The organism is Legionella busanensis, from assembly GCF_900461525.1.
GTDB lineage: Bacteria > Pseudomonadota > Gammaproteobacteria > Legionellales > Legionellaceae > Legionella_C > Legionella_C busanensis.
This window is the reverse complement of sequence record NZ_UGOD01000005.1, coordinates 1-57,671: the sequence shown is the minus strand read 5'-3', so window position 1 is coordinate 57,671 and position 57,671 is coordinate 1. Positions and strand designations below refer to the sequence as shown.

Below are 57,671 nucleotides of genomic sequence, written 5' to 3'. Positions count from 1 at the left end.
CCCAACGAGCCATTGCGAACCTTATCAGCCAACATGCGGTGCGCTTAGGCTATGGCAATCCAAGTGAGTTAGATATTGATTCAACGGTTCAGGAGGCTAATATTGCCTATCCTGCTGTGGCTAATTTATTAATTAAAGTGGCCCTATTGGCAAGCCGGATAGGCAAAGCACTTAATGAGTTTTGCTACGCTGGTGCTAAGCACTATAAGGTTGAGTTATCTTATTTAAAACAATTAGCCCTCTATTATTTTAATTTAAAGCGCCAAGAGGTACGAGTAGAAGTCCTCTCCATTGCACTCAAACGTTTATGGCAAGATACGTATGCTGAAGTGCTTCCTATCTTAAACCATCTTCATGAGTTAGGCCCTTTCATGAGAGAAAAAGACACAAGACTTAGGCGGGCCGTCGAGCAACTGAAGTGGCGCGGTGCGTTACTCTTAGAGCGCTTACATGGCTATCTGTTTGAGGGTCATTCTACTACAAGCATCTTATCGCTTCATGCCTATGAGGTCGCCTGCTTTAATAAAGGCAAACTTAATAAGAAACTTGAGTTTGGCCGCGCTTATCAACTTGGGCGCATCGGCGGTAACTTTTTGTTTGTAGGTTCCTGTGTAAATCTCCAGATGCCTGATGCCCAATCACTGCCGTTAATGCTTTATACGCATGAAGGGCTATTTGGACAGCATACCCTTGCCTCGTCCAAGGCGAGCACTTAACGCCCCTAAAGAAACCTCCTCCTTTGCAACCCGACTTACTTTACACAATCGGCGAGCCGGTATTGAAGCACTCATTAGTCACGCAAAAAGCGGCGGTCAATTAGGCCGCAGTCGCATGAAGTCCGATAATACAACGTTAAGTGCTGGCTATACTGCTATATTAGGTTTTAATCTAAGGCAACTGACACGCTATTTGGCAGGGGAGGTGCGTCCAAAAACAGTAAAATCGATTGAAAATATAACAAAAAGGTGTATTTTAGACAATGAAATAATAAATCCTCTGGCCGCTTAGCGGCAAGACTGAGCAGCTTGTTTGCTGTGTTTAAACTATTGTTAAAAATAGTTCTGATTGATGGTTATTTAAACGAAACATTCCGCGACAGCGACGGCTTATCCACAAAAACAGTGGATAAGCATGTGGAGAAGGGTAATTAATCCTTTTATTCTAGAGGATTTTATATGATGCTTATATTTTACATTGTTGTTTAACAGTCAGTCAGCTAGTTGACTTGAATGGCAATATAATTTAGCACATTAACTTTAAAGAACAACTGATTAACTTGAGCTAACCATTCTACTAATTTAAAGCAAAAACTATCTATTTTACTAAGTTTTTAGTACTTTGCTGATAAGGTTAATGAGCTTATCAAAATTGTAATTTTACTATCTATGTTGGAGAAAATAATTAATGAAATGCAATAAGCCATGGTTGTATTTAGGAATCATTATAGGATATTTATTTGGTTTCATTTATTTTGCTTTTGGCGTTTATACTCATAGTCACGGCAAACAAAAAGAACCAGATAGATACGAGAATCATTCGGTAAACAATTTGCAATAACATCTCGGAGTTAGAATGAAAAAAGAAGGACAGATTACCTATCTTAGTAAAATTCCTCAGTTATTTCTTGGGTTTTTCATTGGTCTTGTGCTGTGGAGTTTAACGCTCATGGTTTTATTAGTTCTTAATTAAATTAAACGAAAATTGTCTCCCCTTCCTTCTATCAATTGGTTCAATGTAGGGGTTTCCCAAGCCTTGCCCTCTGACATAATTAAAATCTTTTTCTGGGCTATATAACATAACTTCTTTAAGTCTTTTTCAAAGCATCAAACTTAATTCTATAAACTAAGATAATGTTCTATTTCTTACAATGTAAATTTTGGATTTTTTCTTAAATTGATTGCAAACCCTTTAAGCCATGAGAAAAACTTGTTTGAGTGGTTTGAATGACCATTCTCAATGAAAGGCTCTAATGAACCATCCCACTCCTCAGTTAGCAATTTATTATTATCAGCTATGTTCAAATTAACTGGTTGCACTAGATAGAAGATTCATTACATGGCTGCTTAAAGCTAGCAGCCATGATGAATATACTTATATGGAAAATTAACTAATAACACACCCTTTTTGAAGTGAGGAGGCAGATTTTTTTTCTTCTAAAAAATCTAGATCGGCATAGTCAATAGATCCATACACTTTGAATTTCCCTATGTCTGAAAGATGAATTTTCAAAGCCCCTTCTACGGGAATAACATGACTACGATCTGTTGCAAAGTATTTGATATTCGTTGTTCTTTCATTCCACTCAGTTGCATCAGAGCTACGGCCACGATTAATTACTAAATTCTCATTGATAAACATAGTATTATCGACCTGACCGAAATAGATAACCTTGAATACACCAGGTTGGTAAACTTCAGTTCCTTCCAACAACGGATCCCCCGTTCTTAATGATCTTGAATATTCAAGTGCTTCATATTCGGTATTAAATAACTTAATTTTTTGAATATTTAAACCAGAAAATGAGTCATGTATTTCTCTGCTGGGTATTATCTTTCTATAATTCATCCCAAAATTCATCTCAAGGAAAGATGGTTTTGGATTGGTAATTCGGATTGGGTTGCCCACAGAGTAAAAAACATTTTCCTTATATACTTTTTTCATTCGCTCCATTTCTTCAAGGCCCAACTGATTAAAATGTTTATTGACTTGGGTAGTAAGGCGCAATTCTTTTTGATTAAAAAAGCTAAAGACATGTTTTTGTATGGCTAATGGCAACTTTTTTTCAAAATCACTAGGCTCAATAATTGAATCAACCTTCGCTGCTTTATGATGTTTCATATTTTATTCTCTTGCATTTAATTTTGGCAGTATTATACCTGTAACTGAATATAAAATATCTTTTTTTGTTTATCTTACCGTGGTATTTTGTATAATAAAAAACGACCGTTATTTATTATATTTTTTGTATATGTTTTTCACTTTATATATGTAATATGTTCTGTATAATTTAATTCTTAAATAAGGTTAATTATTAACATGCATCTTAAATGGATAAATTATGTCCAAAACCATTGCCTATATTCGCGCATCAACAGATAAACAAGATTTGAACAATCAAAAATTGGAAATTTATGAGTTTGCTAAAAAAAATAAATTAGTAGTGGATGATTTTATCCAGATGACTATTTCCAGTCGGAAAACGATTAAAGAGCGGCGTATCGATGAAATGCTTTCTATTCTTAATGATGCCGATACCCTGATTGTTACAGAACTTAGTCGTCTAGGTCGAAGTACGGCAGAGGTGATTGGGCTTATCAATGAGTTAATCAAAAAACAAGTTCGAGTCATTGCTATCAAACAAGGTCTTGATATGAAGCAGCATGATATGACCTCTAAAGTGATGATTACCCTTTTTTCATTATTTGCTGAACTTGAGCGTGATTTAATTAGCATGCGGACTAAAGAGGCGCTCGCCAGCAAACGAAGAGAAGGGATTCGCCTAGGTAAGCCCAAAGGAACGATTCAAAAAAGCAAGTTCGATAAAGATGTCGATAAAATCAGAGAACTATTAAAATTAGGACTATCAGTTAGAAAAATTGCTTCCTATTTAGGTTATAGTAATCATATTGGCCTTAACATGTATGTTAAGAAACATAACCTTAGACAAGCAGCTTCTGTATCATGACTGATAAGCATTCAAATCGCTATGCTGTGCCTGAAGATGAGAATTTTGAACCTGGCGCGGAAGAGGGCATACTTAAAAATTTTCTAAAGATTAAATCCAAAGATAAAATAGAAATTATTGAGGAACAGGAATTACAACGAACTGAATTAGAATTGCTAGAAATTTTTGATGAAAATCATTGTTTCAGTGCTGAAGATTTATGTAATATTCATGAATTATGGCTTGGAGATGTTTATCCTTTTGCTGGGAAATACAGAACAGTTAATATGGAAAAAGCAGGGTTTCCTTTTGCTCCAGCAATAAATATCGCTAAACTAATGGTAGCATTTGAGAAAGAATACCTCTCTAACTATACACCATGCCATTATACTGATCTAGATGAACTAGCTTATGCACTAGGTGTTGTACATGTTGAATTTATTATTATTCATCCCTTTCGCGAAGGAAATGGGCGCACGGCACGCTTGCTAGCTGACTTAATGGTTATGCAAGCAAAAAAGCCGCCCTTAAATTATACTGCCATTGATCAAACACAAAATCCCGAAGGATTCTCTCACTATATTCTCGCAATTCATGCTGGGTTTACAGGAGATTACTCTTTAATTAAAAACATTTTTAAATTGTTAATAGAGCAATCTATTTAGATGTTTTATAGATTTTTTTCTTGCCCTGTGAAGGTATATTAAAAGATTGGAGAACAAGGTTTTTTTCATAAATGCCTTCAACGCCACACGATGTTCTTACGGAGCGCTGTACTAGACGCTTACGATTGTCAGCATCTTTTAAATAGGGATTTGTATTGATAAGAGTTTGTTTTTTCATAATTAAAGTATAACACATTTAAGCTTTTGTCTTAAAGGAATATAAAACAATACGTAACCCTAAATAGTCGTTTTGCCAGACTTTTCTAACCTTAACGTTTCTATTTAATTTTTTTCCATTTTATTTCAATGCCAAGTTCGTATTCTTCGCCTTCTTCTTCATACTCAAATTCCACATACACATCAACTGGCACATAAATACGTTTTTTGTGTATTTGTAGTTGAAAGCCTTTGTTTTGCTCAATAGCCGCTGCAATTCGTCGCAATTTATTGGCAACTGCTGATGAGCCGTATATCTTTTCCAGTTCTATTGTCTCTTTTTCTGTCATAAAAACCTCCAAATTCTAGCGCGTTATATTCAAATTAAATGATTTAAAAATCATTATTAACTATAGTTAGCACAGAACGTTAACAGTTTAATTGTTGTGAATAGATTTGATTTTTACCTGCTTTTTTGGCTTTATATAGTGTTTGGTCTGCTACGGAAACCACCTCATCAATTTCATTGGTACATACAGGCGGGATGCTAACAATCCCGATACTAATGGTTGGCTTTGCAAGTTTTACGTCTTGTTTAAATTTTTGTTGAATTTTGTTGCAAAGGGAAATGGTCTCTTCAAGTGAGATATTACTTAAAATAGCTGCAAATTCATCACCACCAATCCGGAAGGTGGCATCATTGGCGCGCCCAGCGGAATCTTTGATAGTGTTTGCTAACTCCTTTAAACATAAATCACCTGTAGGATGACCATGCTGGTCATTTATTTTTTTAAAGTCATCTACATCAATTAAAATTAAATTTAAGGGGTGATTATTTCGTTGGGCTCGTCTAAATTCTTCGTTAAATCGTTGATCAAAATAGCGGCGGTTATAAAGTCCTGTTAAGCCATCGGTAATCGCTGTGCGTTGAACTTCTTCTAAGGCTTTATCTTTTTCTTTGGTGAGTTCTATAGTTTCTTTTAATAACGTCGAAGGGAATTTAGCGGTAATGATTAGCATGATAACAAAAAGTAAGAACATAGAGGCTAAAATAGTATGGTCAAGGTCGCCTAGCCAATAATTGTAAAGAATAAGCGGTAAAAACATAGGAATCAGATAAGCGTAATAAGCCGGTAAATAAATGGAAAGCGAGGCAAGTGCTCCTGAGGCCATGCCACCTAAGGCGAGCGTAATCACGTTTTGATGCATGGCTAAAAAATAAGGGTAAAACCAAATATAACAGATTCCCCATAAGGCACCCATGAAGCCTGTTAAGAGGATAAAAGTAAATTTGATTCTATCTTTTTTTAAGAGGTAAGCGTGCTTATGAATACTTTGCTGGCTGTAAAACCAGCGAGTGAGACTTAAAAAGCAAATTAACCCATACCAAAGGGTTACTTCTATCACGGGAGCTTGCCGATATAACAAATAGCTCCAAATAAACGTGGATAAAAAAATATTAAATGGAATTGATTTCAATGAGCTTTGTAGAAGCAGCAAAAAACATTCATCCTGCAACTCAAAAATTCCTTTTTTCATCACCATCTCCCGCGTTTATCCATTCTAATTATAGAAAAGTCTTTCCATTTTAGTTGTATTTTATCGGCTAGTTACCAAGCAATGCTTAATCCAGACGCTTGGCTTTCTTGACCAGTCATTCATGGACTTAGCCTTAATCTAATTACACTGGCTATACTTAAGCTAGAACAACTATATAGGCGCAACTATGCTAGAGCGTTTAGTTTCTTTGGAGAAGGTAGATGAACTAGAACAAGCCTTGCTGCATCTAGTGCTTAACTTTTCCCAAGATGCCATCATCACTAAAACACTTCAAGGCTGTATTACCAGTTGGAATCCGAGTGCTGAGCGCCTTTTTGGCTACTTATCCCATGAAATCATTGGTCAGCCTGCAATGCGTTTAGTCCCACCAGAGCGCTTAGAGGAACACACTATTTTTTTAAAGCGTGTGTCCTTGGGTGAAAAAATAGAACAGTTTAAAACTGTTGTGTTAAGAAAAGATGGTCAAAAAATACCTGTGTCTTGTTGCTTTCTTCCCTTGAGAGATAATCAAGGTAGCATCGTGGGTGTTTTTAATATGGTTCGCGATATCACTAGCGATAAAAAAAGAGAAGAAACCGAGCAGCTATTAACCTCTATTATTAATGCTTCTGATGATGCGATTATTAGTAAAAATTTACAAGGTATTATCACCAGTTGGAATCCGGCAGCCACGCAAATCTTTGGCTATAGCGCGCCTGAAATCATAGGTAAATCCATTCTTATGTTAATTCCCTCAGACCGCTTCAATGAAGAAACCTATATATTAGAAAAGATAGCCTCAGGTGAGAAAGTTGACCATTTTGAAACGGTGCGCATCCGCAAAGATGGTAAGCCAGTGCATGTGTCTGTGTCTATCTCACCGATTAAAAATAAGGAAGGTATCATTATTGGGGCGTCTAAAATTGCACGTGATATTACCGAACTTACGCTGCAACGCTATTTAGCGACACATGATGCGTTAACAGGACTTCCTATTTTACGGCTCGCTTATGACCGACTGAACCGGGCGTGTGCGCATGCTAAACGCAATAAAACGAAAGTGGCCGTTTTATTCCTAGATTTAGATGGCTTTAAAGCCCTTAATGATACGTACGGCCATACCACAGGCGATGTGATGCTTAAAATCATTGCGGAGCGCTTAGTGAGTTGTTTGCGTGAGGAAGATACGGTGGCTCGCATTGGTGGCGATGAATTTTTAATCATTTTAGACAACATCTCAAACCAGCGCGTTATCAAATCGATTGTTAACAAAATCATTAAAACCATTAGTGAGCCAATTGACTATGATGACACTTTGTTCAAATTGAAAGCCAGCATCGGTGTTGCGCTTTATCCGGATGACAGTGAGGCACAAAATGAGTTAGTGCAATTGGCCGATAAAACCATGTATGCCGTGAAGAAACGGCAGAAAGAAGCTTATGGTTTTTATGCTGATTACAAAAAAAATCGGCTTGATAAGTAGTTACCCTTCCTAGCCTCAACCAACGCGTTTAAAGATGAACTAAGCCTATTGGGTTTTCCCGCGTATCTAGCTAAACTAACAATGAACGCTTTAAGACCACATGGCGGAATAGTATTTTTTGCAATGCGCCTTTTTATTATAGCTTTTAAAAATTAATAGGCTAACTTTATTATAGTGGTTGCGACTAAAAGGGAACAATATGCCAAGGAGAACTAAGTTAGCAACGGGATTAATTGACTTAAATCTAGCTTATCAAGCCCTTCATTCAGCCAACGATGGGATAACTATCGTTGACATGCAACAGAAAGATGAGCCGTTGATTTTTGTTAATCGTGCTTTTTTGCGAATGACAGGGTATAAGAAAAAAGAGGTACTTGGGAAAAATTGTCGGTTTTTACAAGGAAATCTTGCACAACAGCCTGAAGTTTTAAAGATTCGCAACGCGTTAAACAGCCATAAAAAATGCCGTGTTGTTTTAAAAAATGTTAAAAAGGATGGTTCATTATTTTTAAATGAATTGAGTCTTGCGCCTATTATAGAAGCTGATAAAACCGTATCGTATTATATTGGCATCCAAAAAGACGTAACCCATGAATTTTTACAGAAACAACAGATTGCTTACCTTGCTGACCATGATGAGTTAACAGGATTAGATAACTACAGAGGTTTTTTTGCAAAAATTAATGATCTTCTTGTAAGAGGAAAAAAACAAAATTTATATCTTGCGATTGGTATTGCAGATATCAATTCTTTTAAACAAATTAATGACCAATATGGCCATGTTAAAGGGAATAAAATTTTAAAGCTTATTGGCTTACATTGCGCTATTGAATTTAGAGACTATGACATTATTGCACGTTTTGGCGGCGATGAGTTTTGCTTTGCTTGTTTAACGCAGCATACACTGTCTAGCTTTTTTTACGAAAAGATTAATACTATTATCAATAAAGTTAATCACGATTTAGAGAACCCATTAGAAGTTTCAATGAGTGCAGGAATTCACATTGAAAAAATAACCACTAAAACGAGAATAGATAAATTAATTCATCTTGCAGATTGCAATATGTATAAAAATAAGCATTCTATTAATAATTAATGCGCTAGTTTAGTCATTAGTATTTATCTAGGCTCGGCGTTAAACAGACGAGACTCATCGGTTGATGTATTAGGCGTAATTGACTCAACAACACGGCTTTGTACCTGAGTCACTTTTAAGGTTCGCCCCAGCCACTGTTTGCCATTCATGCTTAATGCCTTTTCGGCTTCCTCTTGCGAAGAGAAGGTGATAAACGCTATCCCTTTTGACTGACCGGTAAAGCGGTCTTTCACCAAATCAAACTCAACGATTTTACCGTATTTACAAAATGCCGTTTCAATATCATGTGCCGTGGCCGAAAAGGGCAAATGTGCGATGTAGAGGGTTCTTTGGTTCATAGTAATGAGCTATTCCTTAAGCGTGACGAGCGCGCAATAACCTGGGAATAGAAAGAAAATTAACAGAAACAATTTAGAAGGCTTATTGTGCGCTTTTTTTAAAATTATCTTAGCTTAATTACCGAAGGTGAGCAATTGCGTGAGGCACCTAAATAGACTAGCATGAACAACGTATAAGGTTCATTAAGACGTATTGCGTTGTCTTCCTTTTCATAAGATAATAACGTTTAAATCTAAATGATTTTTATTGATGTTAGATGTCTGCGTTATACCAACTTCTGTTTAAGAGCCAAGTTAAAAAACCATTAACTGACCAAGCGCTTACTCAATTAGCCAAGCTTTGTCGTTTCAAAAACTTTACCCATCAATTAAGCGGTCTTTTAGTTTACTCTAATGAGCATTTCTATCAACTACTCGAGGGAAGACTTGAGTCGCTTGAAAGCGTTTATCAGTGTATTTTACAAGATAGGCGTCACCAAAAGGTGGTGTTACTTGCTAAAGAGCCTATAGCTGAGCGCACGTTCTGGCGCTGGCATATGAAGCGTGCTGTTATCGATGATAAAGGGGATATAAGAGCACAGCTGATTGCGCAGATGCAAAAGGATAATCTCTTAGCAAGTACTAACAAAAATGATGGAGGCTTTATCCTTAAACCCTTTTCTAATATGCTTTTTAAGCAAGTAGTAAAATCGTCTTCTACTCTATAATCATTAACTAGTTACGTACCTATTTAAACTAACCGGGTATGGTCTAATTGGTAATTTTCTCTAGAAATATCGCTCATGATTTTAATAACTTGGCCATAATAACCTAGTTGTCCTAGGACTACTCGGTTGATGATAGGGTTGTAGCTTTAAACAGTCTTTGTGGTCTAAAGGCTGATTAACTAACTCATTGACTCGTTTATCGCCATTTGAATGATAAAAAAGAGTGATGTGGGGATTAAATTTATCTTCTGCACTTATGACGCCAAATTTATCTAATTGTTGTTGCTCCTCTAACGACATAGTAGGGTATCGGTCTTTAAATTGCTGCAACATCCCTTGCCGGTAAGGTAAGCACACCTTAACAATATTATGATGTAATAATTGCAATGCGCTACTTGGTTGGATCTCCCAAAACACATGTCTTTTTGTAGCTTTAAGTTCTTCTTTCATTGCAATGTCTAAAAAATTAAAGTTTTCTAAAATGTGCTTAATCTTAAAGAGTAGCTCGTCAACCGCACTTAATAGAAACCGACCTTGGAACAAACTAATATGATAACGTGTTTGAATATTTTCTTTTTCTGGCATAAGCGTTGCGATTAACTGATTAAAATGAGCCGCCATTTGCTCAATAGGCTTAGGTAGCTTAATAATAATGCCAATCTCAATGACCTGTGGCTCTAACGTGTTAAAGAACTGATTTTATTGATTATCAGGGATGTATGATACTGTAATTGACTTACTTATTAATTGCTTTTTGTTAAAACTATTTAATCAACTGTTTCGAACACACTGTTTATTTATATTTTATATTTAAACGCTTATTCTAATACCTAGTTATTGGTTATAAAAAGCTATTTTTAATAGAGATAGTCGTTACCTAAATCACGGTAAATGCTCATGTATGCCATGAAAATAATTAATAAATTAACAAACTAAAGGATGAGGTTAATGAATTTAAATTGCTTTTGCAGAAGTTTATTGGCGTTAATAATGACAACTACTATGTCCTTTGCTTCTGCTTTGGATACTGTGCAAGTGGATGTAGCACCCTACCTTTGGGCTACCAGCATGCAAGGCACCGTTCAGGTGGGTCCTAAAAGAGTTTCTATTTCGCAGTCATTTTTTGACTTGATGAAGCATTTTGAAGGTGGGGGCATGCTTTTTGTGAATGTGCATCAAAATAGATGGGGTTTATTTGGTAATGCCTTATACTCTGTTTTGGAAGATAGTCACGATTTTCATAAAGATAATCATGACTTTCATAAGATACGTGTTAGAGCACGTAATAATTTCGGTATTGTTAGTGGCGGATTGTCTTATACTTTTTTCTTAAAACCGGTTTTTGATACGCCAAGTCCTGACCTCACTTTAGAGTTATTAGCTGGCGCAAGAGCTACCTTTAATGATACTAACGTCACACTTGGTCATTTTGCTTTTAAAGATAATAAATTATGGACCGATCCAATCGTTGGTGCGCGAGTAACAGTTCCTCTAAAACCTCGGATTCATTTTATTGCCGAGGCTGATGCAGGTAAAGTTCATTCCCATCATAGTTATGATGCACAAGCTTACTTAGGTTATCAACCAGTCAACCCATTATTATTTAATAATGTAACCTTATATGTGGGGTATCGTTATTTACATCAATACTTTTCCACCGGACATAAACTAAACTATTACCTTTGGGACATGGCTATTAAAGGCCCCGTGTTAGGTTTTAAAGCGATGTTTTAAAAGCCAAAAGTTAATTTAAATGACATTAGTGCCATTTTTGTAATTACTATTTAACCTTTAATAGCGGTAATCATTAGCAGCATAAATCTTTCCGCTAACAACCGTTCCCCACACCGGAATGTCTTTTAAATCAGTGGGCGGTGTTGTATAAGGATCGTTATCAAGGACTGCAAAATCGGCCCATTTACCAGGCGTAATACTGCCAATTTTATCATCCACGCCTAAGGTATACGCTGCATCGATGGTAATCATACGTAAAGCCTGATTCAGGCTTACGCGTTCAGCCGGTCCGTGGCCTTTTCCTGAAAGACCAAACCGATTAACAACCATCCAAACTTCTTTAAGAGGTTCAGGGGAGGAAACAGGGGTATCGGAGTGGAGAGAAGTGGGTACCCCTGCGCTCACCAGCGTATGAAAAGCGGCTGCGGTATCAGCGCGCTCAGTCCCAATTTTTGCTTCATTTATTTCAGCGCGAGCATACAAATAACTAGGATTGACACTCACAACGCCGCCTAATTGTTTAAGGGTTTTAGCCATAGCGGGGGTTGAGATGCCATAGTGTTCTACAGAAAAGCGATGGTCAAACCGCGGTTTTCGTTGCATAAGCTCGGCAAGGGCACGAATGGTAGAAGCGTTTCCACCATTGCCATTGGAATGAACATGAATATTGAATCCTGCATCCCACCATGGAGAAATAACCGCAGCAAGCTGATTAGGCGGGGTGATGTATTGACCTTGATGCCCATCGATGTAGCCCGGATTTTCTACTACCATATTCAAACTTACAAAGGCATCATCAGAAAAAAACTTAACGCCCTTAAACATTAATTTATCCGTACTTTCTTTTTGTAAGCTTTTTACAAAATCAACAGCTTGGTCTTTTTTATCCCGACTGGCACTTACTGCATCGGTAATAGCCACTAAACGCATGGGCGTTTTGGGATTATTAAAATACTTATTATAAAGCGCATGCTCCAATTGAAAATCGATGATACCAAAGGTTAATTCAGTAGTGGTGGTAATGCCATTACGATGACTTAAATCCATTAAGAACTTCACATTTTTATAGGCATCTTCTGGTGTTGTTGTTGCAGCAAAGACTTTTTTTAGAATAAAGGTAGCTGCGGTAACGCCATAAAACTGGCCGTTAGGTTGACCCTTTTTAGTTAATTTAAGCCCATCAATTTGCCTATCGTTGCTGGTGATGTGAAAAGCGTTGAGAGCCGCTGTATTAGCAAAAGCAATATGTTCTGAAGCGTCCCATACAATAAGCGGAAGCGTAGGCGACACCTTGTCTAATTCATTCGCATCTAATGAGCTTCCCATAGCAATGATGTCATAACCCCATACTAAAAGAGGTTTGTTAGGGTCTTTATGGTCTGCTACATATTTTTTTAATCTGTCCATTGCTTGCGCTTTGGTTTTTACGCCAGGAAAAGGTGGCCCATAAGGATTAGGTGTAGGTAGGTAAGTGAGCAAGGGGCGCGACATGGCTGTACCGCCAATTAAGGGGTGACCATGAGGCTCAATAAAGCCCGGCAGCAAAATTTTTTGTTCAAATGTTTTATCAAGTTTATAAGGATAAGTCGTTAACCATGGTTTTAGATCGTCTAATGATCCAACAGATAAAATCTTACCATCTTTAACAGCCACGGCTGTTGCCGTGGGCCACGCAGGGTCCATAGTAATAATTTTTTTTGCTATAAAAACAGTGATTGGATTGGTGTCATTTTTATCGACAGACCATGAAAGTGGGCTTATGGCAATAAGTAAAACGCTTAGTATTGGCTTAAACATTAATGTAACATTCCGTTGCTTTAGGATGAAATAATCCTATCAAACATCGTTAGCTGTAACAACAAACTTCATTACGAAAGGCACCATTCATTCTTATTGGTTTATGGTAAAAATAAATAGAGATGTCATATTGATCAATTCTGCTTTTTAGATTGAGGCAAGGTTATATTCAGTTTAGTTTTTTTTTAAACTTGATTATTTAAGTAGGTTTAAAAAGTTAATGTGCTAAATTTGGTATTGGCAAATTAGATAAGTGGAGGTTTAAAATTAAATCACCTCAACTTGCAAGCCTTTTCTTCCTTGGCCAATGATAAAGCTAACCCGCTCACCTTCAGTTAAGCTTTTAAAACCAGTTGTTTGAAATTGCGCTAACATGAACAAAATAATCTTGGCACGACTTTCAATAAAGCCAAATCCTTCATCCTCCTTAAACCATTTAACCACCCCAAGAGCTTTATCTAACATGAAATTAGATACCCTAAAATTTAAATAGTTATTTTAGCACTTTTATAAAACGCGAATTCTGCTTAAGGAGTAATTGAAAAAAAGGCCTCCCTATGATCAAATTCGTTGCGGAAACAATAAAAATGATCTGGAGGCCTACAATGAATTTAGAGGAAATATTCTGTCTTGTCGATGATTTTTGTCAAGCATTTATACCTTTGTGGGAAAAGATGCTTTTAGCTGATGGCAAGCGTCAACGTAAACGGTCAGGCAACTTAAGTGAAAGTGAATTCCTAACCATTTATCTATTATTTCAAACATCCGGTTATCGAGATTTCAAGCACTATTATCATAGAGAAGTTTTACAAGGGCATTTAAGAAAAGCTTTTCCTAAAGCGCTATCGTATACGCGATTTATAGCAAGACTGCCAAGGATGTTTGTTCCTTTATGTGCTTTTTTACAAAGTCTTTGTGTCCCCTTTGATGGCCTAGGCTTTATTGATTTAACCTCCTTTGCTGTTTGCCATAACAAAAGGACATCGAGCCACGCTATTTTTCGAGATTTTGCAAAACTTGGAAAAACGACTAAAGGGTGGTTTTATGGGTTTAAACTGCACCTTATTTCTAATAGTCAGGGACAATTATGTGCTTGCAAACTAACCCCAGGTAATTGTGATGACCGAAAACCAGTAGAGCAGATGACACGTGATATGATTGGAAAGCTATTTGCTGACAAAGGATATATTGATCAAAAGCCCAACCAGACCCTACTCGATAGAGGCTTGCAATTGATTACAGGGATTAGAAAGCGAATGAAAAATAAGCTTATGCCCCTTATGGATAAGATTTTACTACGTAAACGTGGCCTTATTGAAAGTACTAATAACCTGCTTAAAAATGTCTTTCATCTTGAACATACTAGACACCGTAATCCTATTAATGGCTTTGCTAATATGATTGCTTCCTGTATTGCTTATGCACTACATCCTAATAAACCTGCTCTTAAGCTTAATGACAATGAGCGATATGCATTAATAGCTGCTTAAACAGAATTCGCGTTTTAAGTATTCCTGATACTTTAGTTGATTTATTATTACCTCGGCACTAAATTGTAACAATAATTATACTGCTGCATAAGCCACTTCTTTTTTCTTAAAGAAGCTCATGATTTTATCAGGATTAAATTGAATTTTTGTCAAATAATAGCGAATGTTTATCGTCAAGTCTTCAATGGTTTTTAATGCTCTAAAGTGATTGCAATTTGCTTTGACATCTTGATTGACTAACTCCTGAGGGTTGAGCTCAGGGCTATAAGGGGGCAAAAAAAATTTCAATGTCCTCTTTAAACTGATTGATGTAGTGTTGTACTTTTTTACTGTGATGGACTTTAAGGTTATCTACAATTAAGAAGATTTTTTGCTTGATTTGGCGGCGCATACGACTCAAAAATTCGATAAATTTTTGACTATCGCAGGTGTCTGTAAAGACCATCCAACTCATGAATCCCTGCGGGCTAATGGCAGCTAACAGATTGGCTTTAAATCGAGAACCTGACTTTTTAATCACCGGTGTTTTGCCAACCAAACCATAGGTTCTGCCACGATTATCAGTCGATTGAATGCCCATTTCATCAGCAAAATAGATTCTTGCGCCTTCTTTGCTGGCTCTTGCTTTAATAGCAGGGTAGATTTCAGTCAACCACCTCTTCACCTTATCCGCATTTTGTTGATAAGCACGTTTGATGGGTTTTTGACTTGAAAAGCCCATTGAGCTCATGAGCTTCCTTATCCCACGTTCGCTATAGTGAATTGAAAATCTTATCGCGATAAAATGCCTGATAACCTTACTATTCCATAACGTCTGCTCAAGGCCTACTTCATCTGGTGTCTTGCTTAATAAAATCGCTATCAGTTCGCTCGATTGCTCTTCTGATAAATAGCGGTTAGTCAACCGAGCAACCCCACGGCGTTTATAATTAAAACTCGCTTCCCCATTCAGTCTATAGGCTTTAATGTACCGGCTCATCGTCGATGGCGTAAAACCAAATGAAGTCGCCGCTTTTGATTGGGTTATCCCTTCTTTTATCACCGCCTCGACCGCCTTGCGTCGCAATATTTGTAACTCTTTGACCGTTAGATTCCTGTTGTCCATGCTTATACGTTTAATACCAAAAATCCATCCAGTATACCCCTATAATGCTATTGTTACAATTTAGTGCCGGGGTGATAGAATAGATTGAGTCTCATTAAAATATAAATTAGCCTCACTAATTAAGTGGTTAATATTGTTAGATATGCTATTCACAGATTTTAGACTTATGCGTTGATGTGGTGACCCAATAAATTGGACCTGAATTTTTTTCAAAATTACTTATATTTTCTAATGTTGTTGAAGTAATATTGTGTATTGCCTCTTCTGTAAAAAAACCTTGATGGCCGGTAATGAGCACATTTGGAAAAGTTTGCAGCCTACAAAATACATCATCATTAATGATTTCGTAGGAATGATTTTCAAAAAACAATGATTCCTCTTCTTCATAGACATCAATTCCAAGATAACCTAACTTTTTGCTTTTTAGGGCCACAATAACTGCTTTTGTATCCACCAGTTTGCCTCGGCCGGTATTAATAAGCATTGCCCCTTGTTTCATTTTTTTTAAGGCTTGAGAATCAATTATATGGAATGTATTGTCATTTAAGGGACAGTGTAAACTGACTATATCTGAATTTTCCAATAACTTATCTAAACTCGTATAGTTGACGCCAAGCTTTATGCACTCGTCATTTTGTTGTGGATCAAATACAAGGATTTTGCAGCCAAAGCCATTAAGAATTTTGACTAATGCAGTTCCTATTTTTCCTGCACCAATAATCCCTACCGTTTTCTTGTATAAGTTAAATCCCATTAGTCCATTGAGGGAGAAGTCACCTTCTCGTACTCTATTATGGGCATGATGAATTCTTCTATTAAGGCATAAAATTAATGCTATGGTATGTTCTGCAATTGCTTGTGGCGAATAAGAGGGAACCCGGCATACCTGGATCCCTTTTTGCTGGGCATAAGTATAATCAACATGATTATATCATGCAGAACGTAAAGCAATTAACTGCACACCCCGCTCATAAAGTCCATCAATTACTTTAGAAGTAATGGAATCATTTACGAAGCAACAGACTACATCCGTCGGTGCAACGGCTCCAATGCTTTCTGAATTCAGATGAAAATCAAAATAATTAATTTCATGGTGGTGGAGTTGATTTATTTCGTCAAAAATAGACCGTTCATATAGTTGTGTACTAAAAAAAGAAACTTTCATTATATTAAAGAATAAGGTTAAAGTAGTTTTATTGGCATTAACATTAAAATTTTATCTTTTTATTATATACAATCTATAAGATTAAAGAAAATCATGAAGAAATAGTTATTTTTGGCTTTTAGCTTTTAAAAATCTAGATTATTAATTGGAGATAATTATTTTCGAAAACCCTATCGGTCCTTTTTTTATTTATTTTTCAAGCCTCAATCTATTTAATATATTAAAGTTGTATTTAAAATACATCTTTAATATAATGGGGCTGAAGAACCTACCGTTAGGGAGCTTATTATGCCAGAAACCCATCAACCCGCTAAAACTATCAGTGATAAAATCGCTTTTGGCCTGGTGAAATTTTTTCGATTTTTTGCAGATACCTTTTTTCAAAAGCGCTATGGAAATCGAGCAATAGTACTTGAAACCGTTGCAGCTGTACCAGGTATGGTAGGAGCTGCTTTATTGCATTTACGTTGCTTAAGAAAAATTAAAAATGATGAAGGTTGGATTAAAACATTATTGGATGAAGCTGAAAATGAGCGGATGCACTTAATTACCTTTATGTATATAGCTAAACCTAATTGGTTTGAACGCTTCATTATTTTTATAGCTCAGGCTATTTTTGTGATTTTATATTTAGTTATGTATGTACTTTCTTCTAAAACTGCGCATCGTTTTGTGGGCTACCTTGAAGAAGAGGCTGTGGTTAGTTATACCCATTATTTACAAGAATTAGATGCAGGTCGAATTGAAAATTGCCCTGCTCCAGATATGGCTAAGAATTATTGGAGTTTAGAAGACGATGCGCGATTACGTGAGGTGTTGGTAGCCGTTCGTAATGATGAGGCAGAGCATCGGGATGTGAATCATAAGCTCGCTGATAAGCTGGCAAGTGAAGGCACTATTTTAACTAAACTTAAACCAGAATTTGCTAATAAAAGTGACCATAAAAGCTAGGCTTAACCCGAGAGCTGGAAATAAAAGGTAATATGAATTCTAAATACAGTTAATTAGTGTGCTATAAAAAAACCGAAATTGATAGCCATGGAAAACTGAAATTTTTCTTAGAAAAACAGGCTGTCAAAGAAAGCACCGGGGTAAGTGTATCTTAACAAAAGGGGTAACTAATCTTGTATTTTTAAAAGATATTACCCCCAATTTTTCTTAAAATCACAAACTTATGTTCAATAAAATAGTTAGCTCAGTAGGATTATGTAGTACGTCAGCTAAAGTATAGCGTTCTAACACCATCATAAAAGCCCTTTGCGCGTCATGCAGTATACTTTTTAATTTACATACCGGTGCAATACAGCAGTTAGTTTTTTCTTTATTAAAGCAGGGCACTAAATCAAGATGAGGCTCTAATTGAACAATAAGGTGGCCTAAGTTAATAGTTTTAGGTTCTACTGCCATTAAAATACCGCCCTTTTTGCCACGTGTGGTTTTCAGTAGACCAATTTTCGCTAAATTATGAATAATTTTGACCATATGGTGGCTAGAAATAGCATAAGCTTCCGTAATCTCTTTAATGGTACATGCTCCCTTTTTAATGGCGATATAAATTAAGGCTCTTAAAGAATAATCCGTGAATTGAGTAAGTTGCATGATTCATTCCTACTTATTTGTTGACGCTAATTATTTCTTTTTATAAGATGTATTGCAAATACATCTTTATGGGTTTGCTATGTCTAAATCATTATTTGATCGCCTAGGAGGGCAGCAGGCAGTCAATGCAGCCGTTGATATTTTTTACAGAAAAATGTTACTAGATGACCGTGTCAGTCATTTTTTTGAAGACATTGATATGGAGCACCAAATCTTAAAACAAAAAGGTTTTTTAACGATGGTATTTGGCGGCCCTACTCGCTATAGTGGCAAAAATATGCGTGACGGGCATAACCATCTACTCAGGCGCGGATTAAATGACACCCATGTCGATATTGTTATTGAACATTTAGGTGCAACACTTAAAGAATTAGGCGTTGGCGCAGAAGATATTAAAGAAGTGGCTGCTATTGCCAATAGTGTTCGAGATGACGTATTGGGACGCTTATGAGCACTTTCGATTTTAACAATCAATCTTATGCCTTGGCACCTGAGGAAAATGTATTACAGTGCCTTCTACGTCATGGTGTGGATTATCCTAATTCTTGTCAGGTGGGTGTCTGTCAATCTTGTTTAATTAAAGCAAAAGATGGCTTAATTCATTCCTCTTGGCAGGAAGGGATACCAGAAACACTTAAATCGCAAGGCTATTTCTTAGCCTGTTTAGCAAAGCCAGACACAGCGCTTCAGTTGATTATACCAGACAGTGATGAGTGTGAGATTTCCGCAAAAATATTAGAAGTTAAACGACTCAATTATAATATAGTTCAAGTTAAGCTTGGTGTAGATAATTTAGAGGGCTGGATTCCAGGTCAATACCTTAGCCTAATTAACTTTCAAGGCACGACCCGAAGCTATTCAATTGCTAATTTACCTTTACAAGAAAGCTTTATCGAGTTGCATATTAAAGTTTATCCTCATGGGAAAATGGGGCAATGGCTAATGAATTCGGCAACAAAAGATACTGTAGTTAAACTTAGAGGCCCCTTTGGTCGTTGTTTCTACTACAATCCAAAACAATTAGCTTTTGATATATTACTAGCAGGAACGGGTACCGGGCTTGCGCCACTTATTGCCATTCTTAAAAGTGCCCTTAGCCACAACCATCAAGGATTAATTACTTTAGTTCATGGTGGGCTTACTGATGAGGACATTTACTACTCTGAAGAGTTAAGAAGGTTATCCTCCGTATTTTCCTCTTTTGTTTATGACCCCTGTGTTCTTCAAACTCAAGGAGGTTGTTATCCAGAAGCGTCCATAGAAAAAAGAATAGTAATGCATTTAAATAATCCTAAAGCAACCCATGTTTATGTCTGTGGTCCTAAAGAGACGACTAATAAATTAAAAAAGCAGGTTTTCCTTATGGGGGTGCCCTCCCAAGCAATATTAAGTGATGTATTCTTATGAATGGCATTAGAGTGACTTACACTAGAAAGTCTGTTTTGAGAATCAAATTACTCTACGCAAAATTTAGTTAACTGATAAAAATAGATGTCTACTAAAGTGTTAATATAAAATTTTATAACTTTATTTTTGCTCAAAAGCAGTAAGAGGGGTAACGCCCCCATTCGTGTCAAAATTTACGGTTTGATATTTTCCATAATAAAATTTGTAAGTTTTACGCCTCTAATTTCCACCGTTTGTTGTTCAAGGACTTTAAAACCTTTTGATTCAAAAAATGGTTTTGCTGTAATGCTTACTTCAGCAAACACTCATTTTAGATTCAAAACATTTGCCTTATTAAAAACCTCATTCATTAATGAAGAACCTACACCAAGACCTTGATATTCATGATGAACATAAAAGCAATCGATGTGACCATCGGGTTCAAACTCTGCAAAGCCAACTATTTTATTATTTATCAACGCAACGAGAGGCTTAATCGTTTCCCATTTTTTCTGCCACCCAGTTAATTCTAGAGAGAAAGAAGGCGCCCAGGCATTAACCTGCTCTTCAGAGTAATCCTGAATATTAATATTATGGATGGTGTAGTAATAAATATTGGTTAAATCTTGGGCATCATTAGGTATATATTGCCGAATAATAATTTCAGTAGTCATACTCATCTCTCTTTGCTGTCATCTTGAAGTGTACTCTAAACTGACGTCAGATATAAATAGCTTTATATGTCAATTTAGGGTTAATAATTAATTTAATTGACACATCCATATTAACCTCTTAAACTTCAACCTGACACTTTTGTATTTTAATGGATAAAATAATGTCAGGAAAGAAAATAGGTTATATTCGAGTCAGCAGTTTTGATCAAAATCCAGAAAGGCAACTTGAAGGTATAAGCGTACATAAAAAATTTATTGATAAAGCCTCTGGAAAAAATACGGCCCGTCCTCAACTTGAAGCCTTGCTTGATTATGCTCGTGATGGTGATGTTATTATTGTTCACAGTATGGATAGACTCGCACGTAATTTAGATGACTTGCGAAGGCTCGTGACTCATTTGACTTCCCAACAAATTAAAATTGAGTTTTTGAAAGAGGGGTTAACTTTTACGGGTGAAGACTCACCCATGTCAACGTTACTGTTATCTGTTATGGGCGCCTTTGCTGAATTTGAGCGCTCGCTCATTAAAGAGCGCCAAATGGAAGGCATTGCTCTTGCTAAAAAACGGGGTGCCTACAAAGGACGTAAAGCAGCGCTTTCAAAAGAACAAATTGACGAAATTAAAATTCGCGTTGCCAATGGTGATAAGAAAAGCCATATTGCATGCGATTTAGGTATTAGTCGGGAAACCTTATACCAATACTTAAGAAAACAAGGCTAATTTATTAGTGAGACGACAGCCAAATCTTTCTGAAGATGAAATTATTCGCGATTGGTCTTTAAGCGCAGCTGATTCGATTTTCATTAAAAAATTCAAGAAACAGTATCAATTATGGGGTTTTCTGCAAGTTTGTGCCTTGAGATTATTTGGTCAATTACTGGATAACCCTAACACGCTTGATACGCGTATTATTGGACATGCTTGTAAATTGTTAAATTTAGATATCGTGGGCACGGTCGATTTGCCCAGGCTCGATGCCACGAGAACTGACTACAAGAAATCAATTTTTTCCCATTTAAATTTCAAACCTTTCAATGATAGCAAAGCCATCTTTTACGACTGGTTAAAACAAAAAATGCAGACTGGGATGCTGATTCCAGAAAATCTAGTCTCAGAGGCCGAAGCTTTTTTAATTGCTAATAAGGTTGTTTTGCCAACGCTGTATTATTTAAGGCGAGAAATCAATTCTTTTTGCTCACAGCATCAAGAGAAAGTATTTACTCAAATTTATCAGCAGCTATCTGAAGCATTAATCCATGCGATTGACGAGACACTTGAGATTATTCCTAATGAAGATATTACGTGGTTCCAAAAATTTAAGGAATATCCAGGCTCCAGTAGTATTTCAGTGCTGCAAGACTATTTCCAACGCTATCAAAAGCTTGAAAAAATAGATTTGTCGATAGTCGATATGAGCATCATAGAGCAGGATCTTGTTAAACACCTTTATCAACTTGCCAAGCATTATGATGCTTACAAGATAAGACGCTTTAAACCACCAAAGCGTTATGCATTGATGGTATTATTTTTGGCAGAGTCAAAAAAAGTCTTGATGGATTACCTTATTCAATTACACGATCAATACATTTCCAATGTATGCCGTGAATGCCGAAACACACATCTTAAAAATTTGAAGCTTTATAAGCATAAAAATGAACGAGCTATTGATAAGATCGAGCGTTTTATTGACTTTATTTTAGTTCAAGAAGATGATTACAACTTATTAGTTAGCGATCTTTATTCGCGTTCAACCCAAAAGTCCGACCTACAGCGGGCTAGAAACGATATGCACGAATACCAGGTGTTGAGCCGTTTTGGTTATGCTAAGCTCCTTCAAAACCGTTATAGTAGTATGCGTCGTTATTTTGCTGATTTTATTCAATTGCCCTTTCTTTTTGAAAAAGGTAGCCCTTCATTACAGCAATCAATTGAGCTGGTCCGCAAGCTCGATAAGCAAGAAATGACTAAGATACCCAGTGACATGGACACCAGGTTTATGGATGGGCAGTTAACCATTGCCATGCGAGATAAAAATGGAGAAATCAAACGCAGTCTTTGGGAAATGGGACTTGCAGTTGCTATTAAAGATGGTTTTCGATCAGGTGATTTATACGTCGAGCATAGTAACAAATATGCCTCTTTCTGGAATTTAATCTATCAAGATTATGAGTGGCAGCAAGAAAAAGAAAATAGTTATCAAGCGCTAGAGATTACACAAGATGTAAAGCTTGCAGTGGGCAAAATTGTTGAAAACTTTCATCGCTCAGCTATGGTTGCTGCCAACCGCTTTAAGGGCGATGATTTTGCTAACATTAAAAACGGCAATCTATTTCTAAAAAGAAAAGACAAAATTGATATTCCCGATGATGCAGAGCGATTACAAGCACTGATCAATTCATACATGCCGAAGATAAAAATAGAGCAACTATTAATTGAAGTTGATCACCTAACGGGCTTTACTAAACATTTTACGCCAATTCATGGACAAAAAGGGAGACCAGAGAATTTTTATAAAACCTTGATTGCTAGCATTCTGGCACAAGCAACTAATATTGGCCTTGCAACCATGGAGAATTGCATATCCGATATCACCGCAAAAATGATGCGCCATGTGACCGATACCTGCATTCGGGAAGAAACGATTAAAGCTGCTAATGCAGAATTGGTAAATCAACATACTCAGTTAGATTTAAGCCAAAACTACGGCGATGGCAAAATGTCATCATCAGATGGGCAACGATTTATTATTACTGCAAGTAGTCTACTTTCGTCATACTATCCAAGATACGCGGGCTACTACGATAAAATGATTGGTATCTACACGCATACGTCAAATCAACTATCAGTACTTAATACGCAAGCTATTTCATGCGCACCACGCGAATCGCTTTATGTCATTGATGGTTTGTTAGGCAACAACACAATTCTTGCCATTAAAGAACATACTACAGATACAGAAGGCTTCACTGAGCACGTGTTTGCACTATGTTATTTGCTTGGGATTCGATTTATGCCAAGAATTAAAGATTTAAAATCTCAGCAACTTTATCGTATTGATAAAGAAATTGCTTATGGTGAATTAGATGCACTGCTAACTAAAACTGCTTCTATTGAGCCAGTGATAGAGCAGTTTGACCAAATGGTACGAGTGGCAGCCTCTTTGAAAAAGAAGTTAAGCCCCGCTCATGAAATTATTAGGCGGTTATCGAAAGGTTCACCCTATGACAAGCTATCAAAAGCATTTACACAATTAGGTCGCATACTTAAAACAGAATATATTTTACAATACATCTCCGATAGTGACCTAAGAGACAAAGTACATCTTAAACTTCAACCTGACACTTTTGTATTTTAATGGATAAAATAATGTCAGGAAAGAAAATAGGTTATATTCGAGTCAGCAGTTTTGATCAAAATCCAGAAAGGCAACTTGAAGGTATAAGCGTACATAAAAAATTTATTGATAAAGCCTCTGGAAAAAAATACGGCCCGTCCTCAACTTGAAGCCTTGCTTGATTATGCTCGTGATGGTGATGTTATTATTGTTCACAGTATGGATAGACTCGCACGTAATTTAGATGACTTGCGAAGGCTCGTGACTCATTTGACTTCCCAACAAATTAAAATTGAGTTTTTGAAAGAGGGGTTAACTTTTACGGGTGAAGACTCACCCATGTCAACGTTACTGTTATCTGTTATGGGCGCCTTTGCTGAATTTGAGCGCTCGCTCATTAAAGAGCGCCAAATGGAAGGCATTGCTCTTGCTAAAAAAACGGGGTGCCTACAAAGGACGTAAAGCAGCGCTTTCAAAAGAACAAATTGACGAAATTAAAATTCGCGTTGCCAATGGTGATAAGAAAAGCCATATTGCATGCGATTTAGGTATTAGTCGGGAAACCTTATACCAATACTTAAGAAAACAAGGCTAATTTATTAGTGAGACGACAGCCAAATCTTTCTGAAGATGAAATTATTCGCGATTGGTCTTTAAGCGCAGCTGATTCGATTTTCATTAAAAAATTCAAGAAACAGTATCAATTATGGGGTTTTCTGCAAGTTTGTGCCTTGAGATTATTTGGTCAATTACTGGATAACCCTAACACGCTTGATACGCGTATTATTGGACATGCTTGTAAATTGTTAAATTTAGATATCGTGGGCACGGTCGATTTGCCCAGGCTCGATGCCACGAGAACTGACTACAAGAAATCAATTTTTTCCCATTTAAATTTCAAACCTTTCAATGATAGCAAAGCCATCTTTTACGACTGGTTAAAACAAAAAATGCAGACTGGGATGCTGATTCCAGAAAATCTAGTCTCAGAGGCCGAAGCTTTTTTAATTGCTAATAAGGTTGTTTTGCCAACGCTGTATTATTTAAGGCGAGAAATCAATTCTTTTTGCTCACAGCATCAAGAGAAAGTATTTACTCAAATTTATCAGCAGCTATCTGAAGCATTAATCCATGCGATTGACGAGACACTTGAGATTATTCCTAATGAAGATATTACGTGGTTCCAAAAATTTAAGGAATATCCAGGCTCCAGTAGTATTTCAGTGCTGCAAGACTATTTCCAACGCTATCAAAAGCTTGAAAAAATAGATTTGTCGATAGTCGATATGAGCATCATAGAGCAGGATCTTGTTAAACACCTTTATCAACTTGCCAAGCATTATGATGCTTACAAGATAAGACGCTTTAAACCACCAAAGCGTTATGCATTGATGGTATTATTTTTGGCAGAGTCAAAAAAAGTCTTGATGGATTACCTTATTCAATTACACGATCAATACATTTCCAATGTATGCCGTGAATGCCGAAACACACATCTTAAAAATTTGAAGCTTTATAAGCATAAAAATGAACGAGCTATTGATAAGATCGAGCGTTTTATTGACTTTATTTTAGTTCAAGAAGATGATTACAACTTATTAGTTAGCGATCTTTATTCGCGTTCAACCCAAAAGTCCGACCTACAGCGGGCTAGAAACGATATGCACGAATACCAGGTGTTGAGCCGTTTTGGTTATGCTAAGCTCCTTCAAAACCGTTATAGTAGTATGCGTCGTTATTTTGCTGATTTTATTCAATTGCCCTTTCTTTTTGAAAAAGGTAGCCCTTCATTACAGCAATCAATTGAGCTGGTCCGCAAGCTCGATAAGCAAGAAATGACTAAGATACCCAGTGACATGGACACCAGGTTTATGGATGGGCAGTTAACCATTGCCATGCGAGATAAAAATGGAGAAATCAAACGCAGTCTTTGGGAAATGGGACTTGCAGTTGCTATTAAAGATGGTTTTCGATCAGGTGATTTATACGTCGAGCATAGTAACAAATATGCCTCTTTCTGGAATTTAATCTATCAAGATTATGAGTGGCAGCAAGAAAAAGAAAATAGTTATCAAGCGCTAGAGATTACACAAGATGTAAAGCTTGCAGTGGGCAAAATTGTTGAAAACTTTCATCGCTCAGCTATGGTTGCTGCCAACCGCTTTAAGGGCGATGATTTTGCTAACATTAAAAACGGCAATCTATTTCTAAAAAGAAAAGACAAAATTGATATTCCCGATGATGCAGAGCGATTACAAGCACTGATCAATTCATACATGCCGAAGATAAAAATAGAGCAACTATTAATTGAAGTTGATCACCTAACGGGCTTTACTAAACATTTTACGCCAATTCATGGACAAAAAGGGAGACCAGAGAATTTTTATAAAACCTTGATTGCTAGCATTCTGGCACAAGCAACTAATATTGGCCTTGCAACCATGGAGAATTGCATATCCGATATCACCGCAAAAATGATGCGCCATGTGACCGATACCTGCATTCGGGAAGAAACGATTAAAGCTGCTAATGCAGAATTGGTAAATCAACATACTCAGTTAGATTTAAGCCAAAACTACGGCGATGGCAAAATGTCATCATCAGATGGGCAACGATTTATTATTACTGCAAGTAGTCTACTTTCGTCATACTATCCAAGATACGCGGGCTACTACGATAAAATGATTGGTATCTACACGCATACGTCAAATCAACTATCAGTACTTAATACGCAAGCTATTTCATGCGCACCACGCGAATCGCTTTATGTCATTGATGGTTTGTTAGGCAACAACACAATTCTTGCCATTAAAGAACATACTACAGATACAGAAGGCTTCACTGAGCACGTGTTTGCACTATGTTATTTGCTTGGGATTCGATTTATGCCAAGAATTAAAGATTTAAAATCTCAGCAACTTTATCGTATTGATAAAGAAATTGCTTATGGTGAATTAGATGCACTGCTAACTAAAACTGCTTCTATTGAGCCAGTGATAGAGCAGTTTGACCAAATGGTACGAGTGGCAGCCTCTTTGAAAAAGAAGTTAAGCCCCGCTCATGAAATTATTAGGCGGTTATCGAAAGGTTCACCCTATGACAAGCTATCAAAAGCATTTACACAATTAGGTCGCATACTTAAAACAGAATATATTTTACAATACATCTCCGATAGTGACCTAAGAGACAAAGTACAGCGTCAATTAAACAAAGGGGAACATCGCCATCAATTAGCACGCTGCATCTTCTTTGCAAACCAAGGAAAATTTCAAGTTGGTGACTACGAAGAAATCATGAATAAAGCAAGTTGCTTAAGTCTAGTATCGAACGCTGTATTGTATTGGAACACAGTGAAGATGACAAAAATTATTGCCCAGCTTAAGACCAACGGCGAAGTTATAAATGATAATACATTAACTCATATATCACTTTTACTGCACAAACATTTGATTACAATGGGAACCTATTTTACGAATACTACTATTGTTCAACCGGAAATAGAGGACGTGGGAGAATTTACGGTTTCAGAGCAAATTTAAGCGACAAACCGTAAATTTTGACACGAATGGGGTCAATACCCCAATTATGAATGCCTGCATCGTGCATGGAATCGCCCTGGGCTCTTACCATAAAGGTGGCTGCTGGATGTTTAATTAAGTACTCATTTAAATCGAGGGTTAACTCTAAATAATCATCAGCAGGCGAGGGAAATCCTGCAGCGACTTTGCTACCATAGAGCGGAAAACGTTGAGCTAATTTAGTACTCGTGTTATCAAACTTAGCAATAATAGTTGCTTTCGTAACCGCTTCTTTATTCTTTTTTATTGTTATTAGGGCGTCCATCGCCATTCTTTAAAATAGACCGTCTATTGAGTGTAGGCGTAAGTTCATTTCTTGTAAATGTGGCAACGTGCAACGCGTATCGCTTTCAATCTTGTTTACCCTTATCATTTACTCTTTTTATTGCCACCGGTTTGGCTTTCATAAGAGTTTTTAGGATGCACGTTGTTATAAGGAATTTACTTGCCGCGACTGTCGTGTATATCACGCATACCGCATTTGCTTTGGATGCTCAGTCAAAAAATATTTCTCTGGATACGTGTTTATATAAACCTGAAATTCAGGCTGAGCGTTCGGCAGAGTTGCAAGCGATTGTTGTTTCAGACCAAGAGGAGCGAGAAAATTTTGAAGGCAAAACAGAAGAAGAGTTTGTTGAACTACTGAAAAACGATTTAGAGCGAAGACAACGTGTAGGTGCTATCTTTGCTGAAGGTTGTTTACAATCAGCGCAAGATTTTGCAGCGGCAGCACTCGTATTTCAACATGGCGATATTCCTGACCATTATTACCAAACATTTCTATGGGCAAAACGTGCTGTTGAATTAGGTGATGCGTCACAAAAACAATTAATGGCCCTAGGTATAGACCGTTATCTGGTGCACTTAGGACGAAAACAATTATTTGGCTCGCAAGCTTTTGGCGAATTTAAAGAAACCCTTTGTTATTGTTTAGAGCCTGTGGAGGCAAGTTTTCCCGATGATTTACGTCAAGACTATACAGGACTTACTTTGCAAGCCCGCTTTGAATGGGTTGCTTCTTTAAATGAGGGGCGTTCTTGTGGAGAACCAGCTGAATGTAACCATACTCTTAAAGAGTCGCCCAAAGGAACCATTCCTGGATTTTGGTAGGAGACAGGGTTGATTAAAAATTTATTTCCTTTTCAAGTCAATCAATTTGAAGTAAAACAGCTAACGAAAGATTCATTTCCAGAGATACAAACTTTTCTTAACTTGTTTGATGATTTTTTTCAATTGTGTGAAGGTGAGAAAGGGTCAGCCTTGGGACTACTAAAAGCTTGTCCGCCAACCAAAAATATTCATCAAGATAAGTTTGTCTTAGGATTTTTTGATAGAAATAATTTGGTTGGTTTGATTGATTTAATTGCTAACTATCCTGAGAAAAACACCTGGACTACCGGTTACTTCTTTATTCATCCTAGTTACCAGCATCAAGGTTTAGGCGCTCAATTCTTTCACGCGCTAGAAGGCATATTAGCACCGCAAAAGATGCGCTGTGTGGTGCAAAAGCAAAATGAAAATGCACTTAAATTCTGGCAAGCAATGGACTTTAAAATAGTAAGCCGGCGAGAAGAGTGCTTAGGACAATTAATTAATACCATTTTTGTCTTAGAAAAATCGTATTAATTTAAGTTGGCCACTTAGGAAAGGAGGTATCGTTACTCAAAGCGGTACAATATTATTTAAACTTCATTTTAAAATAATTTTCTAATGAGCAATAAATTAGTTAAAAACTTAAATACGTTAATGATTAACCATAATCTAAACACGTTAAACTTATCTAGGGAAACGCAGATTCCTCAGCCCACTTTGCACCATCTTTTATCAGGTAAAACGAAAAAGCCAAGGAGCGTGCTTCTGAAGAAATTAGCCGATTTTTTTAATGTGTCGGTCCCCGTGTTATTAGAGACAGAGCTATCCCATAATAAATCTATAGATAGCATTATGAATTTTCCCATTCTAAGCTGGAATCAAGAAACACTCTGCTTTTATAAGCAAGCTCTAGACAATGAACTTATAGTTGGCACCTATCCTGAAAATTGTTTTTCTTTTTTTATTCGGCAAAAATTTTGTCATAGCTCATGGCCTAATCAAAGCTTAGCTGTTATTGCACCAAACAAACCGCTTGAAGATGCAACGTATGGCTTAGTCTACTTGAAAAAGCATGGTCTTATCCTTAATAAAATCTATAAAGAGCAGGGTAATTATTTTATTAAATTTAATAAAACAGCCGACGAAGTATTGTTGTTAAAAATTAATTTAGATGAGGCAAGATGGTTTGGGCAGCTGATTGAACTGAGGTTAGCGAGACAGGCGTTAGATGATTATTTATAATTTCTATAATTTATTTTGATTTTATAAACCATTTCAATAATTAAATGTGTTTGTTACCCACATACCCCGACTCAAGCTTCACTTGGTCTGTAAGTTGTTACGCTCCGTTGGGATATGATGGATAACAAAGTTTATTTTGATAAAGAGCAATTTGTTTTTAATTCATGGTTAGTAATATAAGGATTTGTATAGCCTTCTATTTTAGCAACAGCTGCTGCCCACCATTTTTCATTTTTCTCTGGTGGAAATTGCTTATCCCAGGCGATAAAAAGATTTCGCTGTGCTTCACTTAATTGAATACCATATTTTTCAGACATAAAAAGATTGGCTCGAGCTACAATACCTTTAGCAAAATCAGCAGGTTCAACACGACGAGATGCTTTATCGATGGTAATAGGGCAGCCATAAAAGAGGGTATGGTTTTCTAACATACTATAGCGATAATTAGAGCGAGCCTGATTAACTAAACCTACAGCAGGCCATAGATTATAAAGCTCCGCTTCTGCTTGCCTAAATTGTTTGTCTGTTTTTTCACAACACTTTCTCCCTTTATAACGTTTCCCATTTTTCTTAATACAAATGGGTTCTCGCCAGCAAGCAAAGTGATTGCCAAAATTTTCAGCTGGCATCATATGTTCCCATTCCACGCGCTGTGCGCGTTTTAATTTAGCCGCCGATTGCATGTTACAGCTTTTTAAATCAACTTGAAGGCGAGCATCAAACTTACATTTGCAATAGAGTGTTTCTCGCTGAAGGGCAAATAGAACTCGTGTTTGCTTTTTCGCCTGAGTAAAGGTTTTAAGTGGCTCGCCAAAGACAGAAAAAGAGAGAAACAAAATAGAAATAAAACTTAATAAGCGACTGTTTGAAATCATTAAAATAAACCATTAAAGGAGGCTTGATTATGTAAGTTTAGCCTCGAAGAAATTAGGAAATACACACCTTGAACCCTAAATGCTAGTTTCTTGAATTATTAGTATGCTCAAGAATTGCATCCCACTTAGATATTTTATTATCTTTATAGGTTATCGCTACTGAGGCTATATTATGAAACTTCTGCCCATTAATTCTTTGCTCAGTAAATTCGTATGTAATGTTTGCAAGGTTATTTGCAATAACTAACGAAATTAAAGGTGTCTTTATCCTATAGCTTTTTAAAAAAGAACTAACTCGTTGCAACCTTTTAGAAAGCCCTTCAATATCGGTAGCAACAGTAACCCCATTAACTATATAAACAACATCATCTGTAAAAAAGTTGCTTAATACATTTTTAGATAATAATTTACGGTTGGCGTTAGTCTTTTCTAACAAATTAAAAATTCGCTCTATCTGCTGCTGTGTTATTTTTGAGGGCTTCTCTGATCTAAATGGAATATTGGTTCTAGTTTCTGTATCCCATGGAAGAGCAAAAGATTTTGTACAAAGGATAATTAATAGAATTGGAAAATATTTTAATTTCATACAACACCATAAAGCTAAGTTTTTCACTAGATATCTAGCATCAGGATAAAGAATATTAGGTTATTCTAGAATCCAGAGCAAATTTATTCCAACTAATGTATTCTGAATCAAGTTAAAATTTAAATAGTTGCCTATCAGAAGTTTATTACTAACTTGGATGGGTTTGTGGACACGTCAATTGACCTATCAAAAATTTTAAGTTTAACCTTAAATTTAGTTCGCAAACTCTTTATATTAATCAAAGTTTATTTTAATGTTAAAAGCTAAGTTAATGATAATAATTCGTTATTAAATTAAACTAATGGTTTTGATTACATCTAAAATTTTTCGAAAATTATCAAAATTTACATTATTGAAATTTTTCTCTCCCTTTAAGATATTGTTTGCAAAGTCGCTTTTGCTTAAAGCTAAAGATTTACTCCAGGACAAATCTTTACTGTCATAAACTCCTTTATCTATTATAATTTGCTTGCCTGCATTATTTTTATCCTGTAATTGAAAACATCCACATTTACTATTGCCGCTTTTAGGTAAAAACTCTCGTCCATCAAATAAACGCCTTCCGTGCTGATCCTTAGTTTTTAAATCAGCATCACTGTAGTAATATTCAATAGAAATTTTATTTAGTTCATCACTAATTGAAGGAATACATAAAGCATAAATACTATTTTCTAAAAATTTAAATGGTTCCGATTCATATTTTTTTACATATGGATCTTCATCTCTATCAAAAATGAAAATAATTTTTCTTTGATTAGGAATAACTTTTAAATAGTCTGCCATTTTTTGGAGAGCTACAGACCCCATGTTTAATTCTTCTTCGTATTCTAAAAAATCAATATCAAGATCCGGATAATGCGGGGCTAGTTTTTTTAATGCTGCCTTTAAATGCTTCCAATCAGTTTTTCCTTCAGTAACAACTAAAGGTTTTGAAGATTGGGCGATAATTCTTTTTAATACCTCCAATTCTTCCTTATGGCTATTAGTAATCTCTTTAAATAATTCATAAGCTTTTATAAATTCTTTAAAATCATCTGCTCGTTCAATAATATTTCCTTCAGGCATATTAATCATCAAGCATTCAGTTGTTGCGAAAACTTTGGAAATTCCTGCTAGAAAAAATGGGGAATGGGTAGTAATGATAAATTGAACCTTAGGAAAAAGCTTAATTAATTGTGGAAGAACCTCCTTTTGAAGTTCTATATGAAGATGTAAATCTACTTCATCAATAATTACTATACCTTCAATTTCATTTAAGTGTATGCTCTTTGATATATCGCTACGATCAGAATACATAATAATAGTAATAAAGATTCCCAATAAAGTACTCTGGCCAGCAGAAAGATTATCTAATGTTGGTATAAATTCTTTACCAGAAGATTTATCTAATAATTTAATTCGTGAGGAAGATTGCCCTCTAAAATTCAAGTTTATACAGATATCTTTTTGTATTATTTTGGAAATAATCTTCTCTATATTTGATATGCTTTGCTGTAGTATATGTATAACATTAATATTAGTAGTGGTTGTAGCTGTTCCATCTGAGTTAAATTTTAAATTAGTTCTAGAATCTATAAATACATCTAATATCCATTGCTTAACTTCTTCTAAACATCGCCTTATCAATATGTTTCTACCTAGCTTACCGCTATATTTTAATAAATCTTTAAATTGTTCGCTTGTATCAAGAGGTTCTCGATTTATCCAATACGGTAGTTCGTATCTATCAGAGGGAAAATAGCAATAAGAGTTATGCTCAAAATCTTTTCCAAATTCATCGTCATTTTTAGTTGTAGTAGAAATTTTTGAATTTATTTTTGAATCGGAGCGCAAACTAAGTAACCCATTCGTTTTTGCTTTACATAATGTGAAATCTAATTTCCCATTCTTATCAAGATACTCATATTTTTTATCTTTATTTTTAAAATGAATGTATGAATATGCATATTCTTTGCCTAATCTAATATTTAGGGCACCTGACATCTTAAAATATTTATATCCTATTCCCTGTTGTGGTAATACATCATCAAAATAGTTATTCGATAGTTCATAGAGTGCATCAACTATACTTGAGAGTAGCGTTGTTTTACCGCTGCCATTTTCTCCAACAAAAATAAGAACTTTAGGGCGCCTATCTTCTGTCAGGAGTTGCTCTGAAGATAGTTGGATTTTCTCGATTGCGCCCATGTTTTCAATAAAAATATCATTTATATACATAGTCCCTACCATTAATTTTATTAAGCTTAGCTTCCTTGTATAAAGTATAGCTATATAGCAAGATTTAGATGGCTGTAGCATTTTTAGATTAACTAAGTGATTTAGATTGCTTAGGTTGATAAATAAATATAACTCTTTCCAAAATAGAAGGGTATTTCAAATAAAATGAACTTAGATTCAAGATAGGCGAACTAACTTGTATCTTTACGAAAATAAACTACGCGCTCGGTTTCAATAAATCCCCATTTTTTATGTGCATGGATGGATTGTTCACTTTCAATACGCGTATCGGAGCCAAGTTCTTTGATACCATGTGACCGAGTCCACTCCTCTGCTTTTGCTGCCAGCATTCGCCCTACACCTTGTTTTTGGAAGGCTTCATCAACCCAAATTCCCTCAACAAAAGCCACAGGTGAAGAAGAGCAACCATTTGCATAAGGCCTCAGTGCAATTTCAATAAAACCAGCAAGCTTTCCATCTACTTCTGCAAAATAACATACAAAATCTTTTGCTTTTTTTAGATGCAACAGGTCTTTCAATTCATCAAAACTCGCCTCTGGCCATAGCCTCTTACGCATTTCAATCCAGTCAAAATAATCGCGCTCTCTTGCTTGGCGTATTTCAATTTTCATTTGCCTTCCTACTAGATGAGAATGATATCATTAACTCATAATGATATATGATTTTGGTAATCAATACATTTCAGTACCCATATGCTCTTGTTATGCGCTATTGTGTAAACAAGATATTTAATAGAGAGTACTATGGTAGATATCATTAATTTAAATAAAAAAGAAAGGAGTTGGTCTTTTGCTAATAGAGTTGCTCTAATTTAAGGTCTAATTTTGATGATAATTAGATCTAAGCCTAAAATAAGCAAAGATATATATTTAGTTTGATAATTACAAATATAAACAAACCTACTTTGGGTTTTACCGCATATCCAGCCCAAACTGGCAATGAGAACTATCACCTAGAAATTATCTAAATTTAAGAACAAGACATTTTACTAATCAAGAGTTGGCAATCTCAAAATTTCTTGGGCCTTTAATAATTCTAAAGTGCTATGCTCTAAAAATGTTTTATCATCAGTACCACCGTAAATATAACTGGTTCCCAAATAATTAATTCGTAAATACTGGCAAGTCTGTTCAAAAGCGTCCTCAAATCCCTTAGGTAATGAGGTAGTATAACTGGCTATAACAAATAGGTTTTTCCCACGTAACTTACGTCCTAAATCCTTCCTTATATCTAAAAGATCACTAATTCTATCTATAAAAATCTTCATTGTTGCACTCATTATGTACCAATAGACGGGGGTTGCAAGGATCAGAGTGTCAAATTCAATAATGCGCTCAATTAAAGCCATAAAATTATCTGTATGATTACGATATTCATAATCGTACGGTTTAATATCAAGAGTATTAAGATCAATAAGTGGAGTAGTACCTTCCTCAATTATTGAATTTACCGCCTTTCTGGTATTTCCAAAACTCCTGGAGCTACCCAGTATAATAATCTGGCTCATTTTATTAATCACTTCAACTCCTTGCACTTATCAGTTTGTCTTTGACCAATTCATTAATTATTAAGTTTTAACCTTGACAAAGTAATGCAAGTGCATTACCATTACATCAAGTATAAAGTTATTTTGGGAACTTCAATGGCTAATGTATTACAAACTGAATCCACTCTAACCGATCGTTATCAAACTACTATTCCTGACGCTGTCAGAAAAGCCCTACATTTAAATAAACGAGATAAAATATTATATACTGTTCAACCCAATGGAAATGTAGTTATCTCAAAGATAAACGATAATAACCATGATCCTGTGATAGATCGCTTCTTAGCCTTTCTTGCTGAAGATATGAAACATAATCCGCAACGTTTAAAGCCCGTAAATCAGTCTTTATTAAGTCGAATTGAATCGCTAGTGGCAGATGTTGAATTTGATTTAGAAGAAGCTTTACCTGAAGAAGTAGAAGAGCCAGAACACACCCAGAGTAAATCTAAATGATAGAACCTCTTATTATCAATGGGTGGATTATTTTGGTACATCCAATATTTACGGAACAGATTAATAGCTTGATAAAGGATATAGAGAAAATAAAACAAAAAGATCCATCAACATTTCATTTGAAAAATAAAGCAAAACTATTAGCTGCTATTGCCGAGTTAGCTTTTAAAAAAATTCCAACCGATCCTAGCGCCTCCATATATCGGCTAGGCGAGACGTTGGGTAATCAAAATAAACATTGGTTCCGCGCTAAATTTTTTCAACAATACAGATTATTTTTTAGATTTAGCCTAGAGAAAAAAATCATAATCTATGCCTGGGTTAATGATGAGAATACTAAACGGGCTTACAATAAAAAAACTGATGCGTATTCAGTATTTGAAAGAATGTTAAAAAAAGGAAAACCTCCCAATAACTGGGACGATTTACTTAAAGAAGCATACAATGATAAATGTATAGAAAAAATTTTTTCCATATTAAATTAAATTTTTGATTATTGATGGTCTAAGAGAAGGGTATAAACTATTCGGTGGCTTACCCTTCTCACGCTACTTAACCTGTAACGTTTTATGGGGAGATCCCCATACCCCCGTTTCGCATTATTTACAGTGGGTAGAACCCACCATAAATAATGCGATTCTTAAAAACAATAAAGCGTAACTTTGATAACATAGACTGGTTGTTATAAAGAAATTGAATTGGTGGGTCATTAATGACAATAGCATAATGAATAATAGCTTAGGCAAACCTTATGTTTATAGTCTAACAAAAGCTTAACCAGGCTATCTAATAAGTTAATTAAGAAAGCGTTATAATCATCATTAATATATTTAAAATCGATTATTAAATGAATTAAAACGAGAATTTGAGGCGTGACTTCGGCTGTAGTCATTACTCCAATCAGATGAGCTGGTGCCTAGGGTATTACCTGACGCATCAAAAGCGCCTCTCATGGGAAGACCCGTTGCTGGATTGATTCGGATCTCGTCTTTTTTAGCTGCATTCGAATAATAAAATTCTTCATCGACTGAATTGGTTTTGCTATAAAGCCATATAAACGGTTTAAACAAACAATTAATCCATTTCATCCTTAGTCCTTAAGTTTACTGTAATTTCAATTCTTCTCTTTCTGAAACACGTTGTTCTTCTTTAAGCGGCTCTAAATGAAATAATTCCCTATCGGTATTTCGTTTGATGTACTTATCCATTTGTTCATAGAGATCAAACAACGTTCCTTCCTGACTAGCCTTATCAATGAAATAAGAGCCAATGAGAATTTTACGGCGAGTATCCCGTTTTCGCTCCCGTGACTTTTCGAGTGATTCCAGTTTTTGTATTTGTACTCTTAACTGTTCTTGTTTTTTCTTGAGTATTTCAAGCCGTGAGTGTTTATCGCTCATCATTGTGCATTAGTAGGAATCCATAAAAAAGATTCTACGAGATTTACACTAAGTTTCAAGAGAAGATAAAAAATAAAAAAGTATTATGATGTCTTTCGACCTTAAAATACGCGCTAGCGAATGAAGTGCGCGCTTATACGTTGCTTTGCAACGTGCGCTTTGATATTCTCAAAAAACTTAATAAGAACAATGCTTACTAAGATACTCACTCGGTACAAGGACATGGCCATCTATCGCTTCAGTGCTCAAATCATTTCACGCTCGCAAGGGCGAAGCATTGTTGCCGCTAGCGCATACCGTTCTGGAGAAAATCTGGTTGATGAGCGAACAGGCGTTATCTACGATTTTACCGATAAAAATGATGTCGTTTATAAAGAAATTTTCTTGCCTGCCAACGCCCCTGGTTGGATGAGTGATCGCTCACAATTATGGAACGCAGTTGAGCTTGGTGAAAAGCGTAAGGATGCCCAACTTGCCCGGGAGGTGCAGCTTGCTCTTCCTCGTGAATTAAGCATTAAGCAGAATATTGAATTAGTGCGTGAGTTTGTTAACACCGAATTTGTCACCCGCGGCATGGTGGCTGATGTGTGTTTTCATAACCCTAAAGATGATGAAGGACTGACTCAACCTCATGCCCATATTCTTTTAAGTTTGCGGCAAGCTCATGCTGAGGGATTTGGTCTTAAAGAAAGAAGCTGGAATGATAAGGCACTCTTAGAACACTGGCGTGAAGAATGGGCTAATTTGGAAAATCGTCATTTGGCCTTGCATGGCATCGACCAACGGGTTGATCATCGCAGCTATCAAGCCCAAGGGATTGCGTTAGAACCCCAATACAAAATTGGCTCAAAAGCTGCAGAGCAACGTATGGCTCGCTTAGCAGATCATCAACGCATTGCACGTGAAAATGGCCAGCTGATTTTTGAACGGCCTGACATTGCACTTAATGCAATTACCCGAAACCAATCCACATTCAACTTGCAGGATTTAGCCCGATTTATTAACCGCTACACAGAAGATGCCAACCAATTTAATTTAGTCTTTGAGCGTGTTAAGTCCTCTGCTGACCTGTTTTTTTTGGGGATTGACTCTCAAGGAAAAGAGCGCTTTTCAACACGCGAGATGTTGGCTATTGAATCATCCATGATGCATCATGCCGATAGACTTCATCATCAAATGGGCCATGAAATCACGGATAAGGCCATACGCGCTGCCAAATCAAACCGCACGTTATCCCAAGAACAGGACATGGCACTTGAGTATGTGACGTCATCAGGTGATTTAAAATCGCTTTTAGGTTATGCAGGGACCGGGAAAAGCTACCTTTTACGTGCTGCTCGTGAGGCTTGGGAGCAATCAGGGTATCGCGTACAAGGGGCTGCTCTTTCTGGGATTGCAGCGCTTAATTTAAGGAATAGCTCAGGGATTGAATCTCGAACGATTGCAAGCCTTTTTTACCGTTTAGATAAAGGCATGCTCACACTTAATGCACGCGATATTTTAGTGGTGGATGAAGCAGGCATGCTCGGTTCGCGCACGATGGAGCGCTTAACGCGTGAAACCCAAAATGTTGGTGCAAAATTAGTATTAGTTGGTGATTGGCAACAGCTGCAAGCCATTGAAGCGGGGGCGGCTTTTCGCTCGATTGCAGAAAACTATCAATATATTGAACTCAACCAAATCAGACGCCAAACAACGCCTTGGCAAGTGGACGCATCCCTTCATTTAGCACGAGGTGAGGTTGATAAAGCGCTTTATGCCTACGATAGCCATGACCATATCCATCGGTTTAAAACAACGAGTGAGGCAAAACACGCCTTAATAGAGCAGTGGAATGATGTACGCATTGTATCCCCTTCCGAGTCTCAGATTATGCTTGCCTATACCCGAAAAGATGTAAAAGAGCTCAACGACATGGCGCGCGGAATGAAGCGCCGCGACGGTGAATTAGGCTTAGATGTTGTCTTTAACATGGCGCGTGGAGAACGCGCATTTGCAGTCAATGATCGCGTTTATTTCTTAAAAAGAGAAGACCGTCTAGGCGTCATTAATGGCACCTTAGGCACCATTGAACGGATTGATGCTAAATCGGGTATTATCACCGTTGCTAAAGACTCCGATGATTTAAAAAAGACGCCTCAACGCGTTAACGTGAATACCCATGACTACAAGCACATGGAGCATGGTTATGCAGCCACTGTGTATAAAGCCCAGGGTGTGACGGTTGACAGAGCCTATGTGTTGCCAACAACCCATTATGATGCCCACTCAACGTATGTCGCGATGACCCGTCACCGTAAAAGCTGTGAACTGTTTGTCAGTCGTGACCTGTTTGGCCAAGATAAGGCATTAGTTCATGCGCTTAATCGCAACCGCGCCAAAGATGTAACGCTTGATTACACTCAAATGACACGTGAATTTGCAAGGCAACGTGGGCTTGCCAGTGAAAAAACACCTATAAACTCGCCATCGTTGGATGAACCATGGAGAAAATCAGAACGCTCACTTGAATCGCTAATGAATAAGGTCATGGGAAGAAATAGTCAATTGGACAATCAAAAACTCGATGCGTTTGAGCGTCAGTTCACCAAAGAAAATCCAGATATTGCACGTCACATTGCTAATAGTCTTCTTTCAACCGCAGAATCCTGCGCCAAATCATTAGCAGGCTTGCTCTCGCCGTACAGCAAAGCGCTTGCACGCAATCAGCTTACCTCACAACAAAATACAGAATTAATTAATTTAATTGATAAACTACCCCTTGATTCGCACGTTATGAATGCATTTAAAAAGGACTATCCTGAACTGGCCAAGCAGGCAGAACAATTTATTAAAAACAATGTTCAACAACGCGTGCGTATAAAAACGATTGATAAAGAATTAGAGCTATAAAAGGTGACCCATGTTAGATAGAGATGACGAGGAAGTACTAAATACGCCTGAATTATCCAGGACCGCTTCAAACCCCATGGAAAGTGATTTCCATGAAACGATGCAACACCTTAAATCAGTGGTCATGTTACTAAAAGGGCTTTATGGGCAACTGAATGAAGAACGTGAAATCATTACGCTGGCTTCAGGTCAAATGGCGCATTCTGTCAAACAATTTGAGCAGCATCTTAAGCAGTTTGAGTCGTTTGAGAAATCATGCAAGCAAGCAATTGTTGACCGGGTTAAAACCGAACTAAAGCAATCAATTCGAGAAAGCGCTCAAACCATAGCCCAAGAAGTAAGAGATATGGCTTATGAACCTATTAACCACGGTATTAACGCTTTGTGCCAGTTGAGTACAGACTTATCCAATCACCGTTCGCACCTTGAGCGCCGAAGATTTTGGCGTGCAGGATTGTTTTTTGCTGCGGCATTATTAGGTGGTGTTGTAAGTGGATTAACACTTCATTATTTAACAGCGCCTTCTAAAGAGATAAAAGTTAAGTTGGCCGCGGGAGATGCTTTAATGCGTTCATGGAGCAAATTAACGAAAGCCGAGCGAGAAAAGATATTCCCATCCAAAAGCTAAGTGAAACCCTGTCTTTCTGCCTATCCAATAAAGATTTAGAACGGGGTATGATAACTGAGCCATCTGAAGTTTACCTCTTGATGTAAAATTCTATAAGGGCTCAAGATTAAGTTCCTCGATGTTTTGATACTCGGAATTGATTTTGTTTTTTGTTAGTATTTTGCTCATCTTATAGCCGCCTGTTCCAGGCTCTAAATTACCCTCAAATGAAGATTGAGAGAAATTAAAGGCTGTTGGCATACTGCGTTCAATAAAACCATTCTCTTTTGTTACTCTAAATCCTAAATCAAGTGATAGTTCCGTAATAGGATAGTGTCCTGGTAAACGTACAAAGCAGTGTAGGTCTTTAAGTTCCATAATTTGCGGATAGGATACAATTGGGCGGGTAACACGCTGGCTTCCAAGCGAAATGCCATCCCTAATGCTATTAGCACCATAAGAATAGTTTTCGCGTGATTCTTCGATTTCTTCTTCACCGAGCTCAAGTGCCACAAGACGCGCCATATCTGCGCTGGGGCTGCGAAAGAAAAAACGAGTATTTAATAAATCGAAAATTTCTTTAGCACCTGCCTGCCCATAAACTTTGGTAAGTTGTGAAAAGCTTTGCATGCCTAAAAGAAAGCAACCGCCAAACTTGCGTACCTCGGCAATCGTTTCACCAAGCAGAGGCAATTTATGAAGGCTTGGTAATTCATCACAGATAAACCATATACGCCTGTTTCTATCAGGCGCTAAACTCAAAAGGGCAAGTGATGCTTGGGCTAACCACATCGAAATAAGAGGTTTAAGTGTTTTATGCATCTCACCATTGGATGAAATAAAAAGCCAGCCTTTTTGTTGTTCATCAAGAATGTAATCCCGAATAGAGAACGGTGGTTTCCCTTCCTGATTAAGTTCTGCCAGTGCCGAAAAGGACTTTAAGTAGGTTGTAAGCGTTGCACGAATCGAAATTGCTGTTTTTTCAATTTTATTACTGACAAGGGTGGCTGCTGGGGTTCCTTGTAGATACTCTTCTAGCGTTGAAAATTCATCGGTTAAAATCAATTTTAATAATTTTCCAAGCGAGCAATCTGAATGATTTCGCATCACTGAACCTAAGCATGAAAAAACGGTTCGCGACGCATTGACCCAAAAAGGATCTGATTCACCATGCATGGGGATTGCGCTTTCGGCCATGTTTTCAAAATCAGAATCTCTAGGCGCTTCTAACCACATATCCCAATTGGCACAACGCTTATCGAATGGATTTAGAATGACATCTGAATCTTGTTGGTAATAATGAGGAATAAACGAACAACCCTTATCATAGACTATCACCCGATCGCCTCGTTTACGAAGGCAATCCATAATTTTCATGATGAGCTGGCTTTTTCCGGTGCCTACGGTGCCATGTACCAGTACATGCTGAACTTCACTGTCTTTGATAAGGGGAAATCCATCAATCGTAATATCTGAATGCGCTTTATCATGCAGGATTTTCTTTTTTACTTCATTGGAATTTTTAAGCTGACTGCCACGAACAAATTGACACGCGCTTTGTGTTTTTCCCCGTTTGATAAAATAAAAAGCCAAACCTAACCCCAGAGTTAACGAGAGACAAAATGCCCAGAAAGCAGACTTACCAAGACTATGAATCACGTGGATTGCATTATCCTGGTAGTAAGCATAGTGCAGAATAGAATTAACTGTTTGCTGGTAAGCTTTACCATGAAATGATAATTCAAAGGTATGCTTTTGGCCTAGAAACTCTAAAAATTGTGCCCCATAAAATGCGACTGCATGCGTTATCCTCTCCAGAGGAATAATAAACCAAACAAAAAGTACCGTAAAAATCACCCACATAAAAAGACAAATGACACTTAACGTTTTGGTGATTTGATCCCACATGCGAAGGTTATGGAAACTGATTTGGCCACCACGCGTATAGTGTTTGAAATTAGGCTCGTTGCTCATCAGACGCCCTCTTTCTCTTTATGAAAGAACTTGGAAATGGCTCTTGATAACACACTTACCCCAATGCGGCTTATCTCCATATTAACAGCTATGCTGGTTGCAATAGCCGCTATAATCAAGCAAGGAATAGCTGAGAAAAAGACGACATCCTGTTCAAAGAGCGGGATAAAAATAAATGTAAACACGCCAAAAATTAAAAAGAATACTGTAAAAGCCCATTTTGCTTTTTGAATAAGGTAGGCGCCTGTTTGAAGCTTTGGGCTGATTTGAAGTTTGAAAATGATGTAGTTTTTTATAAATCCCAGACCAAAGAGCGATATCAGCAAGGATGAAAAAAACACACCAAAGACCATTTTTGCTGTTAGCAAAGCATGCTCATCTAAGCGTGCCTCTTTGTATTTAAATTCACGTTCTTTCTTACGTTTAAGAAAACCCTCTTGCCATCTGCGCTCTTTTTCTTTTTGAATCATTTTAAGCTCTTCTTCACTTGCCTCAGGAAACTTCTCTCCCAGATAATAAAGACTAGATAGGCTATGACGAATGGAGTCTTTCCTATTCTCATGTTCCATATTGGATTTTTCCCATCTATCAGTATGAGGTGCATAATCCCAAGCCTGTATCGCGATGGCAAAAAAACAGGCTGCAGTTTGAATGGCAAGAAGTAGCGCAAATAAAAAGAGCCAGCCGCCAAACAAGCGTTTATAGTACGCGCCTGCAGGAATAATGCTTAAATCCAGACGTTTTAGCGCCTCTAAATCCATGGCTAGTGCCTTTTTTAAATCGCTCACCATGTCATTTATCTCCTTTAAAAAACTCATTTATCGCCTCTTTCCCTTTATCCACGGCATGCCCTGGAATCACTCCGGTTGTGGCATCATATTTCCAATCGGGTTCTTTTACTTTGTATTCGTTTATTTGCTCAGCTTTAGCTTTCAAAATATGCTCAGGCTTACTTGGCTCTATATTGATTTGATGGTGTTTATGAATCTTATTGACTTGTTTGCCCACCTGATTCACTAAGTTTGTTTTCCTGTCATCAGCAAAACCAACATCTTGTGTTTTAGCACTATGGGTTAACGCATCATTACTTTTCTGATAATTCGTTTCAATGTGATTGCTCTTCTGGTTTAAAGATTGGCTTTCATTTTCATAGAAGGCATCCATTGAAGAAGACGATTCATTCGGGCTATATTCTGCAATTAATTGATCGCGCTTTGAGTTAACAAAAGCACTCGCTAATCCTTCTAATTCCCGTATTGAACTCATATCTCCAGGGCGCGCAAATAATGCATCGCGATGCGATTTACCCACCTTCAATGCAACAAAAGATGGAAACGCTTGATTAAGATCAGCCATAATTTGCTCAGATTTTGATTCCACATAGTTTTTAGCCTCTGCAATTCGCATGGCGCGAGTATGAGATACATCATAGTTATGACTTCTATTTTCAGCCTCTCTTATATCAACGCCTATTTGATTGGATAGCGAGGCAGCTTCTGAATGAGAGTCATCAAAATGATGGGTTTTAGTAAACTGTGAAACATACTGGCTTGCTTTATTAAAATCTTCGGCCTCCTGTGCAGAAACGACCTTGTCATAGCCCTCTTGTGCTCGATAAGCATTAGTTGAACTGCGATTGTAGTTAAGATGCGTATCCGCGCCCCCTTTAACGCCAAAGATTTTTCCAGCAATACTTTTTTGAAGGTCAATGCCACCTGAAATACCATGACCACCACTGGTCATGGCGGCAAAAGCATCTTCTTTGCTTATGCCGTTACGATGGGCGACATCCTCGGCAATCCGTGACATCTTAGAAAGCGCACTGGAATATTGAGCTGAATCAGAAGAACTAACTCCATCGCCAAAACGCATATCGTGCCCAGATAATTGAGCCAGCGCTAATGCACGATGAGCAAAATTACTTAAAGCGGATTGATAGGCTTTACCCTCATTGGCAGCTGCCTGAGTTGATTGCTCATACGCCTGGTTCAATGAGCCTGTTAATGCTTTAGAGTCGGAAATATGAATATGACTTTTAGTCATGCCGGGACTAATATCAAAAACAGCATCACCACCGCCTGTAATAGTTTTTAATACCCCACTACCCAATTGCTCGGTATGCATGCCATGCATGTTCGTCCAATTGGAATCATGTTTGTTCGCTGAAAAATTGTTGGCCGTGGTATTATAAAAACTGGTTTGACCAAGGCCAAAGGAACCACTAGCAGCCTCCCCTGCCACCGACATGCTAGAACCTTGCATATGGCTCATCATACTGGTTGCTAAATTGCTAAATGCACCCCCCAAATTAGACACCAACCCATGCGATAAGAAAGGAATGAGCATCATCAAATACCCGCAGGCGCCTGAAACATCGGCATGTAGCTCATCGATTTTATCAAGATTGACCATCGTAAATTGACCATACTCACCAGACGATGTTGCCCCATAAATCGTCATACCGGCATTTAAAATTGCAAAAAGCACAGGCCAAAATTGCAAAGACATAAAAAACTGCAGGTAGCCATAAAGAATTTTTATGCCGCCTGGTAGCGTGGTTAATGCAATAATTAAAGGAAAAACACCAAACAATAAAAGCGTGAGACAGGTATGGGTAATTGGTAAAATCCAAAGCGCTTTTTGCCCTAGTACTTCCCAACTCCAGCGGTGTTGAACTTGGGATTTGGTAAATTGCTGATTTACAATTCCAGCAGTGGCGTCGGTAAACGCCTGATAATGCGCTACCCCATCGCTCATGGCATTTATCATCATGCTTTGTAAAAAGATGTTACCTGCCGTATCCGTTAAACCCTGATAATAGTCAAAAGCTGATTTGAGATGGGTGCTAAAGAGTGCTTCATAAGTCGTGTGCTTTGGTTTACCAAATAAATTCACGCCGAAAAAGGTATAAGCCTTTTTAATCTCAGCATCGAGCTTTTTGCGAAGACTGTAAGGCCCGCTAGGTTTGGAGGCATCAAGGCAAGTCACCGGCTTACCACTCACAGAAATCATGCGAAGGGGCGAGGCCTGTGCCGTAATCAATTTCCAGATGTCGGTAGCCTGCGCTAAATCACCCACACTGTACTTACGATTTAATCGAATATCGCCGACGACACAAACGCGAAAATACTCATTCATTTCCTCTTTAAGCACTGGGTCTTTAATACGAAAAGACGTGGCGGCGGAAATTAAACGTGAACCAAACAAAGCACCAGTCTTTGTATATTGCAAATCATTAGGCATCGTTAAAAGCGCATCATACACTTGAGCCATTCCATATCCAATCGTGGTGACTAAACTTGCGCTTAGCGCAAACACCACCGGTACATTGCCCACAAGCTTTGGGGTTTGTGACGAGATATCATCAATAAGTACAGACGTCTTTGGTAGTAACACTAGATTAACAAAGAGCACATAGCCCAAAAACCAATGAGCAAACGCCATGGGGTCTCTGGTTTTAAGAAACCCAACGGTGGCCATCACAATGCCCATCAAGGCTGTAATGCGCAGCAACCCCAAAAAGCTATCTTGCTTCATGAAGGCGCTAATGGCATTGAGCACGTGTTGGAATAGCTCGCCTCCCGCTAACACATGAATCGTTATCATTGCGTTTTACTCCTTAACCAGCTGTGCTATTCATTTGAGAAGCAACTTGTTTTTCAATGTGTGCCATGCGCTCAATCAATGTGAGTTTTTCTTGCAGTTTGTGACCCACCTTGGGATCAAGTGACGCCACGCGCGTGGTTGCCTCATTAATGCGCTGTTGAATTTCTTTGACCAAATCGGTATTTAACTCAGACCCGGCCGTAGCCGCACTGACCTCACGCAGTAATTCAGTAAGGTAATTGGTTAACAAATCTTGGGCAATGAGCATTGAATATTCTTCAATGTCTACCGCACTTCTTCCATAGTGCATGCTATTTAATACGGATAAAAATTTCATGACCGGCAAGGAGGTCATGCTTAAAAAATTAAGCTCACGATTGCCTGGTTTTTCATCATTAACCAGTTTAGTGTTTATGGTACGAATAATGTCGCGAACCCTGTAAGTGAGCGCGGAAGTCTCAGAAATATTGATATCTTGAAGACTGACTTGCAGACACTGGCTATTACTACCTGCATCTTTACAGCGCCATATCTTTGCTGTTTGAACACCATTTTGAGTACCAATCAAGGCATTGATTAAATCAGCGTTACCCGCGAGAGATGGAACATTGATCACTTTACCTTCTTTGTCGATAATCAATGTTCCTGTTAAGCTCATGACCATCTCAGCTAATTCTCGATCACTATTTAAGAATGATTTAGCTTGCAAGAGTGACCACACCAGATTTTTGTTTAAAACTACTTGTTTTTTACGCTCAGGGTCTTTAGATGCTTTATCCATCACAGTATCAAAACCATTGCCAGAACACGCCATTCGTGCTTTGACGTAATCACTAAATAAGCCTTCTTTCCCCATGGCTGCCTGGTCTTTACAGATTTTTTGCTGGCTTTCTGCGGTTTTTGGCCAGATACCACCTACCATATTTTGCGAAAGTTGGCAGGAGTTAATGCTAGCCTGATTGGCCATTTGCTCGAGTTGTTGTAAATAATCCCGAACTTGTTTTAATTCCGGCACCGTGGAGGCAAGCATGACATCTACCGCATAAGCACCCGCATTGGTCATCACTGATTTTCCTAAATCAACAAGCTTTTGCTCGCTTAAAAAGCTCATGCTGCCGGTAAATAAATCGATACCTCCGCAGCCCGCGCGATAGCTGGGTAAATCTAGCTGCACCAATTGATATTGACGCACCTGATTGCGGGAATACAACGAACCACCGCCAAAGAAACCTGCGGCTTGAGATTCAAAGGCGGCAGGGGATGTCACATTAGACGCATACCCCATTCCATTAAAAAAATTATCTAAATCTTGACTCACATTCGCAAAAGCCGTAGAGAAAAAGCCAAATAAACTAAGCACTAAAAAACGTTTTTTCATTGCACTTTTCCCTTGTTTTCATACGCTTTAATTTTAGTGATAAGCGCCGCCATGCGGCCATTCAGTTCATCGTCCGTCATTGAACCAAACCCTACTGGATACAGCACATTTGTTTTAGAGTTAACTAGAAAAAGGGCAGGATAATGAATGGCATTACCGCCAAAAGCGGCATTAGTCCATTCGGTAGACGCCGGTAAGAATGTTGGGAATTCAGGCAACGGTTGATTATCAAAAGCCAGAGGGAGTACTTCTGCTTGATGATGGTCAGCCCAGCGTTTTAGGATAGGCGCGAACTGCCTGCAGTGCGGGCAAAGACTACCATAAAAGAGAATCAAGCCATGATTGCTAAAAAATCCTTTTTCCTTTTTCTCATAATCTCCAATACGCTTAGTTTGCATAACGTCTTCATGCTCATGAATCATTTGTGTTAACCATTGTGCTTGCCCTGCATAAACGCTTAGGCAAGCTCCCCAAAATAACAATACGATGAGTCTTAAACGAATCATCTTATTCTTCTCCTTTAAATTGGTTGGCCACTTGTTTTATGCGCTCCATCAAGACATCTTGTGTGGTTAAGCCATAAGCGATGGGCGAAACACGGGAGTTTCGAGGATTTACCAACAGTAGCGCTGGAAAATAACGTACCCCCAGCTGGTTGGCCTGACCCCGGTCTCTTTGGGAATTCATCAACTCAGCAGAGACTTCGCCATCGACACTAACAGCTATCATTGAAAGTTTAAAACGCCTGCAAAAATCAGCAATAATAGGTATTTGTTTTAAGTCATAGGGGCTTTTGCCGCGGTAGAAGAACAATAGCCCATGCGATTTGGATAAGCGGTTTATAATCGCGATAGTTTGAGACTCACGTACTTCATCGGTGATTTTAGCGCCCAGATTGGAGGTTGGATGAGTCACCGCATAATCATATTGAGGATTTGCTAACATCGTTTGCTGAAAAAGCGCCTTAAACCGTGAAGATTCTTTAAGCCAGTAATCTTGGAGGCCCAGAAAGACCCGCATATCTTTAACTTTTTTGGTGTAGCGTGCTTTATGAAGTGCTTCCATGGTGTAGAAGCGCAAAACAGCATCACGTTCGGTATAGCTTAAGCGCTTAAAAGGAATACCAGAGGGTTTGGTCTTATCAATTCCTTTCTTTTCTTTTTCGAGGTTATACCAGAGAAAGCCAGCCGGTTTATCTTGAGCTGCCCAAACAGAGGTCATGAAAAGACAAAGTAGAAATAGAATTTTAATCATGCGACTTACCCTCCTGATAAAAGCGTCGAATTTTGGCTTCATTAAACACACCAACACCACTTGCGTCAGGTAATGTTTGACGATGGATAAAATCATCAGTCAACGGTGATAAATTAAGCGCATCAAACTGAATACGCTCTAACTCCTCGGGCGTAAGTCCTCGACAATCAGGTGATTTGGGCTTGCCAAACCCAATATGAAGCTGTCCGTAGCGTCCTTGGATTTGAATAATGCTTGCTAGAGTGGATGGGAATACACAATAAACATAGTGTTTATTACCACTGTCATTATAATGGCCAACTTTTTTTACTCGCTTATCTCGCTTTGCTTGGAGCAACGCTTTTAAATCCTTAGGACAATGGATAACCCATTTACCCCATCCTTTATCGTGACAGCAATCATGAGCACCAAAGAAATAAGACTCACAATCCTTCGCTTCGCCTTTAAAAATGGTTGGTTCGCCACTATTGACTTGATTGGTAGCCACATCAGCTGCTGTACCCGCTAATGTTCCTAAGCGAGTTAATCCTTCCGCCATGTCGTCACTTATTTCGTCTGGGGTTTGGGCACACTCACCTTCGGCGCAATTTAATTTTGGTTGGCAAATGGTTTGTTTTGGAAAGCACTGATTGACAGGACAGCGAAACGTTTGCAAAAACACATTACAACGCCTATCGGTAGCCAACGTGCACGTGGAATCTACCTGCGAGCAACCTTTTGAAATTAGCGGCTCACACGTACTGATTAAACCATCGATGCATTGATAAGCGCTAGCCCTACCCCAGCAAGGGCGGGTAACGACCGCCCCATCAATGACTCGACTGGTATTGGGCTCTAAGCATAAATCAGAGGCCGTCATTACACACGCGCCTTCTTTCATTTTCTCCTCATACTGACTGCAATCGGCAGGCGTCCAGCGGTCTTCCCATTGGCTTTCAATAGCTGTTAAAGTCACAGCTCCCCCGAAAGCTGCTTCATCCCACAATAAATCAAAGGTAAGCGTTGGGTCTTGGCAACTAGGGGTTTTCAGCACGGTTAACGGGATAACGCCTTGGGTAACTACCACGTCTAATCGAATACATTGTGAGCTTAGGGTAATAAGATTGCTAGCCGAACAAAGAGGTGCTGGCGTATCCGCATCACACACGCCTAAATGAATTGTTTTACGAAGCCCATCTACACCTGGCTTATTCGCATAGAAAAGATAGCGATTGACCGTTTGAGTCGTTGCTTTAGTGCCAATGCTTAATGTACTACCACAAGTCTCAACGCGATAACGCGTTTTGTCCTCGCAGGTTTGCGTCGTAAAATCCATCTGACAATGTGCTGGCTGATCATAGCACTTACCTTCTAAAACAGACTCAGCCTCCGACAATAACGTTTCAGCATATTGTATCTCTAATGCCTTGGGATTGGCTTTAAGATGGAGACGGGCGGCTTGTGAGAGAATGCTTGACGCTGTCTCATTATGAGTTGCCCGTTGACTGCCTAATTGAGGCAATGGGTTTTGGCCTTCAGAAATGGCAATGCCAGATTCTGGTGGCGTGTTCGTATAACCGCCTATTACGGTGCTTGGATTAAATTGCTTTAATGCGTGCAAAACTTGTTCACGCGCACTAACTGGGTCAACAGTAGCTCCTTTTCCTGCCCAAGCAACAGCACTTAAAAAAAGACTACAAAGCAATATAAAAGTAACCTTACTCACCTAACAGCTCCCTTGCCTCATGCCTTGAAAAGCCACTCTCGCCTCGACCTGCGATACGCATTAGTCCCTCTTTAATCGACAAATGCCCATAAATCACGTCAAAATTGTTGCCCTTGCCAACCACAAGAGCCGGCACCTGATGAATACCAAAACGCTCAAATAAAGTGGGGTCAATTTGAAGATTTAAATTTGGGATTTGTTGACTAAGAGCCATTAGTTTAAGCGCAGTTTCTGGCATCGAATCATGGTAGAGACCGTTTAAATAAATAGGAATGTGTAATTGACTGCTCTCTGTTAATGTCTCTTTAAGCAATGTCTCTGGCATCGAAAAACTGACAAACACGGATATCGTGCTGGCAGCAGACAGTGATGTCATAACAAGATATCCAAGAAACAAAGTGAGCGCTTTTCTAATCATCTCTTTCTCCAAACTACATATATGTACAGTTGCGTTTTCGCCACACTAAAAATCCGTATTGGTCAGGCATATGCGGCTTAATTTTTCCTGCTTCCCACATGAGCGTGCTATGGCCCGAGGAATAGCAATGTTTTCCATCCGCAACCTGATTGACCATTTCATAGCGGTAACGTGATTTTGGCGTCACGGAATAATGATGCTCTGTGCAAATCGCACTTAAAGCGGCACTTGAGTCAGACACCAAAAACTCACGATGCAGCTTGTAATTTAAGCGCTCAGTTAACAACAGTGCTGTTTGCACAGGCGAGAGAGCAGCATTCACATGTCCTGTCAGCGGGTAATGGGTGCCTTGACTTCCTGCACACCAAAAAAGGCTATCGAGCGGTTTGTTCGCAAGTGTGGAAGAGAGCGCATCTGCCGCGCACGCACTTGCCGTAATTGGATTACCAAACAAGACCGATTCTGGACTTAACACAAAGCTCATTTCAGAATCTTGCCAAGTGGGGTCAAGCTCGGTGAGATAAGCAATATCAAAATCGCCTACCTGCAGACAACCGCTTGAGGTAATGAGGTTTAACCAGTTAATAAGGGGGTACTTATACCAATGTACATGGAAAAATGCGCGTTGTTGACCATTACCTACCACATGGCGCCCGCCTCTAGCGGCTTTTAATCCTAAATTTAATTTAGTTCCGCCCAGATTAACCAAACAATAAGGCGTATCGGTGACATCCGTCAGTGCGATGGGCTCCCAAAACCCGATATTTAACCCAACGCGCATACCCATGCTTGACGGACAAACACCAATGGGGCTTGAAGCATTATTGGTATCAGGAAGTGGGGATTGCACCACCTTCGTATTACCAATGGACAAGGGAAATAAGCAACGCCAACAGACATCTGTCAGAGGATTAACAAAATGCCCGGTGCACTGCTTAGCCTGTGTTAAAGAAGAAAGGAAAAGACTAAGTATGAATAAAATCAGTCTAAAGGACATCACCACTCTCCTTAATTGCTTGTTCAACAATGACAAGCTGATTGCCCTCGCGGGTAACAATTGCAGGGACATGTGCAATGTTTAACTTGGTAACAATCCGCCCCGCCTGGTCAAAGTAAATAACAGACTGTAGTCTCTTCTCAGCTGCCTGTACGCTACCCCCCGTTAAAATGAGCTTGGGATGTGCGCATTGCTTTAGCTGCGTTGCCGCCCAACGAAGTTGTGCTTCATCATCACCATTGAAAAAAAGCCAGCAGGGTTCATAGGTCGGCAGGCGCGCAAGTGCATTCACCTGCGTGCCGGCTGCATACAAAATGCGGCCATCACTATTTGTTATATCCTGACTTAACTTAATTTCAGGCACATAGTAATGCCGCGCTGACTGATGAATTCGGGTTAAACCTAGTGATGTGGGACGGTTGGCATGACGCGCGACCGTTTGAATCCAACGCTCATTTAACGAAGCCAACTCGCCACTGTTCATTAATGTTCTTAGGCGCTCTTCAATGAGGATTAAAAAGCTTTTTTCAGCCACAGGAAAAACCTCCCCAATAACACCAAAGGATGTCGCGCAAGCTTGTCCAACCTGCAGCAAAATAATGACTGCGCACAAGAAATGCTTCATGATTGCTGCCTCATGAGGCCACTTACTTCGGCTGTTATGTCATCGGTGATATCAAGACCACCAGCAAGCATTAGTTTTCGCTCAATAATAATGACGTGATGACGCGAAGCATACGCGTTTAAGACTTGATTGAGTGCCGAGTTAAACCGCCTTGTTGTGCGCCTAACTTGCGCTTCAGCGGCATTAAGCTCGGCTAATTGCCGAATAAATTGGCCTTCTATTTTCTCCTTATTTAAAAAAACGAGGGTTTCGCGAGGGCTCAAACCGTAAAAGGGGATACCTGTTATAGTGATGAGTAAAAACGCCAAAGCCGCCAGAGATATTAATCGCATAATTCATCCCCATAGTAATGCTTTGCTACCTCTCGCACAGCGTCAGCTAGGATCATGCCCTCTCTCATCAAAGACTCAATAGCACTTACCTCTTCCCCTGAGGTGGAAAAAAGAACGCGCAAGAAGGGGTCACAAAAATAACGATGAAACGTAGTCACATTGCCAAATTGAATCATTAAATTAGAAAAGCCTTGTGTTTTGGCTTCCCCAAAGGAGTCAATAACCCGTGCTTGAAGTGCACTAAAATGATTGGGATGTTCTTCTAGGTACTCCTTAAACGAACCCTGACGCATAATGATTTTGGTATCACTACTTGCTGCAATCGCACGTCCTTGTAGAGTGTTCATCGTGTCTAGAAGATTTTGGGTAATGACTGCAAAGCCGCCCCGGTGTTTTCGTGCCGTTCGAAAGCCTTGCTCGATAAAACTTGCTGCCACAGGATTGGAGCCATTGGCTAAAAACCGCCAGGCTTCATCAATAATGCAGCGTTTTTCACGCTGTCTATCAGAGTGGTAAAATTGCCCTTGAATAATGACAATCATTACAAACATGACAATCGTCAAAAGCTCCGGATTTGATTCAAGCTCGCCCATTTCAAGCACGACAAAATTAGCGTTATTTAAAAGCGGTGTATTACCGTTAAAGAGATGACCATAAATGCCTGAACTTCCATACTTGCCGAGCAAAATAAGTAAATCCTTAAGCCGTTGCTCACCGTGAGATTGAGGCTTGTCTAACATCCTTTGCAAACAAGCTAAAATATTATCCATGGTGGCGTGTCTGCCGTGCTCTTTCCAGCAGTCAACCACTGCATCTAAAAGCCATGACTTTTGCACCTCCCCCAAAGCCTCTGATGGACTTGCCATAATCGCTAGCAAATCCCTGATTTGAATATAATCGTTGACCTGCTCACCCTTAATATCAGTTACCCCATCAAAATCAAAGAGCGTAAAAGGATTTAGCGCTAACGTTGATGCATCAATGTAACTCCCGCCAACCATCCCACATAAATGCTTATAAGAACCCCCTAAATCGATAACAAAAATTTGCTGTCCACGTGACAGCCCATCTAGAATTTGTGCTTGCTCAAAGAAGGATTTACCAGCACCAGTACTTGCTACTGTTAACCGATTAAAATTGGTAATGGGTAACACCCGGTCATCAAAGGTATTTAAATAGAAAAGCTGGTGGCGATAAGTCGGTACAATTAGCCCTTGGCGCGCACCCTTAAAATCGGCGATCACAGGCATGAGATTTGCCACATTAAAATGAGTGAGTTTTTTGGTCATACCTAAAAGCTCAAGGCTTGAAAAAAGCCCTTCTGTGAGCATGAAAGGCAAACTACCTAAGAAGCAGAGCCACTGCTTACAACGACTGGGACTTAGTGTGAAACCTAAATGCCTAAAACTTGCTATTGCTTTGGCAACATGCTCACGCGCCTTTGACTCTGTCGTATAAAGAATGACGTTATAAAACGTTGGAAAAAGAGCAAGCTCCCCTTTGCTTGCTCCTTCATGAACAGCCTGCCACTCGCTCGCCTCTTCACGAATTGACGGGTTAATAAAAGCTTGAAGGGCATTGTTGTTCGCGGTTAAGGACTTAGCGTTTGATTTGGCGCGCGCTTTCATCTTTTCTTGGTTAACCCCTCGAATAGTAAATGAAAGTAAGAAAGGACAATTAATCCCCTGTTCAGGGTGTAACAAATTGGCAAACAAATCAGGCGTTTGCCATAGGGCAAAAGGGGCGTCAGGAAAGCCGACCACTTCACAATTAATCATTTTTGTGCGCTGCAATGTGCCATCGTTATCGACAATGGATGCCTCAATCTTCTCATTGCCAATTTCAATGACAGTGGTTGGATTTGGGATGGCCTCGCTTATTAAACCAGGATTGTCTTCAACTTGAGGCCAGGAAAATTCTTCAAAATTGGGTGAAATGAAAGCGCGCATCAACGTCTTAAATTCAAGCGCGCTGCATCGCTTAAAACCAAAACCTGCGACTTTAAGTTCAGATTCAAAATCGTCTCGTAAAACCTGAAGTTGCTCTTCAATACCCGCCTCTATGGGCCGTGAAATAAAAAGATAAGCACTATAATCACTTAAACCCGCAGGTATATTGCGGCCATTTTTATAACCTTTTTTAATGGCCTTTAAATGATAGTTAAGACTCAAGCGTGCAAGGTCTGCAAAAATGCCACCTTGCTTTAAAATAGGCTCATAGTTTTGGGAGAGCTGGTCTAGCAGCCACGGATGTTTATATAAGAGCACGGTACAATCAGTGCCTACCGAAAGTTTGTTTTTAAACAGTTGCGCCAAGCTTTTCATTAAAGATTCATCCGCGCCACTTAGAGGCATGAGTGCCAACCCAAACCCCATGGAGTTGCGGTTTATAAAAAATCCCTCCTGACTTACTGTTTCATAAGGCAGAAGACTTTTAATGGATGGCAAATCGAGCGTAAGCGACTCGTGTGCTTTTTGCTGCGTTAAAAGAGACTCAGGCTTTATACTCACGGTCTCCCCTAATCCCTGACTTGCCTTATAGAGAAATTCGCGTGCTTTATCGCGCCACCGCGCAATCTTTAAGCTCATGATTGCGCCTCGCTTTGTTGTGTCACCCACACCGATTGACCAGAAGAAAGCTTAACTAAGTGCCCTTGCGGCTTGTTGGCGTGAGCATCTATTTTAGACTGGCTCTGCCTTACCAGAGCTGGCCTTGCGTCATCCGCAAAGCGCGTCATAGCATCGACCTGCTCAATGGATAAACAACTGTCGCCTGCGGTCGCATTGCAACTGAAATTGGAATTCATCGTGCCGCACCCTGAAGACAGTACAGCCATCAGGAAAATCAAACACATTACACTTGCTCTCATCGCAAACCTCCTACTTCATTGCGACTCAACATATTGGCCCTATTAATCTTGCCCAACACTTCAGGAGGAACTGTAAAATTCATCTCTGATGTACCCTCTTGAGAGGTAATAAGTCCTTCTGCATTTTGCGATTTGATTTGATTAAGCGCATGTTGGCGTTTGTCTTCATCAGGTTCTAAATAAAAGCCATCTTTAAACACAATAGTCACGATATTGCCTGAGCCTACCTGAATGACCGGGTGATATTGCTCGGCACGTTTAACGTAATAGGCTGACAAGGTATCCGCCGCTTTTGATGCCCCGCCGTAGGCGGCAAAAGGTGCAATTTGACTTGAAGGCACCACCGAGCTCGCACCATAAGGCCCAATATTTTGAATGCTTTGGGCGTATTGGGCAGCGGATGCAATACCAGACAAAGCACCACTTACACCGGCCCATGTCATCACCTTGTTGTCCCGCATTAACGGTTGACCCTTAATCCCTACCTTACCATTAAAAAACACCCAGCCTGTTACTTCTTTATCAATAATAGGCTGACCTGGATGGGCGCAGGACAAACGGTAAAGCGTGGCAAACGCACGCTCACTTGAAATATCCCCATAAGAATTAGCACTCACGCGACACCCTTTAAGACGCGAGCGGGCACCATTTGGCAACGTGCCATCTTCTAAGAACTTAAAGAGCATCACGCCATTATTCTTAGACTGCCCATTGACTGAGGCATCTGCATCAGCACCTCCCAGAATAACGGCTCTAACAGAGGTATTAGATGGCACATAGTGAGCTGGATTTAAGTAATTGTTAGGGTGTCGTTGATTAACGTGTCGTTTAGGTCGAAAAGAGACCGTGTGAATGCGAGGTGTGGCATCCGATAAGGTAGTACCTGTCGTCATGACGTTATTCATGGCATAGGTTGTTGGTTTATGCCAAAGCTTAGGGTTTTGCACGTCTTGTAGTTCAGCAGAGGTATTTTGCTGCTCTGTAGGCGTTGCTTTTTCTTGATTCGCCAACATCAGCGTTGTTAACTGAGATGTGAACGCTTCCTTTTGGGCTTGCAATTGCTGATGATGTTCCTCACCCATGGCTTTAATATGTTTTGTTAAATCCTTAAGTTCTTTTTTAAGTGATTCAAGCTCACTTTGTTGGGCCGTTAAGGCGTTGTCTGCTATGGCATTGGTAAATGATTCGTCCACGATGCCTGTTAAATTCGCTGCTTTTTTAATCGCTGCGCTCTTTTTAGGACGCCCATCAACAAGTAACACAACCATCAAAGCTACAATTAAAAAAAGACAACTACCCGCCACAATTAATGTTCGAATTTGGCGACCTTTAACTAATTTATTAAAGTGCCCATTAGCCATGGCTGCCTCCCTGAACGCGAAAAAGCATCGCACGCTCGCCAGGATTAAGCGTAGACTTTGAGACTTTAACAGCAAGCGTTCCAACGTTTACAAACCAATCTTCATTTAACGCTAGAGGGGCTTTTCCCCCGTTATAAAGCTCAATAGCTTCACCTTTTAGCAGGCGGCCATCCCAGGATTCACGGGGCAAAAGGGTTAATCCTTGAGACCAGCGCTCAACTTTCCCAAATTGGCGCTTTACTTTCACATCCGCAAATGGCTTTTGTTGCTCCATATGGCTAAGCATGGCAAAAATGGCTTGTGGTACAGCATGATGACTCACGGATTTAGCATTGCTTTTAGTCGCATTGGATGTTGCATTAGCAAACCTAGGCTGTTCTGGAATTAACTCAATGGTTTTGCCTAGCGTCTCTTCACCTGTTAAGGTCATGGAAAAATGCCGCCCGGCTTCTGTGGTTAAAAACAAGGTAAACGGCTGCGCTGTAGACAACATCACATACACCGAGCCGTCTTGCTCATCACGCTTAATCGCCATACTATCGGGTGGAAAAACTGCTTCCACGATTTTGTCGTTTTTTACCACAAGACGATTGTAATTAGTCGTGGCAAGGGTCACTGCGATATCACTGTTATCTTTGACTGAGATACTACTGGCACCCATTACTACGCCTGTTAACAAAGCCAATGCAATACTTAATGGCTTACGCAT

Annotated in this window: 57 protein-coding genes and 3 pseudogenes (1 of these 60 running past the window's edge); 25 read left to right on the top strand and 35 right to left on the bottom strand. The window is 38.6% G+C overall.

What is annotated here, in order from left to right:
- On the top strand, positions 1 to 716 hold the 3' portion of the coding sequence (locus DYH30_RS16765) for a transposase (RefSeq protein WP_242604763.1). 370 nt of this gene lie to the left of the window's left edge; the window shows 716 of its 1,086 coding nt (coding positions 371–1,086); its start codon lies beyond the left edge, outside the window; the stop codon is at positions 714 to 716.
- A complete protein-coding gene (locus tag DYH30_RS18475) occupies positions 691 to 1,008 on the top strand; it encodes a hypothetical protein (protein ID WP_242604764.1) in 318 nt (105 codons plus the stop codon). The genes DYH30_RS16765 and DYH30_RS18475 overlap by 26 nt, the downstream gene beginning before the upstream one ends.
- Positions 1,009 to 2,103: 1,095 nt before the next feature.
- Here DYH30_RS18475 and DYH30_RS16760 read toward each other — a convergent pair.
- Positions 2,104 to 2,838, bottom strand: coding sequence for a hypothetical protein (locus DYH30_RS16760; RefSeq protein ID WP_115332894.1), 735 nt, complete (start codon positions 2,836 to 2,838; stop codon positions 2,104 to 2,106).
- A 220-nt stretch (positions 2,839 to 3,058) separates the two neighbouring features.
- On the opposite strand from DYH30_RS16760, the gene DYH30_RS16755 reads away from it, so the two are divergent.
- Entirely contained in the window at positions 3,059 to 3,685 is a 627-nt protein-coding gene (locus DYH30_RS16755) for a recombinase family protein (protein ID WP_115332893.1), read from the top strand.
- Positions 3,682 to 4,329, top strand: a complete 648-nt coding sequence (locus DYH30_RS16750; protein WP_115332892.1) for a Fic/DOC family protein — start codon at positions 3,682 to 3,684, stop codon at positions 4,327 to 4,329. The genes DYH30_RS16755 and DYH30_RS16750 overlap by 4 nt, the downstream gene beginning before the upstream one ends.
- Here the strand turns inward: DYH30_RS16750 and DYH30_RS16745 are convergent.
- The 3 genes from DYH30_RS16745 to DYH30_RS16735 all read right to left on the bottom strand — a co-directional run bounded on the left by DYH30_RS16745 (position 4,322) and on the right by DYH30_RS16735 (position 6,024).
- A complete protein-coding gene (locus tag DYH30_RS16745; RefSeq protein WP_131740710.1) occupies positions 4,322 to 4,507 on the bottom strand; it encodes a hypothetical protein in 186 nt (61 codons plus the stop codon). The two genes, DYH30_RS16750 and DYH30_RS16745, sit on opposite strands and share 8 nt — an antisense overlap.
- Positions 4,508 to 4,607: 100 nt before the next feature.
- Positions 4,608 to 4,835, bottom strand: a complete 228-nt coding sequence (locus DYH30_RS16740; protein ID WP_115332890.1) for an amphi-Trp domain-containing protein — start codon at positions 4,833 to 4,835, stop codon at positions 4,608 to 4,610.
- 79 nt (positions 4,836 to 4,914) lie between these two features.
- Positions 4,915 to 6,024: a GGDEF domain-containing protein gene (locus DYH30_RS16735; RefSeq protein WP_160116245.1), complete on the bottom strand. Its 1,110-nt coding sequence runs from the start codon at positions 6,022 to 6,024 to the stop codon at positions 4,915 to 4,917.
- Between the two features lie 187 nt (positions 6,025 to 6,211).
- Here DYH30_RS16735 and DYH30_RS16730 point away from each other — a divergent pair, with 187 nt between their 5' ends.
- On the top strand, positions 6,212 to 7,507 hold the full coding sequence (locus DYH30_RS16730; protein WP_115332888.1) for a sensor domain-containing protein: 1,296 nt from the start codon (positions 6,212 to 6,214) through the stop codon (positions 7,505 to 7,507).
- Between the two features lie 199 nt (positions 7,508 to 7,706).
- Entirely contained in the window at positions 7,707 to 8,603 is an 897-nt protein-coding gene (locus DYH30_RS16725; RefSeq protein WP_115332887.1) for a GGDEF domain-containing protein, read from the top strand.
- Between the two features lie 23 nt (positions 8,604 to 8,626).
- On the opposite strand, the gene DYH30_RS16720 is transcribed toward DYH30_RS16725, so the two are convergent.
- On the bottom strand, positions 8,627 to 8,941 hold the full coding sequence (locus DYH30_RS16720) for an RNA recognition motif domain-containing protein (RefSeq protein ID WP_115332886.1): 315 nt from the start codon (positions 8,939 to 8,941) through the stop codon (positions 8,627 to 8,629).
- A 257-nt stretch (positions 8,942 to 9,198) separates the two neighbouring features.
- On the opposite strand from DYH30_RS16720, the gene DYH30_RS16715 reads away from it, so the two are divergent.
- A complete protein-coding gene (locus tag DYH30_RS16715) occupies positions 9,199 to 9,648 on the top strand; it encodes a BLUF domain-containing protein (RefSeq protein ID WP_115332885.1) in 450 nt (149 codons plus the stop codon).
- A gap of 81 nt (positions 9,649 to 9,729) precedes the next feature.
- On the opposite strand, the gene DYH30_RS16710 is transcribed toward DYH30_RS16715, so the two are convergent.
- The gene (locus tag DYH30_RS16710) at positions 9,730 to 10,269 is read right to left on the bottom strand and encodes a hypothetical protein (protein ID WP_115332884.1); all 540 of its coding nucleotides are present in this window, start codon (positions 10,267 to 10,269) and stop codon (positions 9,730 to 9,732) included.
- A gap of 369 nt (positions 10,270 to 10,638) precedes the next feature.
- Between DYH30_RS16710 and DYH30_RS16705 the strand changes: the two genes are divergently transcribed.
- Positions 10,639 to 11,382 (top strand): hypothetical protein, encoded by a 744-nt coding sequence (locus DYH30_RS16705; RefSeq protein WP_131740714.1) that lies wholly within the window; start codon positions 10,639 to 10,641, stop codon positions 11,380 to 11,382.
- 57 nt (positions 11,383 to 11,439) lie between these two features.
- On the opposite strand, the gene DYH30_RS16700 is transcribed toward DYH30_RS16705, so the two are convergent.
- Positions 11,440 to 13,179, bottom strand: coding sequence for an amidohydrolase (locus DYH30_RS16700; RefSeq protein ID WP_207385798.1), 1,740 nt, complete (start codon positions 13,177 to 13,179; stop codon positions 11,440 to 11,442).
- A 267-nt stretch (positions 13,180 to 13,446) separates the two neighbouring features.
- Positions 13,447 to 13,644, bottom strand: coding sequence for a cold shock domain-containing protein (locus DYH30_RS16695; RefSeq protein WP_115332882.1), 198 nt, complete (start codon positions 13,642 to 13,644; stop codon positions 13,447 to 13,449).
- 140 nt (positions 13,645 to 13,784) lie between these two features.
- Here DYH30_RS16695 and DYH30_RS16690 point away from each other — a divergent pair, with 140 nt between their 5' ends.
- Positions 13,785 to 14,669 (top strand): IS982 family transposase, encoded by an 885-nt coding sequence (locus DYH30_RS16690; RefSeq protein ID WP_207385799.1) that lies wholly within the window; start codon positions 13,785 to 13,787, stop codon positions 14,667 to 14,669.
- Positions 14,670 to 14,744: 75 nt separating this feature from the next.
- Here the strand turns inward: DYH30_RS16690 and DYH30_RS16680 are convergent.
- Together DYH30_RS16680 and DYH30_RS16675 are read right to left on the bottom strand one after the other, a co-directional pair.
- Positions 14,745 to 15,774 (bottom strand): annotated as a pseudogene (locus tag DYH30_RS16680) (IS630 family transposase).
- Between the two features lie 145 nt (positions 15,775 to 15,919).
- A pseudogene (locus DYH30_RS16675) lies at positions 15,920 to 16,939 on the bottom strand (2-hydroxyacid dehydrogenase).
- A 288-nt stretch (positions 16,940 to 17,227) separates the two neighbouring features.
- On the opposite strand from DYH30_RS16675, the gene DYH30_RS16670 reads away from it, so the two are divergent.
- The gene (locus tag DYH30_RS16670; RefSeq protein WP_115332879.1) at positions 17,228 to 17,890 is read left to right on the top strand and encodes an alternative oxidase; all 663 of its coding nucleotides are present in this window, start codon (positions 17,228 to 17,230) and stop codon (positions 17,888 to 17,890) included.
- 213 nt (positions 17,891 to 18,103) lie between these two features.
- Here the strand turns inward: DYH30_RS16670 and DYH30_RS16665 are convergent, their stop codons facing one another.
- The gene (locus tag DYH30_RS16665) at positions 18,104 to 18,538 is read right to left on the bottom strand and encodes an Rrf2 family transcriptional regulator (protein WP_115332878.1); all 435 of its coding nucleotides are present in this window, start codon (positions 18,536 to 18,538) and stop codon (positions 18,104 to 18,106) included.
- Between the two features lie 79 nt (positions 18,539 to 18,617).
- On the opposite strand from DYH30_RS16665, the gene DYH30_RS16660 reads away from it, so the two are divergent.
- On the top strand, positions 18,618 to 18,989 hold the full coding sequence (locus tag DYH30_RS16660; protein WP_115332877.1) for a group I truncated hemoglobin: 372 nt from the start codon (positions 18,618 to 18,620) through the stop codon (positions 18,987 to 18,989).
- Entirely contained in the window at positions 18,986 to 19,945 is a 960-nt protein-coding gene (locus DYH30_RS16655) for an FAD-binding oxidoreductase (RefSeq protein ID WP_115332876.1), read from the top strand. The genes DYH30_RS16660 and DYH30_RS16655 overlap by 4 nt, the downstream gene beginning before the upstream one ends.
- Before the next feature lie 305 nt (positions 19,946 to 20,250).
- Here DYH30_RS16655 and DYH30_RS16650 read toward each other — a convergent pair whose 3' ends face one another.
- Positions 20,251 to 20,598, bottom strand: a complete 348-nt coding sequence (locus tag DYH30_RS16650) for a GNAT family N-acetyltransferase (protein ID WP_207385800.1) — start codon at positions 20,596 to 20,598, stop codon at positions 20,251 to 20,253.
- A gap of 161 nt (positions 20,599 to 20,759) precedes the next feature.
- Between DYH30_RS16650 and DYH30_RS16645 the strand changes: the two genes are divergently transcribed.
- The 6 genes from DYH30_RS16645 to DYH30_RS16630 are packed head-to-tail and all read left to right on the top strand — an operon-like array spanning position 20,760 to position 27,473.
- On the top strand, positions 20,760 to 21,320 hold the full coding sequence (locus DYH30_RS16645; protein ID WP_115332875.1) for a recombinase family protein: 561 nt from the start codon (positions 20,760 to 20,762) through the stop codon (positions 21,318 to 21,320).
- 7 nt (positions 21,321 to 21,327) lie between these two features.
- On the top strand, positions 21,328 to 23,955 hold the full coding sequence (locus DYH30_RS16640) for a Tn3 family transposase (protein ID WP_115332874.1): 2,628 nt from the start codon (positions 21,328 to 21,330) through the stop codon (positions 23,953 to 23,955).
- An 11-nt stretch (positions 23,956 to 23,966) separates the two neighbouring features.
- The gene (locus DYH30_RS18790; protein WP_425324441.1) at positions 23,967 to 24,104 is read left to right on the top strand and encodes a recombinase family protein; all 138 of its coding nucleotides are present in this window, start codon (positions 23,967 to 23,969) and stop codon (positions 24,102 to 24,104) included.
- The gene (locus DYH30_RS18785; RefSeq protein WP_425324440.1) at positions 24,061 to 24,396 is read left to right on the top strand and encodes a recombinase family protein; all 336 of its coding nucleotides are present in this window, start codon (positions 24,061 to 24,063) and stop codon (positions 24,394 to 24,396) included. Before DYH30_RS18790 ends, DYH30_RS18785 begins: the two co-directional genes overlap by 44 nt.
- Positions 24,362 to 24,529 (top strand): helix-turn-helix domain-containing protein, encoded by a 168-nt coding sequence (locus tag DYH30_RS18780; protein ID WP_425324439.1) that lies wholly within the window; start codon positions 24,362 to 24,364, stop codon positions 24,527 to 24,529. Before DYH30_RS18785 ends, DYH30_RS18780 begins: the two co-directional genes overlap by 35 nt.
- A gap of 7 nt (positions 24,530 to 24,536) precedes the next feature.
- On the top strand, positions 24,537 to 27,473 hold the full coding sequence (locus DYH30_RS16630; RefSeq protein WP_115332873.1) for a Tn3 family transposase: 2,937 nt from the start codon (positions 24,537 to 24,539) through the stop codon (positions 27,471 to 27,473).
- Between the two features lie 34 nt (positions 27,474 to 27,507).
- On the opposite strand, the pseudogene DYH30_RS16625 reads toward DYH30_RS16630, so the two are convergent.
- Positions 27,508 to 27,675: pseudogene (locus DYH30_RS16625) on the bottom strand (LexA family protein); the annotation flags it as partial.
- A gap of 257 nt (positions 27,676 to 27,932) precedes the next feature.
- Here DYH30_RS16625 and DYH30_RS16620 point away from each other — a divergent pair.
- The 3 genes from DYH30_RS16620 to DYH30_RS16610 all read left to right on the top strand — a co-directional run bounded on the left by DYH30_RS16620 (position 27,933) and on the right by DYH30_RS16610 (position 29,846).
- Positions 27,933 to 28,622, top strand: a complete 690-nt coding sequence (locus tag DYH30_RS16620; protein WP_115332872.1) for a hypothetical protein — start codon at positions 27,933 to 27,935, stop codon at positions 28,620 to 28,622.
- A 9-nt stretch (positions 28,623 to 28,631) separates the two neighbouring features.
- The gene (locus DYH30_RS16615) at positions 28,632 to 29,138 is read left to right on the top strand and encodes a GNAT family N-acetyltransferase (RefSeq protein ID WP_115332871.1); all 507 of its coding nucleotides are present in this window, start codon (positions 28,632 to 28,634) and stop codon (positions 29,136 to 29,138) included.
- 84 nt (positions 29,139 to 29,222) lie between these two features.
- A complete protein-coding gene (locus DYH30_RS16610; protein ID WP_115332870.1) occupies positions 29,223 to 29,846 on the top strand; it encodes a helix-turn-helix domain-containing protein in 624 nt (207 codons plus the stop codon).
- A gap of 131 nt (positions 29,847 to 29,977) precedes the next feature.
- Here the strand turns inward: DYH30_RS16610 and DYH30_RS16605 are convergent, their stop codons facing one another.
- The 5 genes from DYH30_RS16605 to DYH30_RS16585 all read right to left on the bottom strand — a co-directional run bounded on the left by DYH30_RS16605 (position 29,978) and on the right by DYH30_RS16585 (position 35,064).
- Positions 29,978 to 30,721: an endonuclease gene (locus DYH30_RS16605; RefSeq protein WP_115332869.1), complete on the bottom strand. Its 744-nt coding sequence runs from the start codon at positions 30,719 to 30,721 to the stop codon at positions 29,978 to 29,980.
- Positions 30,722 to 30,803: 82 nt separating this feature from the next.
- Positions 30,804 to 31,307, bottom strand: a complete 504-nt coding sequence (locus tag DYH30_RS16600) for a hypothetical protein (RefSeq protein WP_115332868.1) — start codon at positions 31,305 to 31,307, stop codon at positions 30,804 to 30,806.
- 288 nt (positions 31,308 to 31,595) lie between these two features.
- A complete protein-coding gene (locus DYH30_RS16595) occupies positions 31,596 to 33,524 on the bottom strand; it encodes an ATP-binding protein (protein ID WP_160116242.1) in 1,929 nt (642 codons plus the stop codon).
- A 191-nt stretch (positions 33,525 to 33,715) separates the two neighbouring features.
- Entirely contained in the window at positions 33,716 to 34,156 is a 441-nt protein-coding gene (locus DYH30_RS16590; protein ID WP_115332866.1) for a GNAT family N-acetyltransferase, read from the bottom strand.
- Positions 34,157 to 34,533: 377 nt separating this feature from the next.
- Positions 34,534 to 35,064 (bottom strand): flavodoxin family protein, encoded by a 531-nt coding sequence (locus DYH30_RS16585; RefSeq protein WP_115332865.1) that lies wholly within the window; start codon positions 35,062 to 35,064, stop codon positions 34,534 to 34,536.
- Positions 35,065 to 35,187: 123 nt separating this feature from the next.
- On the opposite strand from DYH30_RS16585, the gene DYH30_RS16580 reads away from it, so the two are divergent.
- Both DYH30_RS16580 and DYH30_RS16575 read left to right on the top strand, forming a co-directional pair.
- Positions 35,188 to 35,544, top strand: coding sequence for a type II toxin-antitoxin system PrlF family antitoxin (locus DYH30_RS16580; RefSeq protein WP_115332864.1), 357 nt, complete (start codon positions 35,188 to 35,190; stop codon positions 35,542 to 35,544).
- A complete protein-coding gene (locus tag DYH30_RS16575) occupies positions 35,541 to 36,029 on the top strand; it encodes a type II toxin-antitoxin system YhaV family toxin (RefSeq protein ID WP_115332863.1) in 489 nt (162 codons plus the stop codon). The genes DYH30_RS16580 and DYH30_RS16575 overlap by 4 nt, the downstream gene beginning before the upstream one ends.
- A gap of 345 nt (positions 36,030 to 36,374) precedes the next feature.
- On the opposite strand, the gene DYH30_RS16570 is transcribed toward DYH30_RS16575, so the two are convergent.
- Both DYH30_RS16570 and DYH30_RS16565 read right to left on the bottom strand, forming a co-directional pair.
- Positions 36,375 to 36,632, bottom strand: coding sequence for a hypothetical protein (locus tag DYH30_RS16570; protein ID WP_115332862.1), 258 nt, complete (start codon positions 36,630 to 36,632; stop codon positions 36,375 to 36,377).
- A 15-nt stretch (positions 36,633 to 36,647) separates the two neighbouring features.
- Positions 36,648 to 36,944, bottom strand: a complete 297-nt coding sequence (locus DYH30_RS16565) for a mobilization protein (protein WP_115332904.1) — start codon at positions 36,942 to 36,944, stop codon at positions 36,648 to 36,650.
- A gap of 189 nt (positions 36,945 to 37,133) precedes the next feature.
- Here DYH30_RS16565 and traA point away from each other — a divergent pair, with 189 nt between their 5' ends.
- Positions 37,134 to 39,836 carry a Ti-type conjugative transfer relaxase TraA gene (gene traA, locus DYH30_RS16560; RefSeq protein ID WP_342353006.1) on the top strand — a complete coding sequence of 901 codons (2,703 nt, stop codon included), beginning with the start codon at positions 37,134 to 37,136 and terminating at the stop codon, positions 39,834 to 39,836.
- Between the two features lie 10 nt (positions 39,837 to 39,846).
- Positions 39,847 to 40,464 carry a hypothetical protein gene (locus DYH30_RS16555; protein ID WP_115332860.1) on the top strand — a complete coding sequence of 206 codons (618 nt, stop codon included), beginning with the start codon at positions 39,847 to 39,849 and terminating at the stop codon, positions 40,462 to 40,464.
- 90 nt (positions 40,465 to 40,554) lie between these two features.
- On the opposite strand, the gene traD is transcribed toward DYH30_RS16555, so the two are convergent.
- The 15 genes from traD to traK all read right to left on the bottom strand — a co-directional run.
- Positions 40,555 to 42,417 (bottom strand): type IV conjugative transfer system coupling protein TraD, encoded by a 1,863-nt coding sequence (gene traD / locus DYH30_RS16550; RefSeq protein ID WP_115332859.1) that lies wholly within the window; start codon positions 42,415 to 42,417, stop codon positions 40,555 to 40,557.
- A complete protein-coding gene (locus tag DYH30_RS16545) occupies positions 42,417 to 43,235 on the bottom strand; it encodes a hypothetical protein (protein WP_242604757.1) in 819 nt (272 codons plus the stop codon). The genes traD and DYH30_RS16545 overlap by 1 nt, the downstream gene beginning before the upstream one ends.
- Entirely contained in the window at positions 43,210 to 46,023 is a 2,814-nt protein-coding gene (traG, locus tag DYH30_RS16540; protein WP_115332858.1) for a conjugal transfer mating-pair stabilization protein TraG, read from the bottom strand. Before traG ends, DYH30_RS16545 begins: the two co-directional genes overlap by 26 nt.
- Before the next feature lie 13 nt (positions 46,024 to 46,036).
- On the bottom strand, positions 46,037 to 47,401 hold the full coding sequence (locus tag DYH30_RS16535) for a conjugal transfer protein TraH (RefSeq protein ID WP_115332857.1): 1,365 nt from the start codon (positions 47,399 to 47,401) through the stop codon (positions 46,037 to 46,039).
- Positions 47,398 to 47,907, bottom strand: coding sequence for a type-F conjugative transfer system pilin assembly thiol-disulfide isomerase TrbB (gene trbB / locus DYH30_RS16530; RefSeq protein WP_115332856.1), 510 nt, complete (start codon positions 47,905 to 47,907; stop codon positions 47,398 to 47,400). Before trbB ends, DYH30_RS16535 begins: the two co-directional genes overlap by 4 nt.
- Before the next feature lies 1 nt (position 47,908).
- A complete protein-coding gene (traF, locus tag DYH30_RS16525) occupies positions 47,909 to 48,655 on the bottom strand; it encodes a type-F conjugative transfer system pilin assembly protein TraF (RefSeq protein ID WP_115332855.1) in 747 nt (248 codons plus the stop codon).
- On the bottom strand, positions 48,648 to 50,360 hold the full coding sequence (traN, locus tag DYH30_RS16520) for a conjugal transfer protein TraN (RefSeq protein ID WP_115332854.1): 1,713 nt from the start codon (positions 50,358 to 50,360) through the stop codon (positions 48,648 to 48,650). The genes traF and traN overlap by 8 nt, the downstream gene beginning before the upstream one ends.
- Positions 50,353 to 50,736: a type-F conjugative transfer system pilin assembly protein TrbC gene (gene trbC / locus DYH30_RS16515; RefSeq protein ID WP_242604758.1), complete on the bottom strand. Its 384-nt coding sequence runs from the start codon at positions 50,734 to 50,736 to the stop codon at positions 50,353 to 50,355. The genes traN and trbC overlap by 8 nt, the downstream gene beginning before the upstream one ends.
- 55 nt (positions 50,737 to 50,791) lie before the next feature.
- Complete coding sequence (traU, locus tag DYH30_RS16510) at positions 50,792 to 51,775, bottom strand: conjugal transfer pilus assembly protein TraU (protein WP_115332852.1); 984 nt, start codon at positions 51,773 to 51,775, stop codon at positions 50,792 to 50,794.
- Positions 51,765 to 52,400 (bottom strand): type-F conjugative transfer system protein TraW, encoded by a 636-nt coding sequence (traW, locus tag DYH30_RS16505; RefSeq protein ID WP_115332851.1) that lies wholly within the window; start codon positions 52,398 to 52,400, stop codon positions 51,765 to 51,767. Before traW ends, traU begins: the two co-directional genes overlap by 11 nt.
- Entirely contained in the window at positions 52,397 to 52,732 is a 336-nt protein-coding gene (locus DYH30_RS16500) for a TrbI F-type domain-containing protein (RefSeq protein ID WP_115332850.1), read from the bottom strand. The genes traW and DYH30_RS16500 overlap by 4 nt, the downstream gene beginning before the upstream one ends.
- Positions 52,723 to 55,320, bottom strand: coding sequence for a type IV secretion system protein TraC (gene traC, locus DYH30_RS16495; protein WP_115332849.1), 2,598 nt, complete (start codon positions 55,318 to 55,320; stop codon positions 52,723 to 52,725). The genes DYH30_RS16500 and traC overlap by 10 nt, the downstream gene beginning before the upstream one ends.
- Entirely contained in the window at positions 55,317 to 55,601 is a 285-nt protein-coding gene (locus DYH30_RS16490) for a TraV family lipoprotein (protein ID WP_115332848.1), read from the bottom strand. The genes traC and DYH30_RS16490 overlap by 4 nt, the downstream gene beginning before the upstream one ends.
- Positions 55,598 to 56,995, bottom strand: coding sequence for a TrbI/VirB10 family protein (locus DYH30_RS16485; protein ID WP_242604759.1), 1,398 nt, complete (start codon positions 56,993 to 56,995; stop codon positions 55,598 to 55,600). Before DYH30_RS16485 ends, DYH30_RS16490 begins: the two co-directional genes overlap by 4 nt.
- Positions 56,955 to 57,671, bottom strand: a 717-nt coding sequence (gene traK / locus DYH30_RS16480) for a type-F conjugative transfer system secretin TraK (protein WP_115332846.1), incomplete at its 5' end; no start/stop codon positions are given. The genes traK and DYH30_RS16485, both read right to left, overlap by 41 nt.

Coding starts and splice junctions, on each gene's coding strand:
- DYH30_RS16760 (WP_115332894.1), bottom strand. CDS start 2,838: ATGAAACATCATAAAGCAGCGAAGGTTGATTCAATTATTGAGCCTAGT.
- DYH30_RS16755 (WP_115332893.1), top strand. CDS start 3,059: ATGTCCAAAACCATTGCCTATATTCGCGCATCAACAGATAAACAAGAT.
- DYH30_RS16750 (WP_115332892.1), top strand. CDS start 3,682: ATGACTGATAAGCATTCAAATCGCTATGCTGTGCCTGAAGATGAGAAT.
- DYH30_RS16745 (WP_131740710.1), bottom strand. CDS start 4,507: ATGAAAAAACAAACTCTTATCAATACAAATCCCTATTTAAAAGATGCT.
- DYH30_RS16740 (WP_115332890.1), bottom strand. CDS start 4,835: ATGACAGAAAAAGAGACAATAGAACTGGAAAAGATATACGGCTCATCA.
- DYH30_RS16735 (WP_160116245.1), bottom strand. CDS start 6,024: ATGAAAAAAGGAATTTTTGAGTTGCAGGATGAATGTTTTTTGCTGCTT.
- DYH30_RS16730 (WP_115332888.1), top strand. CDS start 6,212: ATGCTAGAGCGTTTAGTTTCTTTGGAGAAGGTAGATGAACTAGAACAA.
- DYH30_RS16725 (WP_115332887.1), top strand. CDS start 7,707: ATGCCAAGGAGAACTAAGTTAGCAACGGGATTAATTGACTTAAATCTA.
- DYH30_RS16720 (WP_115332886.1), bottom strand. CDS start 8,941: ATGAACCAAAGAACCCTCTACATCGCACATTTGCCCTTTTCGGCCACG.
- DYH30_RS16715 (WP_115332885.1), top strand. CDS start 9,199: ATGTCTGCGTTATACCAACTTCTGTTTAAGAGCCAAGTTAAAAAACCA.
- DYH30_RS16710 (WP_115332884.1), bottom strand. CDS start 10,269: ATGGCGGCTCATTTTAATCAGTTAATCGCAACGCTTATGCCAGAAAAA.
- DYH30_RS16705 (WP_131740714.1), top strand. CDS start 10,639: ATGACAACTACTATGTCCTTTGCTTCTGCTTTGGATACTGTGCAAGTG.
- DYH30_RS16700 (WP_207385798.1), bottom strand. CDS start 13,179: ATGTTTAAGCCAATACTAAGCGTTTTACTTATTGCCATAAGCCCACTT.
- DYH30_RS16695 (WP_115332882.1), bottom strand. CDS start 13,644: ATGTTAGATAAAGCTCTTGGGGTGGTTAAATGGTTTAAGGAGGATGAA.
- DYH30_RS16690 (WP_207385799.1), top strand. CDS start 13,785: ATGAATTTAGAGGAAATATTCTGTCTTGTCGATGATTTTTGTCAAGCA.
- DYH30_RS16670 (WP_115332879.1), top strand. CDS start 17,228: ATGCCAGAAACCCATCAACCCGCTAAAACTATCAGTGATAAAATCGCT.
- DYH30_RS16665 (WP_115332878.1), bottom strand. CDS start 18,538: ATGCAACTTACTCAATTCACGGATTATTCTTTAAGAGCCTTAATTTAT.
- DYH30_RS16660 (WP_115332877.1), top strand. CDS start 18,618: ATGTCTAAATCATTATTTGATCGCCTAGGAGGGCAGCAGGCAGTCAAT.
- DYH30_RS16655 (WP_115332876.1), top strand. CDS start 18,986: ATGAGCACTTTCGATTTTAACAATCAATCTTATGCCTTGGCACCTGAG.
- DYH30_RS16650 (WP_207385800.1), bottom strand. CDS start 20,598: ATGACTACTGAAATTATTATTCGGCAATATATACCTAATGATGCCCAA.
- DYH30_RS16645 (WP_115332875.1), top strand. CDS start 20,760: ATGTCAGGAAAGAAAATAGGTTATATTCGAGTCAGCAGTTTTGATCAA.
- DYH30_RS18790 (WP_425324441.1), top strand. CDS start 23,967: ATGTCAGGAAAGAAAATAGGTTATATTCGAGTCAGCAGTTTTGATCAA.
- DYH30_RS16620 (WP_115332872.1), top strand. CDS start 27,933: ATGCACGTTGTTATAAGGAATTTACTTGCCGCGACTGTCGTGTATATC.
- DYH30_RS16610 (WP_115332870.1), top strand. CDS start 29,223: ATGAGCAATAAATTAGTTAAAAACTTAAATACGTTAATGATTAACCAT.
- DYH30_RS16605 (WP_115332869.1), bottom strand. CDS start 30,721: ATGATTTCAAACAGTCGCTTATTAAGTTTTATTTCTATTTTGTTTCTC.
- DYH30_RS16600 (WP_115332868.1), bottom strand. CDS start 31,307: ATGAAATTAAAATATTTTCCAATTCTATTAATTATCCTTTGTACAAAA.
- DYH30_RS16595 (WP_160116242.1), bottom strand. CDS start 33,524: ATGTATATAAATGATATTTTTATTGAAAACATGGGCGCAATCGAGAAA.
- DYH30_RS16590 (WP_115332866.1), bottom strand. CDS start 34,156: ATGAAAATTGAAATACGCCAAGCAAGAGAGCGCGATTATTTTGACTGG.
- DYH30_RS16580 (WP_115332864.1), top strand. CDS start 35,188: ATGGCTAATGTATTACAAACTGAATCCACTCTAACCGATCGTTATCAA.
- DYH30_RS16575 (WP_115332863.1), top strand. CDS start 35,541: ATGATAGAACCTCTTATTATCAATGGGTGGATTATTTTGGTACATCCA.
- DYH30_RS16570 (WP_115332862.1), bottom strand. CDS start 36,632: ATGAAATGGATTAATTGTTTGTTTAAACCGTTTATATGGCTTTATAGC.
- DYH30_RS16565 (WP_115332904.1), bottom strand. CDS start 36,944: ATGAGCGATAAACACTCACGGCTTGAAATACTCAAGAAAAAACAAGAA.
- traA (WP_342353006.1), top strand. CDS start 37,134: ATGCTTACTAAGATACTCACTCGGTACAAGGACATGGCCATCTATCGC.
- DYH30_RS16555 (WP_115332860.1), top strand. CDS start 39,847: ATGTTAGATAGAGATGACGAGGAAGTACTAAATACGCCTGAATTATCC.
- traD (WP_115332859.1), bottom strand. CDS start 42,417: ATGAGCAACGAGCCTAATTTCAAACACTATACGCGTGGTGGCCAAATC.
- DYH30_RS16545 (WP_242604757.1), bottom strand. CDS start 43,235: ATGAGTTTTTTAAAGGAGATAAATGACATGGTGAGCGATTTAAAAAAG.
- traG (WP_115332858.1), bottom strand. CDS start 46,023: ATGATAACGATTCATGTGTTAGCGGGAGGCGAGCTATTCCAACACGTG.
- DYH30_RS16535 (WP_115332857.1), bottom strand. CDS start 47,401: ATGAAAAAACGTTTTTTAGTGCTTAGTTTATTTGGCTTTTTCTCTACG.
- trbB (WP_115332856.1), bottom strand. CDS start 47,907: ATGATTCGTTTAAGACTCATCGTATTGTTATTTTGGGGAGCTTGCCTA.
- traF (WP_115332855.1), bottom strand. CDS start 48,655: ATGATTAAAATTCTATTTCTACTTTGTCTTTTCATGACCTCTGTTTGG.
- trbC (WP_242604758.1), bottom strand. CDS start 50,736: ATGACATCACTGTCTGCTGCCAGCACGATATCCGTGTTTGTCAGTTTT.
- traU (WP_115332852.1), bottom strand. CDS start 51,775: ATGTCCTTTAGACTGATTTTATTCATACTTAGTCTTTTCCTTTCTTCT.
- traW (WP_115332851.1), bottom strand. CDS start 52,400: ATGAAGCATTTCTTGTGCGCAGTCATTATTTTGCTGCAGGTTGGACAA.
- DYH30_RS16500 (WP_115332850.1), bottom strand. CDS start 52,732: ATGCGATTAATATCTCTGGCGGCTTTGGCGTTTTTACTCATCACTATA.
- traC (WP_115332849.1), bottom strand. CDS start 55,320: ATGAGCTTAAAGATTGCGCGGTGGCGCGATAAAGCACGCGAATTTCTC.
- DYH30_RS16490 (WP_115332848.1), bottom strand. CDS start 55,601: ATGAGAGCAAGTGTAATGTGTTTGATTTTCCTGATGGCTGTACTGTCT.